The sequence below is a fragment of the Jeotgalibacillus proteolyticus genome (assembly GCF_002926065.1).
Lineage (GTDB): Bacteria > Bacillota > Bacilli > Bacillales > Jeotgalibacillaceae > Jeotgalibacillus > Jeotgalibacillus proteolyticus.
In genome coordinates, this window is sequence record NZ_PREZ01000002.1 from 230,686 (window position 1) to 287,340 (window position 56,655).

Annotated in this window: 63 protein-coding genes and 2 riboswitches (2 of these 65 cut by a window edge); of the genes, 14 read left to right on the plus strand and 49 right to left on the minus strand. The window is 40.8% G+C overall.

Annotated elements, in window-relative coordinates:
- The 3 genes in view from gcvPB to gcvT are tightly spaced (at most 25 nt apart) and all read right to left on the minus strand, a layout consistent with a single transcriptional unit that may run on beyond the window.
- Positions 1-1,185 carry the 5' portion of an aminomethyl-transferring glycine dehydrogenase subunit GcvPB gene (gene gcvPB, locus C4B60_RS04825; RefSeq protein WP_104056882.1) on the minus strand. The gene continues 291 nt to the left of window position 1, outside the view, so the window shows 1,185 of its 1,476 coding nt (coding positions 1-1,185); the start codon lies at positions 1,183-1,185; its stop codon lies off the left edge, out of view.
- Positions 1,178-2,521: an aminomethyl-transferring glycine dehydrogenase subunit GcvPA gene (gcvPA, locus tag C4B60_RS04830; RefSeq protein WP_104056883.1), complete on the minus strand. Its 1,344-nt coding sequence runs from the start codon at positions 2,519-2,521 to the stop codon at positions 1,178-1,180. The genes gcvPB and gcvPA overlap by 8 nt, the downstream gene beginning before the upstream one ends.
- A gap of 25 nt (positions 2,522-2,546) precedes the next feature.
- Positions 2,547-3,647 carry a glycine cleavage system aminomethyltransferase GcvT gene (gene gcvT / locus C4B60_RS04835; RefSeq protein WP_104056884.1) on the minus strand — a complete coding sequence of 367 codons (1,101 nt, stop codon included), beginning with the start codon at positions 3,645-3,647 and terminating at the stop codon, positions 2,547-2,549.
- Positions 3,648-3,721: 74 nt separating this feature from the next.
- Positions 3,722-3,797, minus strand: a riboswitch (glycine riboswitch).
- A gap of 3 nt (positions 3,798-3,800) precedes the next feature.
- Positions 3,801-3,894, minus strand: a riboswitch (glycine riboswitch).
- A gap of 211 nt (positions 3,895-4,105) precedes the next feature.
- On the opposite strand from gcvT, the gene C4B60_RS04840 reads away from it, so the two are divergent.
- Together C4B60_RS04840 and C4B60_RS04845 are read left to right on the plus strand one after the other, a co-directional pair.
- Positions 4,106-5,740, plus strand: a complete 1,635-nt coding sequence (locus C4B60_RS04840) for a DEAD/DEAH box helicase (protein WP_104056885.1) — start codon at positions 4,106-4,108, stop codon at positions 5,738-5,740.
- Positions 5,740-6,501, plus strand: a complete 762-nt coding sequence (locus tag C4B60_RS04845) for a YqhG family protein (RefSeq protein WP_104056886.1) — start codon at positions 5,740-5,742, stop codon at positions 6,499-6,501. Before C4B60_RS04840 ends, C4B60_RS04845 begins: the two co-directional genes overlap by 1 nt.
- Here C4B60_RS04845 and C4B60_RS04850 read toward each other — a convergent pair.
- The 8 genes from C4B60_RS04850 to C4B60_RS04885 all read right to left on the minus strand — a co-directional run bounded on the left by C4B60_RS04850 (position 6,498) and on the right by C4B60_RS04885 (position 11,321).
- Positions 6,498-7,004 (minus strand): shikimate kinase, encoded by a 507-nt coding sequence (locus C4B60_RS04850; protein ID WP_104056887.1) that lies wholly within the window; start codon positions 7,002-7,004, stop codon positions 6,498-6,500. The two genes, C4B60_RS04845 and C4B60_RS04850, sit on opposite strands and share 4 nt — an antisense overlap.
- Before the next feature lie 161 nt (positions 7,005-7,165).
- The gene (gene comGF, locus C4B60_RS04855; protein WP_104056888.1) at positions 7,166-7,729 is read right to left on the minus strand and encodes a competence type IV pilus minor pilin ComGF; all 564 of its coding nucleotides are present in this window, start codon (positions 7,727-7,729) and stop codon (positions 7,166-7,168) included.
- Positions 7,680-7,997, minus strand: a complete 318-nt coding sequence (locus C4B60_RS04860; RefSeq protein ID WP_104056889.1) for a hypothetical protein — start codon at positions 7,995-7,997, stop codon at positions 7,680-7,682. Before C4B60_RS04860 ends, comGF begins: the two co-directional genes overlap by 50 nt.
- Complete coding sequence (gene comGD, locus C4B60_RS04865) at positions 7,981-8,448, minus strand: competence type IV pilus minor pilin ComGD (protein ID WP_167578579.1); 468 nt, start codon at positions 8,446-8,448, stop codon at positions 7,981-7,983. Before comGD ends, C4B60_RS04860 begins: the two co-directional genes overlap by 17 nt.
- The gene (gene comGC / locus C4B60_RS04870; RefSeq protein ID WP_104056891.1) at positions 8,417-8,752 is read right to left on the minus strand and encodes a competence type IV pilus major pilin ComGC; all 336 of its coding nucleotides are present in this window, start codon (positions 8,750-8,752) and stop codon (positions 8,417-8,419) included. Before comGC ends, comGD begins: the two co-directional genes overlap by 32 nt.
- An 11-nt stretch (positions 8,753-8,763) precedes the next feature.
- A complete protein-coding gene (gene comGB / locus C4B60_RS04875) occupies positions 8,764-9,783 on the minus strand; it encodes a competence type IV pilus assembly protein ComGB (protein ID WP_167578580.1) in 1,020 nt (339 codons plus the stop codon).
- The gene (comGA, locus tag C4B60_RS04880) at positions 9,731-10,810 is read right to left on the minus strand and encodes a competence type IV pilus ATPase ComGA (protein ID WP_104056893.1); all 1,080 of its coding nucleotides are present in this window, start codon (positions 10,808-10,810) and stop codon (positions 9,731-9,733) included. Before comGA ends, comGB begins: the two co-directional genes overlap by 53 nt.
- Before the next feature lie 130 nt (positions 10,811-10,940).
- Entirely contained in the window at positions 10,941-11,321 is a 381-nt protein-coding gene (locus C4B60_RS04885) for a Spx/MgsR family RNA polymerase-binding regulatory protein (protein ID WP_104056894.1), read from the minus strand.
- A 295-nt stretch (positions 11,322-11,616) separates the two neighbouring features.
- Here C4B60_RS04885 and C4B60_RS04890 point away from each other — a divergent pair, with 295 nt between their 5' ends.
- Entirely contained in the window at positions 11,617-11,859 is a 243-nt protein-coding gene (locus C4B60_RS04890) for a DUF2626 domain-containing protein (RefSeq protein WP_104056895.1), read from the plus strand.
- Positions 11,860-11,914: 55 nt separating this feature from the next.
- Here the strand turns inward: C4B60_RS04890 and C4B60_RS04895 are convergent, their stop codons facing one another.
- Positions 11,915-12,553 carry an MBL fold metallo-hydrolase gene (locus tag C4B60_RS04895; protein WP_104056896.1) on the minus strand — a complete coding sequence of 213 codons (639 nt, stop codon included), beginning with the start codon at positions 12,551-12,553 and terminating at the stop codon, positions 11,915-11,917.
- A 193-nt stretch (positions 12,554-12,746) separates the two neighbouring features.
- Between C4B60_RS04895 and C4B60_RS04900 the strand changes: the two genes are divergently transcribed.
- Entirely contained in the window at positions 12,747-12,917 is a 171-nt protein-coding gene (locus C4B60_RS04900; RefSeq protein ID WP_104056897.1) for a DUF2759 domain-containing protein, read from the plus strand.
- Between the two features lie 75 nt (positions 12,918-12,992).
- Here C4B60_RS04900 and C4B60_RS04905 read toward each other — a convergent pair whose 3' ends face one another.
- The 9 genes from C4B60_RS04905 to rpmG all read right to left on the minus strand — a co-directional run bounded on the left by C4B60_RS04905 (position 12,993) and on the right by rpmG (position 21,842).
- Positions 12,993-13,310 (minus strand): MTH1187 family thiamine-binding protein, encoded by a 318-nt coding sequence (locus C4B60_RS04905; RefSeq protein WP_104056898.1) that lies wholly within the window; start codon positions 13,308-13,310, stop codon positions 12,993-12,995.
- On the minus strand, positions 13,310-14,419 hold the full coding sequence (locus C4B60_RS04910) for a YqgU-like beta propeller domain-containing protein (protein ID WP_104056899.1): 1,110 nt from the start codon (positions 14,417-14,419) through the stop codon (positions 13,310-13,312). The genes C4B60_RS04905 and C4B60_RS04910 overlap by 1 nt, the downstream gene beginning before the upstream one ends.
- A 95-nt stretch (positions 14,420-14,514) precedes the next feature.
- Positions 14,515-15,711, minus strand: coding sequence for a M14 family metallopeptidase (locus C4B60_RS04915; protein ID WP_104056900.1), 1,197 nt, complete (start codon positions 15,709-15,711; stop codon positions 14,515-14,517).
- A gap of 197 nt (positions 15,712-15,908) precedes the next feature.
- Positions 15,909-17,816: an LTA synthase family protein gene (locus C4B60_RS04920; protein ID WP_104056901.1), complete on the minus strand. Its 1,908-nt coding sequence runs from the start codon at positions 17,814-17,816 to the stop codon at positions 15,909-15,911.
- 338 nt (positions 17,817-18,154) lie between these two features.
- Positions 18,155-19,123 (minus strand): ROK family glucokinase, encoded by a 969-nt coding sequence (locus tag C4B60_RS04925; protein WP_104056902.1) that lies wholly within the window; start codon positions 19,121-19,123, stop codon positions 18,155-18,157.
- Positions 19,116-19,352 (minus strand): YqgQ family protein, encoded by a 237-nt coding sequence (locus tag C4B60_RS04930; RefSeq protein ID WP_104056903.1) that lies wholly within the window; start codon positions 19,350-19,352, stop codon positions 19,116-19,118. The genes C4B60_RS04925 and C4B60_RS04930 overlap by 8 nt, the downstream gene beginning before the upstream one ends.
- Positions 19,353-19,450: 98 nt before the next feature.
- Complete coding sequence (locus tag C4B60_RS04935; protein ID WP_104056904.1) at positions 19,451-20,986, minus strand: rhomboid family intramembrane serine protease; 1,536 nt, start codon at positions 20,984-20,986, stop codon at positions 19,451-19,453.
- A gap of 65 nt (positions 20,987-21,051) precedes the next feature.
- Positions 21,052-21,609 carry a 5-formyltetrahydrofolate cyclo-ligase gene (locus C4B60_RS04940; RefSeq protein ID WP_245153873.1) on the minus strand — a complete coding sequence of 186 codons (558 nt, stop codon included), beginning with the start codon at positions 21,607-21,609 and terminating at the stop codon, positions 21,052-21,054.
- Positions 21,610-21,692: 83 nt separating this feature from the next.
- Complete coding sequence (gene rpmG, locus C4B60_RS04945; protein ID WP_039809691.1) at positions 21,693-21,842, minus strand: 50S ribosomal protein L33; 150 nt, start codon at positions 21,840-21,842, stop codon at positions 21,693-21,695.
- Positions 21,843-22,066: 224 nt separating this feature from the next.
- Here rpmG and C4B60_RS04950 point away from each other — a divergent pair, with 224 nt between their 5' ends.
- Complete coding sequence (locus tag C4B60_RS04950; RefSeq protein ID WP_104056905.1) at positions 22,067-22,459, plus strand: hypothetical protein; 393 nt, start codon at positions 22,067-22,069, stop codon at positions 22,457-22,459.
- A gap of 13 nt (positions 22,460-22,472) precedes the next feature.
- Positions 22,473-22,955, plus strand: coding sequence for a hypothetical protein (locus C4B60_RS04955; protein ID WP_104056906.1), 483 nt, complete (start codon positions 22,473-22,475; stop codon positions 22,953-22,955).
- 28 nt (positions 22,956-22,983) lie between these two features.
- On the opposite strand, the gene phoU is transcribed toward C4B60_RS04955, so the two are convergent.
- The 9 genes from phoU to C4B60_RS05000 all read right to left on the minus strand — a co-directional run bounded on the left by phoU (position 22,984) and on the right by C4B60_RS05000 (position 32,873).
- Positions 22,984-23,643: a phosphate signaling complex protein PhoU gene (gene phoU, locus C4B60_RS04960; RefSeq protein WP_104057263.1), complete on the minus strand. Its 660-nt coding sequence runs from the start codon at positions 23,641-23,643 to the stop codon at positions 22,984-22,986.
- Positions 23,644-23,675: 32 nt separating this feature from the next.
- Positions 23,676-24,491 carry a phosphate ABC transporter ATP-binding protein PstB gene (pstB, locus tag C4B60_RS04965; protein ID WP_104056907.1) on the minus strand — a complete coding sequence of 272 codons (816 nt, stop codon included), beginning with the start codon at positions 24,489-24,491 and terminating at the stop codon, positions 23,676-23,678.
- A gap of 27 nt (positions 24,492-24,518) precedes the next feature.
- Positions 24,519-25,397 carry a phosphate ABC transporter permease PstA gene (gene pstA, locus C4B60_RS04970; protein ID WP_104056908.1) on the minus strand — a complete coding sequence of 293 codons (879 nt, stop codon included), beginning with the start codon at positions 25,395-25,397 and terminating at the stop codon, positions 24,519-24,521.
- Positions 25,398-25,399: 2 nt separating this feature from the next.
- A complete protein-coding gene (gene pstC, locus C4B60_RS04975) occupies positions 25,400-26,341 on the minus strand; it encodes a phosphate ABC transporter permease subunit PstC (RefSeq protein ID WP_104057264.1) in 942 nt (313 codons plus the stop codon).
- 86 nt (positions 26,342-26,427) lie between these two features.
- On the minus strand, positions 26,428-27,402 hold the full coding sequence (locus C4B60_RS04980; protein ID WP_104056909.1) for a PstS family phosphate ABC transporter substrate-binding protein: 975 nt from the start codon (positions 27,400-27,402) through the stop codon (positions 26,428-26,430).
- A 210-nt stretch (positions 27,403-27,612) separates the two neighbouring features.
- The gene (locus tag C4B60_RS04985; protein ID WP_167578594.1) at positions 27,613-29,715 is read right to left on the minus strand and encodes a peptidoglycan D,D-transpeptidase FtsI family protein; all 2,103 of its coding nucleotides are present in this window, start codon (positions 29,713-29,715) and stop codon (positions 27,613-27,615) included.
- Positions 29,716-29,922: 207 nt separating this feature from the next.
- Positions 29,923-30,531, minus strand: a complete 609-nt coding sequence (locus tag C4B60_RS04990; RefSeq protein ID WP_209020061.1) for a superoxide dismutase — start codon at positions 30,529-30,531, stop codon at positions 29,923-29,925.
- 151 nt (positions 30,532-30,682) lie between these two features.
- Complete coding sequence (locus C4B60_RS04995; RefSeq protein WP_104056911.1) at positions 30,683-31,165, minus strand: DUF456 domain-containing protein; 483 nt, start codon at positions 31,163-31,165, stop codon at positions 30,683-30,685.
- A gap of 76 nt (positions 31,166-31,241) precedes the next feature.
- A complete protein-coding gene (locus C4B60_RS05000; protein ID WP_104056912.1) occupies positions 31,242-32,873 on the minus strand; it encodes a Na/Pi cotransporter family protein in 1,632 nt (543 codons plus the stop codon).
- A 273-nt stretch (positions 32,874-33,146) separates the two neighbouring features.
- Here C4B60_RS05000 and C4B60_RS05005 point away from each other — a divergent pair, with 273 nt between their 5' ends.
- From C4B60_RS05005 to ispG, 3 genes are all read left to right on the plus strand, one after another.
- Positions 33,147-33,929, plus strand: a complete 783-nt coding sequence (locus tag C4B60_RS05005; RefSeq protein ID WP_104056913.1) for a DUF1189 domain-containing protein — start codon at positions 33,147-33,149, stop codon at positions 33,927-33,929.
- 98 nt (positions 33,930-34,027) lie between these two features.
- Positions 34,028-34,321 (plus strand): hypothetical protein, encoded by a 294-nt coding sequence (locus C4B60_RS05010; RefSeq protein WP_104056914.1) that lies wholly within the window; start codon positions 34,028-34,030, stop codon positions 34,319-34,321.
- 112 nt (positions 34,322-34,433) lie between these two features.
- A complete protein-coding gene (gene ispG / locus C4B60_RS05015) occupies positions 34,434-35,540 on the plus strand; it encodes a flavodoxin-dependent (E)-4-hydroxy-3-methylbut-2-enyl-diphosphate synthase (RefSeq protein ID WP_209020068.1) in 1,107 nt (368 codons plus the stop codon).
- A 97-nt stretch (positions 35,541-35,637) separates the two neighbouring features.
- Here the strand turns inward: ispG and C4B60_RS05020 are convergent, their stop codons facing one another.
- Positions 35,638-35,994 carry a DUF4190 domain-containing protein gene (locus C4B60_RS05020; protein ID WP_104056916.1) on the minus strand — a complete coding sequence of 119 codons (357 nt, stop codon included), beginning with the start codon at positions 35,992-35,994 and terminating at the stop codon, positions 35,638-35,640.
- 131 nt (positions 35,995-36,125) lie between these two features.
- On the opposite strand from C4B60_RS05020, the gene C4B60_RS05025 reads away from it, so the two are divergent.
- Complete coding sequence (locus C4B60_RS05025; protein WP_104056917.1) at positions 36,126-36,701, plus strand: hypothetical protein; 576 nt, start codon at positions 36,126-36,128, stop codon at positions 36,699-36,701.
- Positions 36,702-36,745: 44 nt separating this feature from the next.
- Here the strand turns inward: C4B60_RS05025 and zur are convergent, their stop codons facing one another.
- From zur to C4B60_RS05040, 3 genes are read right to left on the minus strand one after another with little or no spacing between them, the layout of a single operon-like run.
- On the minus strand, positions 36,746-37,159 hold the full coding sequence (zur, locus tag C4B60_RS05030; protein ID WP_104056918.1) for a zinc uptake transcriptional repressor Zur: 414 nt from the start codon (positions 37,157-37,159) through the stop codon (positions 36,746-36,748).
- A 17-nt stretch (positions 37,160-37,176) separates the two neighbouring features.
- Complete coding sequence (locus C4B60_RS05035; RefSeq protein WP_104056919.1) at positions 37,177-38,016, minus strand: metal ABC transporter permease; 840 nt, start codon at positions 38,014-38,016, stop codon at positions 37,177-37,179.
- Positions 38,013-38,807: a metal ABC transporter ATP-binding protein gene (locus C4B60_RS05040; RefSeq protein ID WP_104056920.1), complete on the minus strand. Its 795-nt coding sequence runs from the start codon at positions 38,805-38,807 to the stop codon at positions 38,013-38,015. Before C4B60_RS05040 ends, C4B60_RS05035 begins: the two co-directional genes overlap by 4 nt.
- 143 nt (positions 38,808-38,950) lie before the next feature.
- Between C4B60_RS05040 and C4B60_RS05045 the strand changes: the two genes are divergently transcribed.
- Entirely contained in the window at positions 38,951-39,217 is a 267-nt protein-coding gene (locus tag C4B60_RS05045) for a DUF2624 family protein (protein ID WP_104056921.1), read from the plus strand.
- A gap of 23 nt (positions 39,218-39,240) precedes the next feature.
- On the opposite strand, the gene C4B60_RS05050 is transcribed toward C4B60_RS05045, so the two are convergent.
- Positions 39,241-40,134, minus strand: coding sequence for a deoxyribonuclease IV (locus tag C4B60_RS05050; protein ID WP_104056922.1), 894 nt, complete (start codon positions 40,132-40,134; stop codon positions 39,241-39,243).
- 13 nt (positions 40,135-40,147) lie between these two features.
- Entirely contained in the window at positions 40,148-41,458 is a 1,311-nt protein-coding gene (locus tag C4B60_RS05055) for a DEAD/DEAH box helicase (protein WP_104056923.1), read from the minus strand.
- 255 nt (positions 41,459-41,713) lie between these two features.
- Between C4B60_RS05055 and C4B60_RS05060 the strand changes: the two genes are divergently transcribed.
- Together C4B60_RS05060 and C4B60_RS05065 are read left to right on the plus strand one after the other, a co-directional pair.
- A complete protein-coding gene (locus C4B60_RS05060) occupies positions 41,714-42,424 on the plus strand; it encodes a YqfQ family protein (protein ID WP_245153875.1) in 711 nt (236 codons plus the stop codon).
- 81 nt (positions 42,425-42,505) lie between these two features.
- Positions 42,506-43,483, plus strand: a complete 978-nt coding sequence (locus C4B60_RS05065; RefSeq protein ID WP_104056924.1) for a 4-hydroxy-3-methylbut-2-enyl diphosphate reductase — start codon at positions 42,506-42,508, stop codon at positions 43,481-43,483.
- Between the two features lie 33 nt (positions 43,484-43,516).
- Here C4B60_RS05065 and C4B60_RS05070 read toward each other — a convergent pair whose 3' ends face one another.
- The 9 genes from C4B60_RS05070 to ccpN all read right to left on the minus strand — a co-directional run bounded on the left by C4B60_RS05070 (position 43,517) and on the right by ccpN (position 52,711).
- Positions 43,517-44,635: a Nif3-like dinuclear metal center hexameric protein gene (locus C4B60_RS05070; protein WP_104056925.1), complete on the minus strand. Its 1,119-nt coding sequence runs from the start codon at positions 44,633-44,635 to the stop codon at positions 43,517-43,519.
- On the minus strand, positions 44,632-45,330 hold the full coding sequence (locus tag C4B60_RS05075) for a tRNA (adenine(22)-N(1))-methyltransferase (protein WP_104056926.1): 699 nt from the start codon (positions 45,328-45,330) through the stop codon (positions 44,632-44,634). Before C4B60_RS05075 ends, C4B60_RS05070 begins: the two co-directional genes overlap by 4 nt.
- Before the next feature lie 154 nt (positions 45,331-45,484).
- Complete coding sequence (cccA, locus tag C4B60_RS05080; RefSeq protein WP_104056927.1) at positions 45,485-45,940, minus strand: cytochrome c550; 456 nt, start codon at positions 45,938-45,940, stop codon at positions 45,485-45,487.
- Between the two features lie 177 nt (positions 45,941-46,117).
- Entirely contained in the window at positions 46,118-47,260 is a 1,143-nt protein-coding gene (locus C4B60_RS05085; protein WP_104056928.1) for an acyl-CoA dehydrogenase family protein, read from the minus strand.
- Between the two features lie 314 nt (positions 47,261-47,574).
- Positions 47,575-48,705: an RNA polymerase sigma factor RpoD gene (gene rpoD / locus C4B60_RS05090; RefSeq protein ID WP_104056929.1), complete on the minus strand. Its 1,131-nt coding sequence runs from the start codon at positions 48,703-48,705 to the stop codon at positions 47,575-47,577.
- Positions 48,706-48,735: 30 nt separating this feature from the next.
- Positions 48,736-50,556, minus strand: coding sequence for a DNA primase (dnaG, locus tag C4B60_RS05095; RefSeq protein ID WP_104056930.1), 1,821 nt, complete (start codon positions 50,554-50,556; stop codon positions 48,736-48,738).
- A gap of 45 nt (positions 50,557-50,601) precedes the next feature.
- A complete protein-coding gene (locus C4B60_RS05100) occupies positions 50,602-51,078 on the minus strand; it encodes a YaiI/YqxD family protein (RefSeq protein WP_245153876.1) in 477 nt (158 codons plus the stop codon).
- A gap of 172 nt (positions 51,079-51,250) precedes the next feature.
- Entirely contained in the window at positions 51,251-52,057 is an 807-nt protein-coding gene (locus tag C4B60_RS05105; RefSeq protein ID WP_104056931.1) for a pyruvate, water dikinase regulatory protein, read from the minus strand.
- An 18-nt stretch (positions 52,058-52,075) separates the two neighbouring features.
- Positions 52,076-52,711: a transcriptional regulator CcpN gene (gene ccpN / locus C4B60_RS05110; protein ID WP_209020062.1), complete on the minus strand. Its 636-nt coding sequence runs from the start codon at positions 52,709-52,711 to the stop codon at positions 52,076-52,078.
- Positions 52,712-53,161: 450 nt separating this feature from the next.
- Between ccpN and C4B60_RS05115 the strand changes: the two genes are divergently transcribed.
- Positions 53,162-54,529, plus strand: coding sequence for a glycine--tRNA ligase (locus tag C4B60_RS05115; protein WP_425331153.1), 1,368 nt, complete (start codon positions 53,162-53,164; stop codon positions 54,527-54,529).
- Between the two features lie 39 nt (positions 54,530-54,568).
- Here C4B60_RS05115 and recO read toward each other — a convergent pair whose 3' ends face one another.
- From recO to C4B60_RS05135, 4 genes are all read right to left on the minus strand, one after another.
- On the minus strand, positions 54,569-55,357 hold the full coding sequence (gene recO / locus C4B60_RS05120) for a DNA repair protein RecO (protein ID WP_104056934.1): 789 nt from the start codon (positions 55,355-55,357) through the stop codon (positions 54,569-54,571).
- Between the two features lie 43 nt (positions 55,358-55,400).
- Entirely contained in the window at positions 55,401-55,553 is a 153-nt protein-coding gene (locus C4B60_RS05125; RefSeq protein ID WP_104056935.1) for a YqzL family protein, read from the minus strand.
- A gap of 116 nt (positions 55,554-55,669) precedes the next feature.
- On the minus strand, positions 55,670-56,581 hold the full coding sequence (gene era / locus C4B60_RS05130; protein ID WP_104056936.1) for a GTPase Era: 912 nt from the start codon (positions 56,579-56,581) through the stop codon (positions 55,670-55,672).
- A protein-coding gene (locus C4B60_RS05135) for a cytidine deaminase (protein ID WP_104056937.1) crosses the window boundary here: on the minus strand, positions 56,565-56,655 show its 3' end. 317 nt of this gene lie beyond the right edge of the window; 91 of the gene's 408 nt are visible here — the last part of the coding sequence; its start codon lies beyond the right edge, outside the window; it ends in the stop codon at positions 56,565-56,567. Before C4B60_RS05135 ends, era begins: the two co-directional genes overlap by 17 nt.

Consider the following 56,655-nt stretch of genomic DNA (forward strand, 5'->3'; position numbering starts at 1 on the left):
AACGCCTAACTTCTTCTGGCGTTTGCCGCTAAGAACAAATTCGTGCTTACAGTGACGGTCAAATGGAAGATCATAATAAGGTGCAAGTCTTCTCATCATGTAGTTCGCATTTAACACTGCATATTCACTTACTGCCTTTAGTCCGTCAGGACCCATCGTCCGGATATACGTATACGCACGGACATTTATTCCAAAGTTTCCATAGAAAGGCTTCACACGTCCGATGGACTCAGGACGATTATAATCAAATTCATACTGATCCCCTTTTTTTACTAAAAGAGGCTTTGGCAAATACGGGATTAAATCTTTTTTTACACCCACAGGTCCGGAGCCCGGGCCGCCTCCTCCATGAGGGCCGGTAAACGTTTTATGAAGATTTAAATGGACGACATCAAAGCCCATATCACCCGGACGCGCTTTTGATAAAACAGCGTTTAGATTTGCGCCATCATAATACAGCTTTCCTCCGGCTTCATGAATAATCGCTGCCATTTCAAGAATATTCTCTTCAAATAGCCCAAGCGTATTCGGATTGGTCAGCATTAAAGCAGCCGTGTCCTCTCCTACTACCCGCTTCAGATCTTCTAGATCCACTAAGCCCTGGTCATCGGATTTAACAGTAATGGTTTCAAAGCCTGCTACAGTTGCTGATGCGGGATTCGTACCGTGAGCTGAGTCAGGGACAATAACCTTAGTCCGCTTAACGTCGCCATTTGCTTCATGGAAAGCACGAATCATCATTAGTCCTGTCCATTCCCCGTGTGCTCCGGCTGCCGGCTGAAGCGTTACTTCATCCATGCCTGTAATTTCAATCAGATGCTCCTGAAGGTCATACATTAACTCCATAGCCCCTTGAACAGATGAAGCTTCCTGAAGAGGATGCACGTGAGCAAAACCGTTGTATCTCGCTACTGCTTCATTAACCTTTGGGTTATATTTCATCGTACAGGAACCGAGTGGATAAAAACCTGAATCTACTCCATGATTCCGCTTTGAAAGGGCCGTATAGTGACGCATAATATCGAGCTCTGCAACCTCCGGCAATTCAGGGGCTTGTTTTCGTATAAAACCCTGTGGAGCAAGAGACTCAAGATCTACTTCCGGCACGTCAAGTTCAGGCAGGCTGTATCCTGTACGGCCTTCTTTTGACAGTTCAAATATTAATGGCTGATCCTTCTTATGCATATTGTTTCAGCTCCTCTACAAAGGTATCAATATCTTCTTTGGTTCGCTGTTCTGTGACCGCGATCAGCATTTGATTTTGTCTGCTCTCAAACTCACGGCCAAGATCATAGCCGCCAATAAAGCCCTTTTGCAGCAGAGCTTCATTCACTTCTTTAACAGAGCGGTTTAATTTAACAACAAACTCGTTAAACGTAAAGCCTTCCTCAACCATTTCAATACCTGCAGACTTAAGCTGCTGTTTTGCATAATGTGCTTTTTTAAAGTTCTGGCCGGCAATATCTTGAATCCCTTTTTTGCCCAGTGCAGTCATGGCTACAGATGCCGCAAGTGCATTCAGCGCCTGATTAGAACAAATATTGGAAGTCGCTTTATCCCGTCTTATATGCTGCTCTCTTGCCTGCAATGTCAGAACATATCCGCGCTGTCCCTCATCATCAGTCGTTTCTCCAACAAGTCTGCCAGGTACTTTTCTCATGAGTTTTTTCGTCACAGCAAAATATCCACAGTGAGGACCGCCAAATGCCTGCGGAATACCAAAAGGCTGAGCGTCTCCAACCACTATATCCGCACCAAACTGGCCAGGAGGAGTTAAAGCACCTAAGGCCAGCGGATTGGACGAAACGACAAACATTGATTTCACACTGTGAGCAAGCTCCTCAATTTCATCCAGGCGCTCAATTTGTCCAAAGAAATTAGGGTATTGCACCATTACAGCCGCAGCTTCATCAGTTACAAGCGCTTTTAAAGCTTCCATATCAGTAACTCCATTTTTCTGAGGAGCTGTGACAACTTCAATATACTGACCTTTTGCATAGGCTTCAAGCACTGCTCTTGCTTCAGGGTTTACAGCCTCTGAAACAACCACCTTTTTACGTCTCGTCTGCCCTGCTGAAAGCATAGCTGCTTCAGCAAAAGACGTTCCGCCGTCATACATTGAAGAATTGGCAACGTCCATACCTGTAAGTTCACAGATCATCGTCTGAAATTCAAATATAGCCTGGAGTTCTCCCTGGGATATTTCGGGTTGGTATGGTGTATAGGCTGTGTAAAATTCAGAACGGGAAATCACGTGATCAACAATAGTTGGGGAATAATGGTCATAAACTCCGGCACCTAAAAAGGAAATATATTGCTTAGTATCAGCATTTTTCCCTGCCATTCGCATTAATTCTCTCGTAAGTGCAGTCTCAGACTTTGCTTCTTTTATTGCAAGCTCTCCCTGAAAACGCACTTTTTCCGGGATATCTGAAAATAGCTCATCGATCTGTTTTACGCCGATTGCTTCAAGCATTTCTTTTTTATCCTGCTCGGTCATTGGTAAATAACGGTGTTTCATGATTTCATCCTCCTTCTTTTGCCGTTTACTTACGTTTATAAAATGGTGATTTTACAATTTCAGCCTTTACTTTTTTCCCTCTTATTTCAACCTGGACTTCTTCCCCTATAACGGCATGCTCTTTCCTGATCAAAACATAGCCGACATTTTTCTTTAAAGTAGGCGACTGGGTTCCAGTTGTCACAAAACCGATTTCTTCTTCTCCTTTAAATACAGGATAGCCATTGCGCGGGATCCCTCTGTCAATCATTTCAATCCCAACAAGCTTCCTTGGAGCGCCATTTTGTTTTTGATCTTTTAAAATCTCCTGCCCGATAAAAGCCGTTTCTTTTTGAGGCTTAACTGCAAACCCTATTCCTGCTTCAATGGGCGTAATTTCAGAAGAAAGCTCCTGTCCGTAAAGAGCAAGCTTTGCTTCAAAGCGCAGCGTATCTCTGGCACCAAGTCCACATGGAACAAGTCCATCTTCTCTACCTGCGTCTAATAGCTCCTTCCATACCTGTTGTGCATGGTCTGCCTGACAATAAATTTCAAAGCCATCTTCTCCTGTATATCCTGTGCGGGAAACAAGTGCTGATACTTTATTAATTCGAACATCATTTAAAAAGTGAAAAAATTTAATTTGAGATAAATCTGTTTCTGTTAGCGATTGGAGAATTTTTTCAGCGCTTGGTCCCTGTATGGCAAGCTGCGCTATTTTAGGAGAAATATTTGTTACCTGAACATCTTCTATTGCATGGTCAAGCAGCCACGCTACATCCTTATCAATATTAGAAGCATTTATTACAAGCAGGTAATGGTTCTCCTCCAGGCGGTAAACAAGAAGATCATCTACAGTTCCGCCGTTCTCATAGCACATAGCGGTATAAAGGGCTTCGTTATCTTTCAATTTGGAAATATCATTTGTCATCATCTTCTGAAGGTAAGCAAGGCTATTCTTTCCTCTCACATCCACTTCGCCCATATGCGAAACATCAAAAAGACCTGCTTTTGTTCGAACGGCTTGATGCTCCTCTTTAATACTTGAAAATTGAACGGGCAATGCCCAGCCTCCAAAATCAATCGTCTTTCCTCCGTAGTCTCTGTAAAGCTCAAATAATGGTGTTTTTTTCAATGAAGCAGTCACGTGATATCCCCTTCCATTATGTTTGTTGCTCCAGCATACAAAAAAGGACAGAGAGCCCCCTTATAAAATGGGATCCCTGTCCTTGCACCTGAAAGTTTACCGTATTGGCTGTCCTCTTTGGTGGTTTCAATTAAGAAACGCTCTCCAGAGTCGCGTCCAGCAAGAGTCTTTTTGCCTGAGAGATTCACATAAAATGCTTGCTCCTTCGGCGTCCTCTTATAAAAAGGATCTCTCCCCCTGCCTTCATTCGCTCATATTTAAACTAGCTATTGGGCATACTATGAACAACAAGCAACTTTTGTTAAGTAATGTTCGGATTTTATTTTAATTTATCTTATGAATCCCCTTTATCCTATCATTATTATAGTTTTTTGGGCAATGTTTTTTTATTCAGAATTTAAAAGATTCGTGTTTTTCAATTTCACCTATAACTTTTACAATCGAAAGGTTTGAGTCAAATGAATCATTCACTTCATTTTCAGGAACCTGGCTGGGCAAGCTCTTTTCTTTCATGGCTTGAATCCCCAAAGCCCCCTGTTCATCCATCGCTATTATTACACTCTATTCAGGCAAGAAAAGAAGAGTGCCTATATGATGCCCAATCCTTAAGCTGTCTGCATGAGCTTGAGCACTTAACGCCGCATCCACACCAGCTTGATGCTGCAAAAAAAGTTATTTTTGAAATGGGCGGCCGGGCACTGCTTGCTGATGAGGTAGGACTCGGGAAAACAATTGAGGCTGGACTTATTTTAAAAGAGTATATTACAAGGGGCCATGTAAAATCTGTGTTAATCCTTGTTCCAGCATCGCTTGGCGGTCAGTGGCAAAGTGAGCTGGGCCATCACTTCGGGTTGAGCAGTATTGTCCATAAAGGAAAAAAAGAATGGCGGGAAGCGCCGATTACGATTGCTACCATTGATTTACTAAAACGTCCGCCTCTTAGAGAGCAAATCGAAAAAAATCATTATGACATGGTAATTGTCGACGAAGCTCATAAGCTGACAAATCCAAAAACATTAAATTATCAATTTATCCAATCATTATCTAAAAGCTACTGCTTATTTTTAACTGCTACCCCAATTCAAAACAAGTCTGAGGATTTGTACTTTTTGTCAACTCTACTTCGTCCTGGACTATTAGGCTCCCTTGCTGAATTTAGAGAGGCATCAAAGGATGACACTAAAAAAGAAGCGATAAAAAACAAGCTGAATGAATTTATGATCCGCACCAGACGCAAGGAAACAACTATTGAGTGGACTAAAAGAGAGATTCACGTGGAGTGGATTGATCAACTGCCATATGAAAAAGATCTTTATCACGCTGTGGAAAATTTTTATCACGAGCAGAAGGAAATCAATATGCATGCTTTTTCCCATATTACATTACTAAAGCAAAGCTGCAGCTCTATTATTGCTCTGCTTAAGGCACTGAACAGAGACGCAAACAAAGAAATAAGCAGCAGACTTGGTGTTAACCTGGACGTGAACCCGGATCAATTAATTACAGCAAAGGCAGAAAGAATTTTGTCTTTTATTAAAAACACCGACGAAAAAGTCATTGTGTTTACTCAGTATCGGGCGACCCAGCTATACTTAAGCTGGTTTTTAAAACAGAACAATATTTCTTCTGTGCCGTTTCGAGGCGGCTTTAAAAAAGGAAAGAAACAGTGGATGACTGATTTATTCAGAGATAAAGCACAGGTCTTAATTGCTACAGAAGCAGGCTCGGAAGGATTAAATCTTCAATTTTGCCGTTATATGATTCATGCTGACATTCCATGGAATCCGATGAAGCTTGAGCAGCGAATTGGCAGGATCCACAGAATTGGCCAAAATGATGACGTAAAAATATTTTACCTTTTAAATCGCAATACCATTGAAGAGCGGATTTGGCATGTGCTTCAAGAAAAGGTCTCACTTTTTAAATATATTATCGGTGAGCATGATGATCTTCTTTCTTCCACCACTGCTAAAGAATTGAATAAGTATTTAGAGGATGCATTTTTGCATTCCCGATCAGAACAAGAAATGCGTTTGAAATTAAATCAGCTTGAGCATTTTTACGAACTGTCTTCATTAGAGGAGGAAGCATAATGGGAAAAGCCGTTCATTGGGATCTTGTACATGACTACCTCACTTATAAGGGAGTGGAGATTACAAAAGGAGCCTCTCAATCGATCGTACATCTAACTGAAGAGCTTGATCGAAAGTTTATGAACCGCCCTTTTTACTGGCATTACCGGGATGCAACCAACCAGACCGGAGAGCCAATGACGATCACACTCGTAAAAGATCAGACCGACCCCCTTCCCGCTCATGCAGTGGTGGCTACATCCCTTCATCCAACCTTTAAGCAGCTGATTGATGCAGCTCATAAGGAAACTAGATGGTTTAAAGCCTACGAAACGGCCGGTCTGGCTTCCTCCCATTACGCACCTCTTTATCCATGGATGGTTATCCAGGGGGTGTTGGCTATAGATCCTCCTGGCGGCCCGTCTTATTGGCGTGAGGCTGCTTTGTCACTTACAACAGGCAGAATAAAAACAGGTGAAAATTTGTTTGATTATCATTCACTGAAAGGCAGTCTTCCTGACCGGCATGTGACGATAACGCCTGTTATTCAATATGAGAGAGCTATACAGAAGACCTTAAGTGAAATAGATGCACTTGGAAAAGAACTCTTCAAAAATGAACTGTCCCAAATGAGCGGGAGAAAAGAAAAACTGAATACACTTATCCAAAGCCTTAGTGAAAAGGCTGATAAAAGAGAGCACGATCAATTAAGCGGTTTATATGAAGAAAAAATCAGATTGGATTATCCCGTTGGAGGCATTATTTATTCAACGGAAAGCTAATCTTTTTGAAGCCGCTCTATTATAAGGTCGACTGACTCTTCTACTCTACAATCTGTTGGCACAATTAAATCTGCTGCCGACGAATAAACATCATGCCTTTTGCTATAGAGCTCCTTTAGCGAAGCTTCAGACTTAGTCATTGCCAGCGGACGGTTGCTATCCTGAAAAATGCGTTCATAAAGAATAGAGAAGGGAGCCTGTAAATAAACGATGGTTCCGTTTTGCTTCATCCATTCGAGTGTTTCAGAAAAGTAGAGAATTCCACCGCCTGTTGCGATGATGCTGCCGCCGGAAATTTTTTTCAGGTAGGCAGCTTCCTTTTCTCTGAAAAAAGCTTCCCCATGTTCGGAAAAAATATCTGATATGCTCTTATTTTCTTTTTGCACAATAAGAGCATCCACATCGATAAAATCTTTACGCAGTCTATCTGCCAACAAGCGCCCGATCGTAGATTTTCCGGCGCCCATAAAACCAATTAAAAAAACATGCCCATTTTCCTTCAACTTGAACCTTCTCCTTTGTTAAAGCATTGAAATTTTATCTGTATCTCATCACTCTTACGTTCGAACCCTCTTATGGCGTATTGCTATGTTCATTTGATGATAGCGCGTTTATCGCCTCAAATTCAACCATAGCTTCCTTTTCGTAATAAGATTTTATTTTCTCATAGTGATGAATATGGTTCTGGCTTGCAGAGGTCAGCGTGAGCGCCATAAATAGAAGCACTGAAAATACCAATATAACAGGAAGCATTATACTGCCCTGCTGAGAAGCCAGAAGAAGCCGTAAATTGACCGATTCTTTTTTTTCCATTTAAAAATTCCACCTCCAGCAAAATAATCTGATCGCTGATTGTAAAATGGGCGGTTTTCAAGGAGGTTAAATAAATTTCATGCCCAGCCCCGTTCACCTGGCGTCTAAGCAGACTTCCATATAAGGAAAATACAATGAGGTTTCCTTCCGGACTGGTCAATGTCAGTCTTTGCGGCTCGACACGAAGTGTTTGGTGCAATTTAACCTCATTACGAAATTGAATTGAAAATAAATCCCACTCTTCGTGAATTGAGTACTCCAAATTCTCATTCATTTTAAAAAGGGAGGTAAATATTAGCGGCATTAACGCTGCTATAATTGTTAAAGCTGCTAAACAAATCATTACTTCGATTAAAGTAAAGCCATTACTCATTTTGCAAACAGGTTTGTGCAATGGCTGAGGGACGAATTTCATAGCTTACACAGATCCTTTCCCCTTTTTCCCAGCTGATTTGATAAGTGGTTCCTTCTTTAACGATCTTCTGCTGGACTTGTCCAGTCACTTTTATACGCTGAAGCTGCTCATATAATACCACCCAGGAGGCCGCTCTTTTGTTTGCTTCCTCGACTTTGAGTGTCATAGTGGCTGCTGCAGGAATGATTATGCTGCATAAAAACAAGATACACGCTAAAGCTGCTATTGCTTCAAATGCAGCAAACCCTCCTTTACTCTTCAACAACATAAAACCGCCCCTTGCCAAGATAATAATGAATTGCAAAGCTGGCATTTTTTATTTTAAACCGCATAACTCCAAAGGTATTAGTGCTGCCTGAGGGTAGAAACCAAAATGAGGTTAATGTGCTCGATTCAAGCATTTCGACTGTTTGGGGAAAATCTCTTTTGACAAGGAGCTTTTCACCTGATCCGCTGCCGGTGAAAATATAATAGTTCCCAGAACGGGGATAAAAGTGGAGTCTTACGGGTTCTTTGCCTGTAATCGCAACAAGCTGGGCATTATAGAGGTCTTTTACAATCTGATTTTTGAATCTGATCTCCTCTTCAAGCTCATACGTACGAAATACGAATGCAGTTGAAATTGACAGGATAATACTAACCATTAAAAGAACCACCATTAATTCTATCAGGGTAAATCCTTTTGTATTAAGAAGATTCAACGATTCTAACTTCCCCATTCTGTTGAATTGAAAGCGTTCTGCCATCAGGACAGGTGTTTTCGTCATCTCTTAGGTATCCTTTATTTTGTAATTCTTCAATTGAAGAAGGGAGCTGATTATGTGTCATTCGATACGATTCCACCTGGGCCTGTACCATCTGCTGAAATGCCTGGCAGCCCTTGCTGTTGATGGAACTGCTTTGCGAAGAAATATTTGGCAGGCTTATAACCAGCAGGATAGAAATTACGAGTAAAACGATGATCATTTCGATTAGGGTAAACGCACGGTTATTTTTTAAATATTTCACAATTATTTTTTTCATTTTCATTCCTCCTAGATCGTTTGCATAATTTGAAAAATTGGCAGCAGGATAATTAAATAGGCTCCTATGATCGCCAGTCCAAGCATGAAAAATAAGGACGGCTGGATAAAAGCAAACAGCTTTTCTGTTCTTTCTTCCAGGGAGCTAAGACAATAACGGCTGTAAAAGCTCCACTCCTCTTCCAATTGTCCATTTTCTTCACCATGCTCAGTGATCCGTTTAAGCTCATCTGTTAAGTAAGGAAGCTGCAGCAGGGTCTGATGAACTGTCTGCCCCCTTTTTAATTCATCAGAAATAAACTGGCCCATATGACAAAGAAGCTTTCGATAAGGCTGCTGTGAAAAAATTCGCAGCATTTCCTGAAAGGACATGCCTCCTTTTAATAAATGGGAAGCCTCTCTTGAGAATACATAGCTTGTATAGTGCCTGGCATAGTAGCCCAGTAATGGCACGGACGCAAGCAATGACCATTGATCATGCGCATCTTTGTTCTTAAAGTAATAAATAAACGTGAGAAAAAAGCATAATAAAACTGTTCCAATTGAAAGGAAGATAAAGGGAAGCTGATTGAACAACGTGGAGATGATAGACACGAGGCCATCTGAATCCTGGCCCATTGAAGAATAAAGAACGGTAAAGCGCGGAAGGAGATACATATTCAGAACTGACAGTACGACAATAAAAAGCACGAACAAAAACAGCGGATAGTGAAGCAGCTTTGACAGCCGTTTAATTTCCCTTCTCTGGTGGGTCATTAATTCCGCTGTATCCTTTAGCGTTTCTTCTACATTTCCATACCTTTCTGCGAAAAAAATATGGAGGCACACAAAGTCCGGGAACCCTAATTTACTCAGAGTATCACTCAGGTTTTTTCCATTTAAAAAATCATTGACCACCTCCTGATGAACAGCGGTTAAATTCAGCTCCAGATTAATCAGCAAAAATTCAATTGCGCGATCCAACGGATAACCGTTTGATTTAAGCTCTCCCAGGCGCTTCAGAAACGAGTCCTGATGTTTTCGCGGTATCATCTGTTTCCTGCTCCATCCAGCGGTAATATTCTTCAGTGGAAACATATCCGAGTGCCACTCCCTTCAATAATAATTTATTTATGGAGTCATGGCGGCAAAGCCCCCGCTCTGTTTGAGACAGAACAGACTGAAGAATTTTCCCTGTAAGAACTTCAAAAATTGTCGCGCGGGCGATCTCCGGTTTTGAACGGTTTACTTTAACGAGACGCTGTCCTGTTACTCCGATAAGTGTCTGAGTCAACTCTTCCTTCGAGACACCTAAATCGAGCATGCGATAAACCGCACCTTCTGCATTTTTTGCATGCAGCGTGGAAAGCACCAAATGGCCGCTCAAAGCAGCGCGCGCAGCAATTTGAGCTGTCTCTGGATCTCTTATTTCTCCAATAATAATAATATCAGGATCATGACGCAGAACAGCCTTGAGTCCGGCAGCATACGTAACACCTGCACGTTCATTAATTTGAACCTGCAGAATATGGTCCTGCTGTCTTTCAATTGGATCTTCAAGTGTGATGATATTTCTGTTTAGGTGGGTGGCGCAGTACTGAATGAGGGAGTATAAAGTTGTGGTTTTTCCGCTTCCTGTAGGTCCTGTAAAAAGAATCATGCCGTGGGAATAATGCACGAGGGATAAAAGCTGTTTGGCAGGTTTTGAGAATAATGAAAGTCTTTCAATAGGAACGGAAAAGGCTTGTGGGAGCAATCGTATAACAAGACTTTCTTTAAAGGATGAAGCGGGAAGTGTTGAAACGCGGAGGGAAAGTATATCTTCGTTAATATGGGCAGTAAAAGCACCGCTTTGGGGTTTCCGTTTGTCACCGATGTCCAATGAGGCCTTGAATTTCAAGTGCGAAATAAGCCTCTCTCCACTGGAATACGATAGTGTACGGAAGTGAACCAGATCCCCCTGGATCCTGAATTGTATAAGCATCTCCTCTCCTCTTGGAATTAAATGAATGTCAGAACTATTCTTCCTGGATGCTTCAGACAGTAAATGAGCTGCGAAGCGTTCCGCTCCAAAAGACATTAAATTTTTCACTCCTTTCATGTTGATTGTTATCTACTATACACTAACTTTTAAAAAATTTGTTGAATTTTTTAAAAATTTTGATAGTATTTTTACACACAAAAAAAGAAAGGCTTTCCGCCTCTCCTAATCAGCTCGTCATCATTAAGCATTGTTTTTTATTGGACAAGCTTCTGAGACCTTCAGGATTATATCCGACGATTAACTTACTACCATCAGTTAAAATAGGCCGTTTAAGTAATTTTGGATCTTCAATAATCAATTTGACGACTTCTGACAATGGCAGATCCTCGACATCTCTGCCTAAATTCTTAAATGATTGGCTTCTCGTAGCCAGAAGCTCGTCTAACCCGTCAGTGGTCAAAGAAAGGAGATGCAGCAATTCTTCGTATGTGGGTGTGTCTCTGAAGATATGCCGTTCCGAAACAGCAACATTGTTTTCTTTCAGCCATTTTTTCGTTTTACGGCAGGAAGTGCAGCTGGGATACGTATAAAATGTGATCGGTTTCATGTTATTGCCTCCTTTATATTTTGTACAACATTTGTTCACTATTTGTATCATGATCGTATATGTTTGTTTAGTATTGTATACCACTTGTATAATGTTTGTACACCTATTTTTCCACACTTTTTTTTTAAAAATTTTTACCAGCTGATTATTCAACTTTTTTTTCGATTGTAAATATGGATATTTTTCAACAAAAATCATCTAATATTCACAATCCAAAGGGTTGTGTTATTTACATTTCAATATGATATCCTATATAATAGGTTCGATGGATTGTTCGTATAAAGGAGGGATTTGGATGGATAAGATGTACCGAGTCATGGGCTTTTGGACTGGAATTTTTTCTGTACTATTTTACGTTGGACATATGCCTAAGACATCACTGCTTTTTCTTGCCCAGACGGGATTCTTCATCCTGCTCGGGTACTTGAAGCTATCTGAACGTATGTATGTTTATATTTTCTTTGTATACTTAACGCTTTTCTTTGCAGGATTTACTTATTACACAACCTTCAACATGCCGCTAAACGGTCCACTTTAAAATGTATTAAAAAACCCTCAAACTATATTGAGGGTTTTTTAATTCAAAGTATCAGCTAAAAACCGTTTAAGAAAGGGTTGGAGTTCATTTCATCCCCGATCGTTGTCACAGCGCCATGACCCGATAGCACATACGTTTCCTCAGGAAGTGTCAGGAGCTTTGTATGTATGCTCTTTAAAAGAAGGTTGTGATCACCACCTCTTAAGTCAGTTCTTCCAATGCTGCCCTGAAATAGTGCGTCGCCAGCAAGAACGATTCCCGCTTCCTTAAAATAAAAACTTACACTCCCCGGTGAATGGCCGGGTGTAAATAGGAGTTCAAACGTCCATTCTCCTATTTTCATTGATCCTTCGTTAGTAAATACCTGATCTGGTTCTCTCGCGGTTATAGGAGTAATCCCCTGAAAAAACGAAGATCCGTTTTTAGAGGGATCAGCCAGCCATTTTTTTTCGTTTTCATGTACATAAACCGGAATCTGATAATGATCCCGTAAAGCATCTACAGCACCGATATGATCAAAATGCGCGTGTGTTAATAAAATTGCCGACGGCTTTACTTTCTTTTTCTCTAAAAATTGCCGAACCTTGCCTGCTTCTTCTCCAGGGTCAACAATCAGGCAGTCCTGATGATTTGAGCTGTAAAGGAGGTAAGCATTTGTTTGCATTGGTCCAAGCGGTATTCTTATCCATTCCATATGATCACCTCATAGACTAGTTTAGCATGATTATCAGAGAGTTTGCTTCCAAAAAAAGCATTCTCACGAAAGTGTCACGATTAGCTCTCGACAATGATCCTAAAAAAATATAAAATAAGAAGAGGACACATATAGTTGCACTATTCTAGCTTATACTTAACGTGAACGACTGTAATGAAAGGGGTGCATAGAAATGAACGGTTTAACCATTATATTGGCATTAGTCACTATATTAGCAATTATTGGGACAATTTCATCCTTAAAAGGAAAAAACCTTATGGGGATTTTATTTGGCCTTGCAACACTTGGCGTATTCGGCTGGTTTACGATTATGACAATTATCAAGGATGGCTACCCGCATTAAATAAAAATGCGTTGCAGAATAAAAGAATATACGCAATTCTAAAAAAGAGCTGACTCGATTGTCAGCTCTTTTACGTTATTCATTCAATTTTTGCTGGACAGAGGCCAGTTTATTTTGCATAGAATGATCATTATGGTCTCTTCTGTCGTCAATCCGGATGTTTGTGGCTACACGAGCGATTTCATGCTGGAAAGGAGCTTCATGAATTTCCTGGAGAACCTCAAAAAGAATGGAAAGCTCACCCTCAATCAATGTGCTCATTGGTGTTAGCTCGTATGTTATTTTCCCTTCCCCGGCCCATTTTTCCAGGATTTTCTGAATAGCTGCTACATAGCTGCTGACACTTGGTGTTTTTGTTCCGATTGGAATCACTGTTACATCAACGATTGGCATTATTGTAAATCCTCCTCAAAAATAATAAGAGAAGAAATCTCCCCTTTTTCAATCTCTGCAATTGAAGTAAGCTGATAACCAGTTAGACAATATAACCCATTTGGTGAACAGGCTAAAGGTTCATTATTAGCCAGTTGATTAATAATCGTTTCTTCGTTCGTATTTAAATTAAGAGATACCAGCGAAAAGCCTTTATCCTTGCTGTATAATTCCCCGCTTTTATTAGGCTTAAACAGAATTAGCTTTCCAGCCTCTTGTGCTATATCATATTCAGGCAAAACCCATTGTGAATATGTATGTACAGCAGGCACTTCAAAGACGATTTTCTTAGTGTACCCTTCAATTTCAAACGTGAAAGATTCTTTCTCTTCATCCACTTTTACCGTTATAAACATCTCCGGGAGTAAATCGAATGCAAAAACATCATCATAAGCCTGCTTTTCTATTCCTGTTTCAATGAAGTATTCATAAACTGCCTGGTGAGGCTCTGTCATTTCTTTTGACCATGTTTGATATATGATTGAAGCTTCAGATGACCAGGTCAAAAAAGGAGGAATACCGGAGAGCTGCTGCCATTCAGACTTTTCTATGTCAGCGGTCCAGACTTCATATTCCCAATTTTCATCAAACGCAGTAAAAAGGATCTTTCTTTCATCTGCTGGATTCCAGCTGTAAGCAAGCTCATAGGATTCAATAGGTTGTGACCAAACTTCCTTCATGGAGTTCATCATCAACACTGAAGCATTTGCTCCATACACTTCATCCGCTTCATGGAGAAGAAGAAGTTCCTTAGATGGACTTAATGAAGCAGTATTAAGCTTTCCTTCCCGGGTAAGGATTACGTTTGATTTACCGGTTAAAATATCATATTTATTTACACTAAAGAAATGTTGACTTTGGGTAATATAAATAAATGCTGTATTATCTGTCCAATCCACCACACTGTGAAAATCATTTTCTGAAATCACAAGGGGAATAATCGAGTCAAAAGGTTCTGCTTCACTATGTACAGAGGGATCTTCATGCATGGATACTTTATTTGCGGGAAAACAGCCGGCGAAAAACACAGCAAAGGATAAACTGTAAACGATTAACGCTGCGTTTTTCACTCAGCTCCCACCCTTTCTCATCTAATTCCTAATTTCTTCTAGCATATACCTCAACTGACGAAGGCGAAAGATAAAAGTTTCTTAACTTCAGAAATTTATTCAGGTAGACCCATTAAACTTTGAATAAAAACAGGTTTCATTGCTGTATATATCTCAGGGAACTGAGACAGAGGCAGTGGATTTACCCCTCTCCCTAGCTCAAATGTAAATCCAGGTTTGCGAAATTCAGCAATATACCAATCTTTATAGCCTGCATGACTGTCTACATACTGTACGGACCTATAACCGCTTAATTCGCTGAACAAAGCGGCGTACTTGGCAGATTCAGGCGGTTCAAGTCCTTCGTATCCCCAGTAGAATTCAGCCCCTTGCGTGTGCAGGGCGATCATCATTTGAAAAGGTATGTTCTCTGCAATTTGGGCCATCGTCTTCGATTCCGGCTGATCCAGAGGAGCATTGCCTGGAAAATCTCTCGGTGCCGGAGAGGTAACCTGCGTTCTCTCCTTTTCCAGCTCCCAGCCTGCCGGGAATTGGTCATTTAAATCGACCCCATTTATATTTGCTTTCCAGCCGGAAAAATCAGTTGAACCACCATTTATTTTAACCACCGATTCTTCATTTGAAGAAGATGGACCATTTATAACCAGCTCCACCCCATCAGGATTCACCATTCCAACGACATACAAAGTGGATCCTCTGTAGGCATTCATACGTCTTTGATGCTCATTGGATTGATTGTTAGATATATGCCATAAGTGTTCATCGAGAAGTGACATTAGTATTGGAGTGGTAATCCATTCATTCGCATGAAAAGAAGCATTCCATTGCACAAGCCTTGATCCTTTTCCAATCCTAAGTAAATACAGAGGCCTTCCTTCCACGCTGCTTCCAATTTCAGTTTGCTCTATAAAAGGATAAACGCTTTTAAGTCGTGTAAAATCCTGAGACAGATTAGAAGGAGAGTATTCATAAGCCCGGGATGCCGGTTCATTTTGGGCTCTGCTCGGAATCCTCAATAGATTACCCGGCGCTAAGGATTGGGGCTGAACGAGCGGATTGACGAATGTAAGTCTTTCCAGTGGGATGTTAAATTTCCGGTGAATCGACCAAAAAGAATCACCTGGCTGGACAGTGTACTGCCAAGCAATATAACCGGGAATTTTTATTGTCTGTCCAATCATTAAGCGATTCGGATTGGCGGTTGGGTTTGAATCAATGATCAGTTCCAGCGGCACTGAGAAAATGCGGGAATACAAAGCAAATGTATCATTTTGACGAACCAGTATATCCATAATCTCCCCCCTCAACAAACAATATTCCGGTTTAAGTAAGATCATGATAAGGTTTGAATCCCTTTCAATTTGGAGTTTAAAAAAGCGAAACTGCAAAAGAGTTTGTCTGAAACACAAAGAACCAGATGAAGCTCTAGACACCATATTCAAAGCACCACAAAAAACACGAGCCTTTTTAAAAGGCTCGTGTTAATCTGTTATTCTTCAATTGTTACATCTTCCTCTAGCAAGCGGCCATTTTCCGGATCATAGAACCGGAGAAGGTCACCGTAAATTATTTCATCATTGTAAGCCAGCTCTTCATTTGCGCGTTCAATAAACGGAGCACATAGCTCTGTATCTGTCGCTTCGCCGGTTTCTTTATCCCAACAGGTTTCTCCAGCCCATACTAAATCTTCAGTAATGAACCGGCCATCACGGAGAATGACGAAATTATCGTTTTCTTCCGAGAAAATGTCCTGACCAAATTGAATGGATTTATCTGATTCAACTCCAAGCAGGTTTTGAATCGTTGGCTTTAAATCAACCTGACCGGCTAAAGAATGGTTAGTTTCTCCCCCGATTCCTGATCCCGGTACGTGGACGAAGAATGGTACACGCTGAAGCTGTGCAGATTCAAATGGCGTAATTTCTTTGTCCATGTATTGGCTCATCGCCACATTATGATTTTCTGAAATACCATAATGGTCACCATACATCACAATCACGGAGTCTTCATAAATACCTGCTTCTTTTAATGAAGTAAAGAACTCTTTTATTGCTTCGTCAGTGTAGCGAACTGTCTGGAAGTAACGGTTTAAAGTCCCAGAATTCGAATCATATTCATCAATAAACTTATCTTCTTCATCCAAATAGAAAGGGTGATGGTTTGTTAAAGTGATCAATTTTGAATAAAAAGGCTTTTCCATCTCTTTCATATGTTCAACTGACTGCTGTAAGAACGGAATATCCTTCATTCCCCAGTTTACAGCCTCCCCTTCTCCAACAGTATAGTCAGGAAGTGAATAGAAGCGGTCATAACCGAAGTTTTCGTACACGATGTCGCGGTTCCAGAAGCTTTTATTATTCGCATGCATCGCAGAAGTAAAGTATCCTTCTTTGTTTAAGCTGTCCGTCAGTGTGTGGTATTCATTTCCACTGTGTGTGAAGAATACAGCCCCTCTTCCAAGAGGATACAGGGAGTTATCAAGAATGAACTCGGAATCGGATGTTTTCCCCTGTTCTGTCTGATGATAAAAGTTATCCAGGTAAATCGTATCTTCATCTTCAGTCAGACTGTTTAAAAACGGAGTGATAACCTCGCCGTTCATTTCGTTATTAATTACAAAATTCTGTGTTGATTCAAGCTTTACAACAATTAGGTTTTTACCTTCAGCGATCCCATGAAGGTCACTTGCAGGCTCAATTGATTTTGCTTCTACATAATTATTTACATCTACAAGCTCGCTGCTGTCTGCAAGCGCACGCTGAGCAGACTGTTTGGATTGTAAATAGATATCATAAAGATGGTAATTATTAAGGCCGATATTTTTAACGAGCATTTCACGGTCAAAAGTACGGGTCAAAAGCTGAGGGCGTTCAGTTTCAGCCAATCCTAAATTAAAGAAAAAAGTAGCGATGGTAACTAGAAAATATGCTCTTCTGTTGATTTTCGTTGTTTCTTTAAATGCCACAAATGATGGCTTCATCTTCGCAATTGCAATCAATACAATAATATCCAGGAAATACAATGCATCTGTCCAATAAATATTTTCCAGTGCACTCCCTCCAAGATCTCCAAAATTGTTCGTTTGGAATAAAACTGGAAGGGTAATGAAGTCATTAAAGAATCGGTAGAACACCATATTTGAAAATAAGATGATGGTTAAAACCGCACTTGTGATAATCACGTATAGGTTTCTATTTTTCTCTTTTTTAATAAAAAGAGCGACTCCAAAGATTAGGAGCAGAAAGCTTAACGGGTTGATAAATAAAATTATCGCTTGCATGACATTTTCAATGTTAATACTAAAGCTTGCGTAATAAGACACTACGGTCTTAATCCATAGGAACGCAATGGCTATAATGACAATTGAAAGCTTTGGCATTGTCCATTTTTTGTTCATAAACTTTCCTCCTCAAATCTTTAAAAACCAATTAGCATTTTTTTCTATTTATTTCTAAAATGTGGTTACACCCGATAGGTCAGTCATAATCTTACTCCTTTTCATGAGTAAAAGCAAATTGAACTTTACACAACTTTAAAATCTTATTTACAATTCCACCATAATAGACGACTCAAACCTTAAAAAGTTTCCTATTTTATAAAATTAATAAAATAGCATCTAAAGTAGCATCATCCATAAGTCCCGTATCGTAAACGGAATTTACAATAATAGCTGTTTATTATACAGAAAAAAAGCTGCCTTGTCCACAAGGCAGCTTTTTCTTAATATCCTTCATATTAATGTTTGTATTTAATTAGCCAGGCAGCACCAATTACTCCAGCATCGTTTCCAAGTGTTGCAATTTCAAGAGTAGTTGACTCAGCTACTGTCGGAAAAGCATATTGTTTGAATTTAGCCCGCAGAGGCGTTAACAGGGTCTCTCCTGCTTTTGATACGCCTCCCCCAATTACGATCTTTTCAGGGTTAAGTGCACTCCCCAGATTTGCAAGCGCAAGTCCAAGATAGAAGGTCAGCTGATCTACTATTTTGGCTGCAGCCTTATCGCCCTGATTAACAGCATCAAAAATTGCTTTCGCTGAAAGGTGCCCGGTGTTATGAAGGGTTTCTCTTAATATAGAGGGCTCGTTATTTTTTTTCAGTTCATCGATTGCAAGTCTTGATACACCAGTTGCTGAAGCAACTGTTTCAAGACATCCGTATTTACCGCAATTACAATAATAGCCGTCAACCGGCACTGATGTAATATGACCGATTTCTCCTGCAGCTCCTTTAATGCCATGGGCAATATCCCCATTAACAATAACACCGCCACCGACTCCGGTTCCCAGAGTCACACAGACGACATCTCTCGCACCGTCTCCGGCGCCTTTCCACATCTCCCCTAATGCTGCTACATTTGCATCGTTTTCGATTACAACGGAAAGCCCGGTCAATTGCTGAAGTTCATCTCTTAACGCTACAGGCTTCTCCCAGCCGATATTTACAGCCGTGTATAAAATTCCTGTCTGCATATTTACGGGTCCTGGTGCTCCTACCCCAATCCCTAATAAATGTTCTTTCGAGAGATTTCGCTGAAGCATTTTTTTCTGTATGGAAGCAGCAATATCCGGAATAATTTGAGTTCCATTATTAATTTTGTTTGTTGGGATTTCCCATTTTTCAACGATTGTTCCGTCTTCTTTAATCAAGGCCTGCTTTACAGTTGTACCGCCGATATCGACACCTATAATAAACTTTTCACTCATCCATTTCACCTGTCTGTCTCTTGATTTTTTTTTGCTTCTCACGTTCCAATTCACTTCTTAAAATCAATACCGCTTTTTGAAACTCTTGTACTTCAATTAGTTTGGAATGATACAGCTCTCTTATTTCAAGCTCCATCATTTCAATATTTGCTGCTCTGTCGCCTACATAAACGAAAATTCCATACCGCTTCAATAGCTGTTGGATATCCCATAATGAAGATAAATTCATTGTTTTCCCCCGGTGTGTAATGTCATGTCCAAGTATAAGCTAATGAGGCTTTAAGCTCAATATGTTTACTGTATTTATACACGTAAGAATGAAGGTCCTTATTCCTGCCGATTTTTATTAATGGCATCTACAAGCTCCCGGTATGGCTCGTGATCGGGTGAATACGATAGTGCGAGCTCTGCCTGCTCTTTCGCTTCATCTGTATTCCCCATTTCAAGCTGTACCAGTGCAAGATTATAATGAGCTTCATGAAACCCTTCCCGCCTCTCAATAGCCAGTTCAAGATTTTCGATGCCCTTATCATACTCTTCTTGATTAAGCTCCACAAATGCAAGTAAAAAATAGGTTTCAGAAGTGGCTTCGCCTTCCTCTTTCAACTCGGTAAGAATGGCATAAGCTTCAGAAAAATCTCCATCCTGAATATCCTCCTGAGCAATGGCATTAACAGCCATAGGATCCTTCTGTACCAGTGCCCCGCTGTATCCGGCCTGCAAAGATAAAACGATCCAAAGAATTAACGCTGCCCCAAATATTCCCTGTTTAAAGCTCATTTTCGTTTTTGGCAGCGATACAAGACCAGCCGCTAAGAACCCTCCTGCAAGTCCTCCTAAATGTGCTGCATTGTCAATACCAGGAACCGTAAAGCCGAAAACAATATTAATCCCAATAACCACCAGTACATTCATTCCCATTGTTCTGATAAAAAGTCCCGGTCTTTTTGCGCCAAAATAGAGCAATGCCCCAAAGCAGCCAAAAATCGCTCCGCTTGCCCCTGCAGATATGGTAAAGGAAAAAACAAAACTCATTAACGATCCCGTAAAACCTGCCAGAAGATAAATAAGTAGAAACCTGATCCTGCCATATATCCTTTCAATTAAAGGACCGAGATAAAACAAGGCCAACGTATTCATAAATAAATGAAGAAAGCCTATATGTAACACGATGGGGGTAAAAAATCTCCACCACTCCCCCTCGTTAATCAAGGGATTATATTTTGCGCCATAATCAATCAGCACTTGTGTATTCGTACTTCCCCCGTTTGTTTCAAGCAAGTAAAACATGATCACGTGCAGCGCGATAAAAAAATAGGTAAAGAAAGGAGAAGCTGCGTTAAACACTTGTTTCTCGTTCTCCTTTTCAGATTTGTCATGACTAAGTGCATGACGTTTAATTTCTTCTGTTTGAGCAGCGATAGAGAAATCATCTTTCGATTCTTCCATTTGGAAATGGTTTGCTGGACCATCTATTTTTGATGCTGCACTGTCAGTTGCAATCTCTGAATGAATGGTGTATCGCTTAGTCGATATTGATGGAAATTGATTCTTTACCTGTTCAAGTTCCGTTCCGGCATTTTCTACAAAATAATAATTTTCAACATGTATATTTCTCAATTTGAGGCTTTTTCTTATTTTCTCTGATCGTTGAGCCAGCTCTTCCAAATCAGCTTGAAGCGTTTCATAAGACTTTTTGTCATCGATATCAGGTTCAAGATAAAGCATGCGGATAATTCTTTTATTCTGTCCTTCAAGCCATAGCTCGTCCTGCATCTTTGAGAGATGGATAATGCGGAACCCATGGCGGGTTATGAATGTATGAGCCATTGTCCAATAATTAAGTTTTTCTTTTTTTGTCAAAAGGTCCACTTCTTTCTACTGCCTTAATATTCTTACTATAACGAAAACAGGCAAATGAAGTACAGTTACGGCTTAAGGGTAAGACCCTCTCCGATGATACGTTTAACCGGCAGATCATGAGCTTCAACCGGGACAGCATCAAGCACCTGTTCAGTAAAGCAGAGCGAAATCGTGTTGCCATTATAATATGAAAGAAACCGGTCAAAATAGCCTCCGCCATAGCCAAGACGAAAGCCTTTTGAGTCAAAGGCCAAACCAGGAACAAAAAGCAGATCAATCCGACCAGGCTCGACTCTTTCAAGAGACGGCTCCGGCTCCAATAAATCAAAGTAGGATGGCGAGACGTCGTTAAAGGATTTAATCAGATGAAAATGCATCTCTCTAGTTTTATGTATACACCTTGGAGCTGTTACTTTCTTTCCCTCACTCCATGCTTTTCTGATGATTTCATACGTATCTACTTCGGGAAACCTTGATATAGTAATTCCGATCATTGTTGCGGCTTTCCAGTTATCGGTTTGGTAAAGGGTTTGGTGGATTATGGAGGAGCGTTCTTTATACTGTTTTCTATCCAATTTATTCAGCTTTAAAACCATATTTTGGCGCAATTCCTTCTTACTCAATTTTTCATCCCCTTATTTCTTCTCTACATTAAGTATAAAAAATGCCAGAAACGTTGAAAAACAACATTTCTGGCACTTTGACATTATTTAGTCTCGCGGTGAAGCGTCACTTTCTTCAAACGTGGACTATATTTTTTAAGTTCAATACGATCTGGGTTATTACGCTTGTTTTTAGTGGTGATGTAGTTACGGTCACCTGTTTCAGTGCAAGCTAATGTAATGTTAACACGCATGTCTTATCCCTCCAAACATTCAAATGCTAATAAAGCTATTCGATTTCATACGACTTTATCATGATACCACTATTCTAAGTAAAAATCCACACTGAAAGTAAGCAAAAGAGATAAATTATTTATACGTAAAAAAATTCTACATATTTCGTCCTCATTCGACCAATCGCTTCATCCTCATGGTACAATATTGTTTGAATAAACGGGTTATATAGGAGGTGAAAGAGTTGGAAATAGCTGTAATGATAGTTGTCGGGCTTGCAGTCCTTCTAATGATTATTTCAATTTTCATTAAGGACCGCTCAAAAGCTAATGAACGTGAAATCGAGGAACTTTCCCTAAATTTTTATCAGGAACTACAACAGTTGAAAAAAAGAATAAAAATAGTAGAACAACAAATCCTGGCAGCTGGTAATCAGCTTCAGCCTATGAAGGCTGCAACTGCAACGGAAGTTCCATTAAAAAAACCAGAGAACAAGAGAGAAAAGCAAACTCCAGTGAATCAAACAGCCATTAACCAGGTAATTTTACTACATAAGCAAGGAGTGTCAATTGACCAGATAGTATCTTTGTCTTCTCTATCAAGGGATAAAGTTTTTAACATTATTCAAAACAGATAAGTGAGGAACGAATATGGACCGCAAATCAATAAGAGCTTTAGCTGCCGGAATGCTTTTCGGGGCTTTACTAATGTTTTCTATTACGTATTTTACTGCTGAAGAAGAAATTAAAGCCTCAGAGGACAATACAGCAAAGGAAGACCACATTTATTCTGAGGAAGGAACAATCACCCTTACAGCTGAAGAGCATGAGGCGCTCCTCGCACAAATTCAGGAGTGGGAGAATCGTGTAATTGAACTAAGCACCGCTCAGGACAACGCTGAAGGTGAAACAGCTGCTGCAAGCGTAATGACCAGATACATATTAAAAATAGAATCCGGCATGAGTTTTCCTGATGTCAGCAAAAAGCTTGCTGAATATGAGATCATTCAAGACGCCTCCTCATTAAATGACTACTTAACAGACAACCAATTAACTGATCTTGTTAAAATTGGCGAGTATGAAGTTCATTCCAATATGACAGTTGAGGAAATTGGAACTCTTATCACCAACTAAAAAGCAAGGAGCCTCAGGCTCCTTGCTTTTATTTATTCAGGTCATATCTTCTTCCTTTTACAAGGTAAAAGATATTCTCAGAAATATTGGTTACGTGATCAGCTGCACGTTCGAGATAACGGCAAATAAAAGATAATTGAGTAATTTGGGGAAGTTTATTATTATTTTCAGCGCTTATGCTTAAAAGCTCCTGGATCGTTTGTCCGTATAAACTGTCTACCGTGTCATCAAGCTCAGCAATTCTTTTTGCTTTAACAATGTCTTCCTCTATAAATGCCTCAATAACCAAACCGATCATCTCAGTAGTTTGGTTATGCATCTCCCGCACACTTGCGATCGGTTTAACCAATGGTTCATTTCCAATTCTTATGGTAGATTTTGCAATATTAACGCCGAAATCAGCTATGCGCTCTAAATCTGCAGCTATTTTAATAGCGACAATTACTCTGCGAAGATCTGTTGCAACCGGCTGCTGTTTTGCAATCAGCAGAATGGCCTGATCATTAATTTCTTCCTCTAGCTGGTTGGCTTTTATATCTTCATCCATTATGGAAAGGGCAAGATCAATATCCTGATTTTCAAGCGCAACCAGTGATCGCTCAAGAGCCTTTTGAGCAAACTTCCCGAGTTCAATGATCTTGTTATTTAAACTCGTTAATTCTGATTCATAAATTTCACGAACTGACATTTCCATCCCTGCTTTCCTATCCAAAATTCCTGTTATCCAAATCGACCAGAAATATAATCTTCTGTACGTTTATCTGACGGGTTTGAAAATATCTTATCCGTGCTGTCGTATTCTATAACCTCTCCATTTAAGAAGAATGCTGTTTTGTCAGATATACGGGCTGCCTGCTGCATGTTATGTGTCACAATAATAATACTGTAATCCTTCTTAAGCTCCTGAACCAGCTCCTCAACCTTAAGGGTAGAAATGGGATCAAGCGCAGAAGTCGGCTCGTCCATTAAAATCACATCAGGTTCAATCGCCAGACAGCGGGCAATACAGATTCGCTGCTGCTGACCGCCGGACAAACCATAAGCATTTTCATTCAGACGATCTTTGACCTCATCCCAAATAGCAGCTCCGCGAAGACTTTTTTCCACTATTTCATCCAGAATTTTTTTATTTTTTATTCCATGAATGCGGGGACCATAAGCAATATTATCGTAAATGGACTTTGGAAATGGATTTGGCTTTTGGAAAACCATCCCCACTTTTGTGCGCAGCTCCTCCACGCGGTACTCTTTGCTGAAAATATTTCTTCCCCGATAATTAATTGCACCGGATGTTTTAACTGAAGGAATTGTTTCAATCATTCGATTGAGCGTTTTTATATAAGTGGATTTACCACAGCCGGATGGGCCGATAATCGCTGTTACCTCGTTTTCTTTAATATCCAGCTCAATATTTTTTAATGCATGATTCGTGCCATACCATAAGTTAAGTCCTTCTGTTTTATAAACAGATGACTTATTCTTTTTTACTTCTTCTTTTTCCGGAACGTCTATTTTAGGTTTTACTGATGTTGTCATGTTAAAAGCTCCCTTCACCCAATAAAATTAAAATCTTTTCTGATATTTATTTCGGATAAATACAGCAATTGAATTCATGATAATGAGCAGCGTCATCAAGACGATGATCCCCGCGGCTGCTACATCATGAAAGGCTACCTGCGGACGTTTAGTCCAATCAAATATTTGCATTGGAAGGGCAGTAAATGTACTCAATAAACTATTTGGTGTAAACATAAGAATAGTTGGAATTCCAATGACTACGAGAGGTGCTGTTTCACCAATGGCTCTAGAAAGAGCTAATATACTTCCCGTTAAAACTCCCGGAATTGCTGTAGGCAGCACGACTCTTAAAATTGTCTGCCATTTCGTGGCACCCATGGCAAAAGATGCTTCCCTTAATTCCCCCGGCACCGCCCTGATTGCTTCCTGAGATGCAACGATAATAACCGGCAAGATTAGAAGGCTCATTGTTAATCCGGCAGCGAGAATGGAAATCCCAAGCCCAAAATATCGGACAAAAATGGTCAGTCCCAGGAGGCCGAATACAACAGACGGCACCCCTGCCAGATTAGAAATATTAATCCGGATAAAATCAGTCATTTTATTCTTTTTAGCGTACTCTTCTAAATAAATCGCTGTTCCCACCCCTAAAAACATGGAAACCGGGGCAACTACAAGCATTAGATAAATAGATCCCAGAAAAGCCGACTTTATTCCTGAGTTTTCAGGAATTCTGGAGGCAAAACGCGTAAAGAAATCAAAGCTCAGATATTCACTTCCTTGAGTGACAATACGAAACAGCAGGATTGCAAGAACGATTAAACCAAACATTGTCGCAGCTAAAAATAATCCTTTTAATATATTGTTTTTAATCAGACGTGATTTAGTCTTGGCTGCAACCTGCTCATGATTGATATAATTCATGCTTAGTACTCCTCCCTAAAACGCTTAGAAATATATTGTGCAAGCATGTTCATCACAAGAGTAAACAGGAACAGCGTAAACCCGACTGCATAAATACTGTAATAAATCGTGGTTCCGTATCCTGCATCACCTGTGGCTACCTGAACAATATAAGCTGTCATAGTCTGAATTGAACCTGTAAGGTCTGCATCAAACCTAGGAGTAGAACCTGCTGCAACCGCAACGATCATTGTTTCTCCTATTGCACGTGAGATTGCCAGTACAGTGGACGCAACGATTCCGGATATCGCAGCCGGCAGCACTATTTTTAATGCAACCTCAAGCTTTGTCGATCCGAGTGCATAAGCCCCGTCTCTCATGGAATTAGGCACCGAATTCATCGCATCCTCAGAGAGTGAAGCAATCATTGGTGTAATCATAATTCCTACTACAATTCCCGGGCTTATTGCGTTAAAAATACTGATCTCTGGAAACATCGATCGCAAAATTGGCGTAACAAATGTAAGTGCAAAAAATCCGTATACAATGGTTGGAACTCCAGCCAAAACCTCTAAAATAGGCTTAATAATCTTTCTTACTCGTCGGCTCGCATACTCACTCAAATAAATGGCTGTAGCAATTCCGATTGGCACTGCCACTAAAATGGCAATTCCTGTGATCTTTAATGTACCTACCACCAAGGGCAAAATACCATAGGTCGGGGTTGAGTTGGCGAATGGATACCATTCTCTGCCTGTTATAAATTCGATAATTGGAACTCTGGAAAAGAAGATGCCCGTTTCCACAATCAACGTAAATAAAATTCCTATTGTTGTTAACACTGAAACCGCCGCAATTAAAAATAATAATTTCGGCATTATTTTTTCAATCAAGGCCAGGAGACCCCGATTGCTTTTTTCTGCAATCAATTCCTGTACCGAGATGGTTGTTTTCGGTTCCTTCATAGACACTGTGAAATCCTCCTTATCCAAAGACAGAATGAGAGGAGCAGCATGGATCCCACGCTCCCCTCATAGTAATTGTTTCTTAATTATTGTTTTAGTTCTTCAATCTTTTCCATGTCCTCGTTATAAAGTTCCTGAGGAGCTCTTACATATCCTACCGCTTCAGCAAGATCACCTGCATTTTCGATTGCAAAAGTGATAAAGTCAGCAGCAGCTTCATTTTCCTGGATCGAAGCATTGCTTACATAAGTAAACAACGGACGTGATAATGGAGCATATTCTCCAGATTCAATCGTTTCATTTGTTGGCTCAACAGGACCCTCACCACCATCAATTGGCACAACTTTAAGTGTATCCTGATTTTCAAGGTAGTAGGCATATCCGAAGTAACCGATAGCGTTAGGCGATCCAACTACACCCTGTACAAGTACGTTATCATCCTCTGATAGGGTTGCAGAGCGGACAATATCCTCATCCTCAAGGATTACTTCATTCCAGTAATCATATGTTCCTGAATCTGTTCCAGGTGAATAGTATTCAATTGTCTCTTCAGGCCAGCCTTCACGAATGTCAGCCCATGTTTTTTCAGTTCCGTCTTCTACCCACATCGCTTTCAGCTCTTCCACAGTCAGATGGTCAACCCAGTCATTGTCCTGGCTGACAACAACCGACAAACCGTCAAAACCAATTTCAAGTTCTGTATAGTCAACTCCTGCCTCTTCTAGCGCAGATGCTTCTTCATCTTTAATCGGGCGGGATGCATTTGAAAAATCCGTTTCACCTGCGATGAATTTTTCAAACCCTCCGCCAGTTCCGGATACCCCTGAAGATACCTGTACATTCGGCTGCACTCCTGCATATTCTTCAACAATTGCTTCCATGATAGGAGCTACTGTAGACGAACCGTCTCCGCGCACTTGACCTTCAAGTGTTTCTTCACTTGCGGTATTGTTATCACCGTTAGATCCATTTGTTTCAGTTTCACCTTCATCTCCGCATGCAGCAAGAAATAAAGCGGATCCTACCATAGTAGTCATTGCCAAGTACTTAAAACTCTTCATAAATGTAATTCCTCCTAAAGGGTTGGTTGATTTGTCCTACATGTAATAGATTACAGCTAGACTATTAACCTCATATAAACGAAGTGTAAATGTTTTGTAAATGTCGCATTTTGAGGTTTTATAGCAAAACTACAAGATCTATAGCCAAATCATCTTTCAATGCATACAAAAAACCAGATTCCCGTATCGGAATCTGGTTTTAAAAAATTATTAATTTCCTTCTTCAGCCGCTTCGTCAGATGTCTCAACCTCAACATCTTCATCGGCTCCGCCTTCATTCATGCGTTTTTCTCTCAGTTCGAAATACTTTTCAAGAATAGCTACACCCAGATCTTCATTTGCATCAACACGCAAACGATCTGTCCCATCATTTGGATATACCCATGGCACCATAACGGAAAAAGCTACCTCAGGCTTATCAGCCGGCGCATAACCTACCAAAGTCGAATTAATAGTATGCGGAGGATCACCATAATAATGCTCCTGGTACTTAGGTCCGAAATAGACAACCTCTGCCGTTCCCGTTTTACCTGCGGCTACATAGCCATTCCCTTTCAGGTCCTGACCTGTACCGTTTGCTCCATTAAAACTGGCGTGGAAGCCTCTTTTTACATGATCTATTTCTTCTTGAGTATTTCCTAATTTATTTAATATTTTTGGTTTCATCTCTTGAACCAATGGACCAAGTGATTCATTGTTTTCACTTGGCTCACGGATTTGCTTAACCACTTTGGGCGCTACCCTGTTTCCATTATTTGCAATAGTGGAGACGTACTGCACCATCTGCATAGCGGTATACGTATCAAACTGACCGATAGATAAATCCAGATATTTACCTGGAGCAAAGTCGTTCATCGCCTGGAAACCGGTATTTTCCCCGGGCAAATCAATTCCTGTTTCTACCCCTAGCCCGAACTGACCAAAATAATTTCTGAATTTCATAAATGATGATTGACCTATATTGATCGGCGCTTTAGGAACATAATTTGCTCCAGCCATATCAATTGCTACTTTAAACATATAACCATTAGAAGACCTTTCCAGCGCTTCAAGGTCGGTCATTTGCCTGTATGCTTCCCTATTACCATAATAGGATCCTTTTTTCGGAGTACCTTTTATTTCGATAACTTCATCCACATACCCTTTATACGGGTGAGAGATCCCATCCTGATAGCCTGATAGCACTGTAGCCCCTTTAACACTAGAACCAGCTTCGTATGCACTGGTAAACGTTCCAATATTGTAATCTTCAATTTTATTCTCATCTTCATTAAACTGCTGGCCAACCATGGCCAAAACTTCGCCTGTGTCAGGTTCCATCATAACAACAAACGCCCGATCAAAAATAGGCCGGCCTCCGCCCATCTTTAACTGGGTAACATAATCTCCAACGACTTTTTCAATTTCTTTCTGAAGCTCCATATCAACAGATAAAACAAGATCTTTCCCGCGTTCTCCTTCATGAACAATCTGGGAGTCAATGACATTTCCGCCTTTATCCGTAATCGTTTTAATCTTTGACTTTTGTCCCTGCAGGATATCCTCATACTGCATTTCAAGGTAGCTTGTTCCTACACGGTCGTTCCGTGTGTAGCCTTTAGACAAATAATATTCAATCTTATCTTCCGGGATTGCCCTGACATTACCTAAAGCAGAACGGAAAACATCGCCGTAAGGATACTGTCGGTTCCAGTCAACCGTTGTATTCACGCCAGGCAAGGTATTAAGATGTTCACTGACAACTGCAAATTCTTCATCTGTAACATCTTTATTTTTAATGATCTGAGGAGAAAGATTATAGCCTGATTGCATTTCACGGTAAATCGCCAGCTCTTTTAACTGCTGATCTGTAATTGAATTTATTTCTTCCTCTGTAATTCTTTCCCGAATTAGAGCATCATACTCATTTTGATCAATCTCGCCATCATCAAGCATAACTTTTTCTTCTTCAGTTACTTTTGCCTGAGCCAGCTCTTCATTTTGAGTGATCCAAAAGTCCAGTTTATCACGTTCCGTTACTTTATCTGTGCTCATATCAATTAGCTCAGCTAACCGTTTAGCTACTAAAAGCATCTCTTCCTGCTTGGTTTGCTGCGTTTTTGTATAAGTTATGGCGTTAACCGGCTGGTTGTCTACGACAATATTGCCGTAGCGGTCAAAAATCTTCCCTCGCGGAACGCTCGTGTTAACCAGTACTTCCTCTGTGCGCTCCAGCTCCCGCACGTAATTCTCACCATTTACGATCTGTAAAACCCCTAAGCGCAGAATCAAAAGTGAAAACAGTAAAAAAACGGCAAAAAACAGCACATTCATACGTGAAGACACATGATTCTTCTTGTGTTTTTTCTCCTTTGTGCGAGAAGCATCCTTTTTCAATCACATACTTCCTTTCTATTAAACAGTTTCCTATTCTATCATTTTATATAAACTAAGATACTTTTTCCATACTTAGACGTTATCTTCATTAAAAAGACATAAAAAATCCCCGCGCCTCATTTGGCGCAGGGATTCTTTAAAAATTTATTTTGCTGCAACATACAGCTCTTCTACAGCATTCCAGTCTACAACATCCCAAAAAGCATTGATGTAGTCAGGGCGCTTGTTTTGATATTTAAGATAATAAGCATGCTCCCAAACATCAAGTCCAACAACTGGTGTTTTTCCTTCTGTTAAAGGAGAATCCTGATTAGGAGTGCTTGTAATCTCAAGCTCACCATTGTTTACAACTAGCCACGCCCAGCCGGAACCAAAACGGCCTGCTCCAGCAGCAGCAAACTCTTCCTTGAATTTTTCGAAGCTGCCAAATTTATCATTGATTGCAGAAGAAAGATCGCCTGTTGGCTCTCCGCCGCCGTTTGGAGAAAGAATCTTCCAGAAGAAAGAATGGTTAGCATGTCCGCCTCCATTATTTCTTACCGCTGTACGAATTGACTCTGGAACAGAATTAAGGTCTGCAATTAATTCATCAATTGTTTTAGACTGCAGATCTTCGTGACCCTCTAAAGCATCGTTTAATTTTGTTACATACGTGTTATGGTGTTTCGTGTGGTGGATGTTCATGGTTTCCTTGTCGAAATGTGGTTCTAGCGCATCATAAGAATAAGGTAATTCTGGTAAAGTATAACCCATGATTAAATTCCTCCCTATGTAAGTTGTTGTTGAGCTGATTGGATCAGCTTTACTGTTTCAGATTACCAAAAACTGAACTAACCTTCAATTTTTATGCTTATAAAAAAGCATCTTCTCTTGTTATTCCCTCTTTCAGGAACAATAACCGGAATCATAAAACCCATAATAAGAAAATGATAATCATGACTGTTTGAATAAATCCTTTAGTGACAGCAGAGGTTATAAAACCAATTACGGACCCAAAACCAATTCGAAATGCCTGTTTCAGAGGTGTACGATTCACAGCAAGCTCCCCGAGGACCGCACCAATAAACGGTCCGGCAATGATACCGACAACTGGGATTACAAAAGGACCAATCAACAAGCCGACCGTACTGCCCCACATTCCTGCATTTGAACCGCCGAAACGTTTTATGCCAAATATATTAGCCACGTAGTCTGCTCCAAAAAGCAAAAGAATAAATAAAATTTGAATCGTCCAAAATAACCAGTTAAAATCAGCGAACGTGAAGAGCGCACCGTACAATAAAAACCCGGCTAAAATAAACAATACGCTCGGAATAATAGGATAAATTAAACCTGCAAACGCGATAAGAAAGACAATTGAAATTAGGACCCAATAAATCATTTCCATACGATCTGCCTCCTTTCGCCTTCAGTATACTACAAAAATGAGAAGAGCATTATCTGCTCTTCTCATTACCTTTACATTACTTTCTTAAACCAAGTACGGCTTCAGCAATATTCACTGCGTGGTCGCCTATACGCTCAAGATTTGAAACGATATCAACAAAAACAATTCCAGCCTGTCCGGAGCACTGTCCTTCATTCAGGCGAATAATATGCTTTTTACGGAATTTACGTTCCATTTTATCAATTAGATCTTCTTTTTCTGCAACGTCGCGCGCAATCGCCTGATCATTTTGATCTAACGCTTCTATCGCATTGGAAACAGCATCAATCGTAAGTGTGAACATTTCGTTTAAATCTTCCATAGCGTCTTCAGTCATTTTAACCTTATTCGCCTGTTGATAATCCACCAGCTCGATCACATTTTCAAAATGGTCACCAATCCGTTCAATATCACGGACAGTATCCATCAAAATGGAGTGGCGTTCGGATTCCACAGCAGAAAGGGAGGCACCTGAAAGCTGGATTAAATAATCTGTTATTTTAGAATCAAGATTATTAATGGCATCCTCAATCTGATAACCAAGCTCTGCTTTTTTGGTGTTTTTAGTTTTTAAGTAATCAAATGCTTCGTTTAGTCCCTGTACAGCAAATCCACCCATACGGAGAACTTCTTCTTTCGCCTGTCCTAATGCGATTGAAGGAGACTGTTCAATAAAGTTTGGATCCAGATGCTTCGGTTTAAACTCAATAACAACCTCTTTACCAGGAATAATTTTTGTAACGATCAATGCTAATACTGCAATAAATGGAAACTGGACAATGGTATTTGACACATTAAATGTTCCGTGAGCAAAAGCGATTTGCATCGCCGGTTCTAATTGCAGGAATTGATCAATCCAAGTGATAAACCACATAAATGGTGTTAACAAAACCATGAATATTATTGTTCCAATAATATTGAACAACACATGAACTGCTGCTGCCCTTTTGGCAGCAACTGAAGCACCAATTGCAGCAAGTACAGCTGTAATCGTTGTCCCAATATTATCACCAAACAAAACAGGAATAGCCGCATTTAATGAAATTAAATCTTCTGAGTAAAGCCCCTGCAGTACCCCGATTGTCGCACTTGAACTTTGGACAATCATCGTAAAGACAGTACCAACAATGACCCCTAGAATCGGGATATCACTCATGCTTTGGGTTAAATCAATAAATGCCTGAAGCTCTCGAAGCGGCTTCATACCGTCACTCATAAGTCCTAAGCCATAAAACAGCATCCCAAATCCAAACACAATCTGTCCGAAGTTATTTACTTTATTATTTTTTATAAAAAATAGAAGAAGCGCACCTAAAGCGGTAATTGGAAGTGCATACTCCCCTATATCAATACCGATGATAAAAGCAGTAACCGTGGTGCCTATGTTGGCCCCCATAATTACCCCGATAGCCTGGCGAAGCGTCATGAAACCTGCGCTAACAAGTCCTATCGTAATAACAGTTGTGCCTGTGCTTGTCTGAAGTAGCACCGTTACAAAAATACCTGCAAGAACACCCATAAATGGATTGGTTGTAAAACGATCCAGTATTTCTCTTAAACGGTCTCCGGCTGATTTTTGAAGGCCGTCACCCATAAACTTGAGTCCGAATAAAAAGATCCCAAGTCCTCCTATAAATTGAAAGAGTACCTCTTGCCAGTTTACTTCCATTATTTCAACCCCTGTTAAACAAATTTAGACATAATTCTTGAAAACCCTCTACAATTATTAATTCTTTTTACGTCTTAAGTAAAGAGGTATTTCGAAAAATTTACAATTGGTTAATATTCAGGGCAATATATTACAGTAATGTTACAGAGTAAACCATTTAGAATGGAAACCACCTTTCTGCTTTGGGTTCGACATTTTTCTTGTCGATTGACCATAATGACAAGTACAATAAAACTGAATGACGATTAAAAGAACCTAGGAGGCTTTCCCTCAATGAACGTATTTAAACAATTATGGAAGAGCTTGTATTCACCAAAGGATATTGCAAGCTTCCGTTTTCAGGGGATAGGAAAAACCCTTTTATTTTTATTTATCTTATCTTTCCTCTCTCTTATTCCCGTAATTATTCAAGTTACACAGCTTGGCAATGCTATTTTTTCAGAAGGTGAAGATCTCCTGCAAAACGAAGTCCCCTCCTTTGAAGTTCAAAACGGGACGCTTGTATCCGAAAATGAGGAGCCTGTAACAATTGATGGAACCCGTTTCACTGTTATCGTGGATGATTCCGGTGAAGTAACAGAACAAAATCTCCGTGCAGGATCAAGTACAATCGCTTTGCTAAAAGAGGAGATCGTCGTAGCGGTCGGCCCGGAGCGCCAAAGCTACCCTTATACCATGTTTACAGGGATCACCTTTAGTACAGAAGGTATTTCCTCCCTGCTTTCATCAATAGAAGGTGCAAAATATATTCTTTACTTTTTCATCTTTTTTGTCATGTACATATTCTCTACCGGACTAATCTTTCTGAAGGTCTTACTATTTTCAGCTTTAGGGCTGCTATTTGCCAAATCGCTTGAAAAAAAGCTGTCCTTCCGTCACAGCTTCAGGATTACTTCATACAGCGTGGTGCTGTCTACTGTCTTTTTAATCATCATTACCCTTGCAGGTTCAGCTGTACCGGCTGTGAATCTTGTCAATTGGCTGGTGACGAGCATAATGCTATTTTTATCTATTAAAGAAATCCCATCAAGAAAACGTAAAGCGAGCAGCACTTAAATCAAAAATCCCGGATATTCGGGATTTTTTTATTGGGCTGTTCTATTATCCAATTGCCCGCATATGTTCTGTGAGAAACCACAGATGAGGTGACTGCATTGAAAAAACTGTTGACAGTTCTCTTTCTATTACTTTTAGTATTCATCGCATACACAGACCTAACAAAAGGAACAATTGTTCATGAAGCGGTTCTTCCTGAAAGCTCTTCTCAAGTCATTGAAGCGGTGGCAGAACCCGGCGATTCATTGTTAACGATGCTCAAACGCCATGATCATCTTCCTGCTGTCTTTAGTATTGACGAGCTCTCTTATGAATTTTCCTTATTGAATAATGGTCTGCCCCCAAACAAAATTATTGCCGGTGAAACCTATCTTCTTCCTGTTCTAAACTAAAATGCTGCGCTCTATTTCTTGTCAAGTACAATTCAACACTGTTAAAATGATAAAGGATCATTTAAAATAATTAAGCAAGTCTAAAAAAGGGAGCGAATGACACTTGGGTGACATTATACATCGTTCAAATACACGACCAGTTAAAGTCGGCGACCTCACAATTGGCGGAAGTAATGAACTATTTATACAGAGCATGACTACTACAAAAACGCATGATGTGGCAGCGACCGTTGCTGAAATTCATCGTTTGGAAGAAGCCGGATGCCAGGTTGTACGAGTTGCATGCCCGGATGAGCGTGCAGCAAATGCTATTGCTGACATTAAAAAGCAAATTAATATTCCACTTGTTGTAGATATTCATTTTGATTATAAGCTTGCATTAAAGGCTATTGAGGGCGGTGCAGATAAAATACGCATTAACCCGGGTAATATTGGCCGCAGGGAAAAAGTTGAAGCAGTTGTTAAAGCTGCTAAAGCTAAAAATATACCGATCCGCATTGGAGTAAATGCAGGAAGCCTTGAAAGAAAAATTCTTGAAAAATACGGCTACCCTACTGCTGATGGCATGGTTGAAAGCGCATTACACCATATAAAAATACTTGAGGATCTTGATTTCCACGACATTATTGTGTCGATGAAGGCTTCAGACGTCAGCCTTGCGATCGAAGCATATGAAAAAGCTGCAAAAGCTTTCGATTATCCGCTTCATCTTGGAATTACTGAATCAGGAACACTTTTTGCAGGTACAGTTAAAAGTGCAGCAGGACTCGGTGCAATTCTCAGCAAAGGAATCGGTAATACACTTCGTATTTCGTTAAGTGCAGATCCTGTAGAAGAAGTTAAAGTTGCAAGAGAACTATTAAAGTCTTTTGGTCTCGCATCTAACGCGGCCACATTAATCTCATGCCCTACATGCGGACGAATTGAGATCGACCTGATTACCATCGCCAACGAAGTGGAGGAGTATATTTCCACGATTAAGGCACCGATTAAAGTAGCAGTGCTCGGCTGTGCAGTTAATGGTCCCGGAGAAGCACGGGAAGCTGATATTGGAATTGCCGGTGCACGCGGTGAAGGACTATTGTTTATGAAGGGAAAAACAGTTAGAAAAGTACCTGAGGAAACAATGGTTGAAGAACTTAAAATTGAAATTGATAAGCTTGCAGAAGAGCATTATAAAAAGCAGCGTGAAGAGGCTGAACAAGCTGCCTTATCATAATACGGAAATCGGACCGACACTTTGTCAGGTCCGATATTTTATTTTAAAGGCGGTTTATGCGTAGATGAAAACAGGTTATGGCAAGTCCATGCACCCGTTAAAAAAACGGTAGTAATACAATCCCAAGAACAATTGAGAAGGCTCCAAGTCCTATTCCCCAGCTTCCAGCCGTTCTGCTTCCGGCATTTCTTGCAATAAAACCAAGAATTATTGCTAATACCCCAAATAAAACCGGGGCAGTAAATAGCGCGATAATCCCGACAATCAGTGAAGCGTAGCCCAGCCATATTCCTTTGTTCGTATTTTCTATCTTGCCGTCCCGCGCAGGTTCGTCGTTATAGGCATAAGACTGATCTTCGCTTAATTGAGCAAGTTCGTTGGCAAATTCCTCGTCGTAGGAAGCTCTTTCATAATTCTTTTCCAGGCCCGTCTGATTTTTTTCTTCATCATACATCAACGTCGCCTCCTTTCCTGCCATTAGGCATGCCTTAGTATGCTCAAAAACCACCTTAGATACTGATGGTAATTATTTGGCCTTTAGTATGGTACAATAATACTGAATGAACATAAAGGAGTTTTGCAGGAATGACTAAGCGATTTGGTATTGATATTGACGGGACGGTTACTTGTCCTACTTCACTTATTCCCCACATAAATGAGGCATTTGGCCGATCGTTAACGCTTGATGATATTAAAGAATATGACTTAACGAAAGCATTGCCTGATATTTCTCCATCAGCGTTTTCCAACTGGTTTTTGGAGGCTGAGCCTGTTATTTATTCTTCATCCCCCATTGTGGACTATGCAGACAAAATTTTGGAGCAATGGAAGGCTTCGCACGAATTGTATTTTATATCGGCGAGAAGCGAAAGACATTTTGACTTAACACTTGAATGGTTTAAACAGCACGGGATTGATTATGACCATATTGAACTAATCGGCTCCCATGATAAAGTTAATACTGCCAAAAAGTTTGATGTAGATATTTTCTTTGAGGATAAACATGATAATGCAGTTATGATTCATGAGGAATGCGATATTCCAGTTGTTTTATTTGATACACCCTACAACAGATCTGCGATTCCAAATGGGGTGATCCGGGTAGAAAACTGGATTCAGGCGAAGGAATGGGTAAATGACTGGCTGAAAAAAGCAGATTAAAAAGCACCTGAAGAACCCAAAAAGGGTGCTTCAGGTGCTTTTTTTCAGGCGGTGCACTCAGGGCAGGTTCCGTAAATCTCAAACTTATGTCCTGATACCTCGTACCCGTTTAAATTCTCGCTCAGATCAATCATCGGGCATGTATGAATTTCTTTCGTTTTTCCGCAATCCATACAGATGAAATGATGATGGTGCTGATGGCTTGTGCAGGTAAATCGAAAATGTTTTTCGCCGGAAAGCTCCGTTTCCTCCAAAATGTCAAGCTCGACAAAAAGAGATAAGTTGCGGTAAATCGTGTCAAAGCTTAAGCCTTTAAAATCATCATTCATAGCCCCTAGTACTTCCCGGGCAGTCATGTAACGATCATGATTGGCAAAAAGCTCAAGCATAAATTCTCTTTTGCCCGTGTGTTTATAGCCTTTTTCTTTTAATAATTGCATCGCGTGTGTAACATTCATTTCTGCGTCACCCCATTTTAATTTCTTACGGACTGCCAATTTTTAAGTCCAATGGCAAAGAGCAATAATAAGATGGAAGAAATCACGATTGTTCCGCCTGGTGCCAAATCAAGGTAAAATGCGCTAAACAACCCGACAATAACAGCGAGTTCACCAAACAATATCGAAAAAAAGATGGTCTGTTTAAATCCTCTTGCAATTCTCATGGCAGCCGCTACCGGGAGAGTCATTAACGAGGAAACCAAAAGAATACCGACGATTCTCATGGAAGCTGCTATGACAAGAGCAACCATTACCATGAAGACGAGATGCAGGATTCGTGTAGACAACCCCGATGCTTTTCCAAACTCCTCATCAAACGAAAGCAAAAATAATTCCTTATACAATAGTATAACAATTGAAATAACCGTTACAGCAATTCCAAGAATCAGCCAAAGATCGCTTCTGCTTACAGCACTTACACTTCCAAATAAATAGCTGAATAAGTCCGTGTTAAAGCCGTCAGCAAGTGATATGAATATTACCCCTACACCGATCCCTCCTGAAAGAATAATCGGAATTGCCAGCTCCTGATAATGCTTATAAACCGATCGGAGCCGTTCGATAAAAAGTGAACCCGTCACTGAAAAACCCATACCCAGCCATAAAGGATTTAATCCGTTAAAGGCAGCAAAGCTTTTACTTAAAAACAAGCTCGCAGCGATACCGGAAAGCGTCACATGACTTAATGCATCAGCAATTAAGGATAATCGCCTGACGACAATAAACGCTCCAAGTAAAGGGGCGATAACGCCGATAATAAGACCGGTCAGAAATGCATTTTGTAAAAACTGATATTGAAAAATAGCCTGAATCATAAGGATGTTCCCTCTTCTGTGTGATGGTGATGGCCATGGTCATGATGAAGCCTGTGCACTTCATGACCATAAAATTGAGAAAGCTCGTTATCCTTTACCTGCTCAAAGTCCTTTGTACTGCCATGAAAATGGATTGAGTTATTTAAGCATGCCACATGGGTTACTTTGCTGGTAATCGTGCCAATATCATGAGTGACAAGTAAAAGCGTGATGGACAGCTGCTTGTTCAATCGCTCAAGCATGTCGTAAAACGTTTGAACATTTTTTGAATCTACCCCGACTGTGGGCTCATCTAATATCAGTACATCCGGCTCACTAACGATGGCTCGTGCAATAAACACCCGCTGCTGCTGGCCGCCCGATAGCTCTCCGATATTGCGATTCATAAAATCTTCCATACCGACAGCTTTGATCGCTTTTTCAATTTGCGGTTTTCTTTTTCTTCCGATCATTTTAAAAAGGCCTGCTTTTTTTGTCAGCCCGCTTGCCACTACTTCATAAACAGTAGCAGGAAACCCCGTATTAAACGCGTTTGCTTTCTGTGAAACATACCCAATCCGCTCACGGTCCCGAAATTTCGCCTGCGGCTCTCCAAAAAGAATAACTGTACCCTGACGCGGCTTTAGCAGACCGAGGATGATCTTTAACATAGTGGATTTTCCTGAGCCATTCGGACCAACGATTCCAAGAAAAGCTCCTTTTGGAACGGTGAGATTAATATTTGTCAGTACATAATCCCGATCATAGCGGTAATGTACATTTTTTAATTCAATAACATTGGATGAGGTCATTCTCTACCATCCCTTTCGAACAAGAATCATTCCGATTTAACAAATATTGAGTATACACAAACTTTGATGGAAAGTAAATGATTTGGTTTGATGACTCACCTTTTATTTACAGAAAGCATACAGTGACGTAGGAGGCGATTGACATGAAATGGCTTCAGGCTTTTATCAATACTAAGCTTCATACGTTAACGGCTGAAGAGTTAAGACGGTATGCCGCTCCCTTTGATTTGACGCTGACAGTAAACGAAAGTGAAACCCTGGTAAATCTGATTCGGAAAGAAAGAATTGATTTTTTTAATGAAAAAGAGCGGGCTGTTTTTTTTAAGAAGGTTGAAAAAGTGATTGGTGTTCAGAGAACCCGTAAGCTTGAAACAATCGTACAGACTTTTTTACACGAAAATAAGCTGTGAGACTTTGCTCACAGCTTATTCATTTATTGACCGAGTATATCCTCAAGCAGCTGAGGGTTAAATGTCTGTTCTTTTAACATTGCAATTTCATGCTTGTATGGTGGTTTTTTATCTTTCTTGTCCTCGCCTACATAAGGGGTCTCAAGAATTTTCGGAATGTCTTTAAAGGCCTCATGATGAACAATGTAGGAAAGAGCCTCAAAACCAATATTGCCAAAGCCTATGTTTTCATGGCGGTCTTTGGCTGCTCCTCTGACGTTTTTACTGTCATTCACGTGAACGACCTTAATCCGGTCAAGACCGACTATTTTATCAAACTCCGTTAAAACACCATCGAAATCGTTCACCAGATCATAGCCTGCATCATGCGTGTGGCAGGTGTCAAAGCATACAGAGATCTTATCATTATGAACCACGCCATCAATGATACGGGCAATTTCATCAAAGCTTCGTCCGCACTCAGACCCTTTTCCGGCCATTGTTTCAAGCGCAATTTGCACTTCCTGATCCGGAGTGATCACTTCGTTAAGCCCTTCCACAATTTTAGCAATGCCAAGATCCGTCCCTGCCCCTACATGAGCGCCGGGATGCAGCACGATTTGCTTTGAGCCTAATGCTGCAGTTCTATCTATTTCTGAACGAAGAAAATTCACGCCAAGCTCAAAAGTTTCAGGCTTAGTTGTATTTCCGATATTGATAATATAAGGAGCATGTACAACAATATCGCTCATTCCGTTAGCTTTCATATGGGCCAGTCCGGCCTCGATATTCAGGTCTTCTATTGCTTTTCTTCGGGTATTTTGCGGTGCACCAGTATAAATCATGAAAGTTGAAGCACCATAGGATGCTGCTTCTTCACTTGCTGCAAGAAGCATTTTTTTCCCGCCCATTGATACATGAGATCCAATTTTCAACATGATTTCCCCCTGATTAATCTTTTTTACGCCGGGTAACCCGTCGCTCTCTTTTTTTAATCTGGTCCATTTTGTATTGCATTTTTTTCTTATAACCGGGTTTTACTTTTTTAGGCTTTCTGACAAGAGATTTAGCTTTAACATCAATTTCATTTTCAGCTTTTTTCCTATTTGAGCGTTTATGGCGGTCAGTAAGCTCCACCCATTCCCCGTTGCGGACCTCCATATGCTTGAAGGAAATACCCTTTTTCTCCACCTGGTTCAATGCGTCTTCATCGGTTGGTTCATAAAGTGTGATTGCCGTGCCTGAATGGCCTGCACGGGCTGTTCTGCCAACGCGATGCACAAAGAAATCAAGATCAGTAGGAAGCTCGAAATTTATTACATGGCTGACACCCGGGATATCAATTCCGCGGGCAGCTAGATCTGTCGCCACGATATATTGGTATTCTAAATCGCGAATTTGCTTCATCATTCTTGTTCTTTCACGTGCAGCTAGTCCCCCGTGAACCCGTCCTACTTTTAATCCTTTTGAAAGCAGTGCATCCGCTACTTCATCAGCTTTTACTTTAGTATTGGTGAAAACGATAGCCAGGAAGGGATTAAAGGATGTTAACACATCATACAGGACCTCAATTTTACTGCCGCTTTTTTTAGGAACTAAGATAAATTCTATATTTTCAGCCTGGACCTGCTTCGGTTCAATATGAGCGTATTGAGGGTTTTCCATGTATTTTTTCAGGAATGGTTTTAGTTTTTCAGGAATAGTTGCAGAGAAAACTAAAATCTGAAGGTTTTCCGGCATGCGGGATGCTATCTGATCAACATCTTCAATAAATCCCATTTCAAGCATTAAATCTGCTTCATCGATCACAATGGATGAAGCTGTGTGAACAAATAGTGCTTGTTCCTTAATTAGATCATTAATTCTTCCCGGTGTTCCTACCACTATCTGCGGCTGGGATTTCAGCTTTTCAATGGTGCGCTGTTTATCTGTTCCTCCAACAAAGCACTTACTTAAAAGAGGCGTCGGAAAATGAGCAGTAATTTTTCCTACTTCGTGATGAATCTGTTTGGCAAGCTCACGGGTGGGCGCCGTAATAACCAACTGAACTTCCTGTTTGCTAAGATCAACCTGATTTAATAGAGGAAGTAAATATGCATGTGTTTTCCCGGTTCCAGTTTGTGATTGTCCAATCGCGCTTTGCCCTTTTTTAATCATAGGAATCATTTTTTCCTGTATAGGTGTCGGTTCATGAAATCCAAGAGCCTGGATTGCTTCTGAGATATATGAGGTAAATTCATAACGTTTGAATGCTTGAGACATCTTTCGATCACTCCTTTTCATTATCCTCGATTGATCAAATCTTGGATTCGTCCAAAAGACTATTATAATCAACTTTACACCAAAACACCAGAAGATTTCTTATAGAGGACTCTTTTGTCCGCTCATAATTTAAAAACCGAAATCGTCATATCAGTATTCACTTTATTTTACCCATTAAAACAAATCCGTCTCTTCCTCTTCTATGCCATTTGCATATACTGAAATAAGCATTGATATAAAGTGAGGCGAAAACTGATGAACCGTAGACAATCAATTCCCTACTCGGGCTTTCAAATGCCTGGCGGACACGGAGCAGGACAGCGAATGAGCCCCTTCTCTACAAGATCATCCTATCAACCTCAAGGAGGATTTTCTCCTTTTACACAGGGCAGACAGCAGGCTGGTGCACAAAAAAAGGGCCTGCTTTCGATTTTCAGCCGTAAAAACAACGTTTCTGCAGGTCAACCTGGCATAGGAAATATGCTTTCAGGAGCAAATCAATTTTCTCAGCCTGGAGGCAGCGGATTTTTTCAGCAGGGATTTTCTCCGGCTGCCGGAGCTGGCCAGTTCATGCAGGGGGGCGGTGAACAGGCTGCAAGAGGAATCGGTTCCTTGCTTGGCGGCTCTCAGGGAAGCGGCGGCACAGGAGCGGCGGCAAGCCTTTTATCTGCTGAGAATCTTCAACGATGGGTCGGCAGTACACAGCAAATGATTTCTACGGCTCAGCAGGCGCTGCCAATGATCCAGCAGTATGGACCTCTTATTCGCAACTTCCCTGCCATGTGGAAGTTGTATCGAAGCCTAAAAACAGAAGGTGACGACAAGAAGGATTCGGAAGAAGCAGCTGAGCCCGTAGTAAACGAGCAATCCTTGCTTAAAGAGCCAGAAGATGAAAAAGAGTCAGTAGTGACTGAGGCTCCAGTGGCAAGACGGGAAAGAGAATCCCTTCCTAAACTGTTTGTTTAGCTTATGTTCTTTTATTTGTTCCCTGGTACTATCTCCTTTATAATGAAACTATACAGAGATCGATCAAGTAGGAGGTAGTGCATGAATACACTTAAAATCACACCCAGAGGCTATTGCTATGGAGTTGTGGATGCAATGGTCATCGCCCGGAATGCAGCGCTTGATAAAACGCTGCCAAGACCGATTTATATATTAGGAATGATTGTTCATAATAAACATGTAACAGACGCGTTTGAAGAAGAGGGCATTATCACCCTTGACGGGGTAAACAGAAAAGACATTCTCGAAAAGGTAACTGAAGGAACCGTTATCTTTACAGCTCATGGTGTATCCCCTGAGGTACGGGAAATCGCGAGACAAAAAGGACTGACATCGATTGATGCTACCTGTCCGGATGTAACCAGAACCCATGATTTAATTCGTGAAAAAGAAGCACAGGGCTATCATGTCGTATACATCGGTAAAAAAGGACACCCGGAGCCGGAAGGTGCTGTAGGGGTGGCCCCATCCATTGTTCATCTTATCGAAACTCCATCTGATGTAAAAGACCTGACGATTAATAATGACAAGATCATCGTGACCAACCAAACCACGATGAGTCAATGGGATGTACTTGAGGTTATTGAAAAAGTAAAAGAAAAATATCCTCAGGCTGAAGAACATAAGGAAATTTGTCTCGCAACCCAGGTCAGGCAGGAAGCAGTGGCTGAGCAGGCTGGGGCGGCTGACGTATTAATTGTCGTTGGAGACCCAATGAGCAATAACTCAAACCGCCTTGCTCAGGTATCACAGGAAATAGCCGGGACACCTGCCTACCGAGTTGCGGATGTTTCTGAAATCAAATCTGAATGGCTGATTGGAGCAGAAACAGTTGCTGTTACCGCGGGAGCTTCGACTCCGACGCCTATTGTTAAAGAAGTAATGAATTATATAAATCAGTTTGATCCGAATGACCAATCAACCTGGCTGAATGAGAAGAAAGTGCCATTATCAAAAATTCTGCCAAGAATCAAAACACCTACCAAGCCCATTACAATATTGCCATACAGCAAATCCTAAAAAAAAGCCAGTGAAAACACTGGCTTTTTTTGTTTAATCAAATGAAAAGGGGTCTGTGTTTATAGATGAAGGAATAAACTCAACATCAAAATTACTTTCCAGACACCTTACCTTCATTTCTTCTGCAGTCCCTGCCTTCATTACTTTTTCAATATTATGACCGGGGTCAATAATATTCAATCCCATCATTTTTGCATCGTGAGCCGTATGGTACTCCACATCTCCCGTTATATAGACATCAGCACCGCTAAATCTTGCTGCATTCATGTATCTATTTCCTGTACCTCCTAAAACAGCAACCTTTTTCACTTCAGCATCCGGATTTCCTACGTAACGAAGAGCTGGTACATCAAACTTCATTTTTACATATTCAATAAATTCACGAAGCTTCATCGGTTTCTGTAAATAGCCGACTCTTCCAAGCCCAAGCTGCTTCCCGGGCCTTGCTTCTTCATAAAGATCGTAAGCTACCTCTTCATAAGGATGCGCCTTCTCCATTGCACGGATTACACGCTTTTCAATCGAATCATAGATAATGGTTTCAATCCTTACTTCTTCTACTTCCTCCAATTGATTGGCTTCACCTATATAAGGATCAGCTTCAATGGTCGGTTTAAATCTGCCTGTGCCTGCCGATGTGAAGGTGCAATGTGAATACGCTCCAATATACCCCGCTCCTGCTTCTGCCATTGCGTCTCTTAATTCGTTTTCATGGCTTTTAGGCGTGAACACCACTAGTTTTTTAAACCGATCCTCCGCGGTTTGCGAAAGGACCTTTGTATCAGTTAATTCCAACTGTCTTGCCAGCAGGTCATTTACCCCGCCTTCAGTAACATCAAGATTTGTATGAGCAGTATAAACAGCAATATCATGCTGAATCAGCTTAGCAATAACCCTGCCGGCAGGCTGATCGGTTTGGATCGTTTTCAACGGACGGTAAATAATCGGATGATGGGCAATAATCAGTTTCACACCTTTATCAATAGCTTCATCCACTACCTCTTCCACCACATCAAGTGCGATGAGCACACGTTGAACCGTCTGATTCAGCCTTCCAATCTGAAGACCGACCGGATCCCCCTCTACAGCAAGACCTTTAGGAGAAAATTCTTCAAATAGCTGAATAATTTGATGACCATTTACTTTTTTCACTTTAATGCCTCCTCTACAATTGCCATTTTAGCTTCAAGTTCTGCTCGTTTTTCAGCAATGGTTTGAGATTTACCCGCCAAATCTAACTGGTTTGAAATATTCTTCCACTGTTCGTATTCCTGCATCCATTTCCTTTTAAACACAGCGGATTTTTTCTTGATTAAAACAGGTCCAAGTAAACGTTCAGTGTATGTCAGTTCCGTGGTTATTTCTGAAGGTTCCGCTACTATTATTTCATAAATTTTCTGATCTTCTTCCAGAATTGTTTCCTCGACAACCTTCCAGTTATGTTTAATCAGCCAGTCTCTTATCGAAATAGCACTAATATTTGGCTGCAGAATCAGCCGCTTTACTCCCTTTAATTTTTCTTTTCCTTCATCCAGAATTTGAACAATTAAAGGACCACCCATCCCGGCAATGGTGATTACATCCGCCTCGCCATCTTTAAGAACAGATAAGCCGCTTCCCTTTCTCACCTCGATCAGATGCTCCAGGTTATTATTTTTCACCTGTTTTAAAGCGGATTGATAGGGGCCTTCTACAACTTCACCGGCGATTGCAGAAACTGCCTTCTGCTGAAGGACTAAATAGCATGGCAGGTAAGCATGGTCAGAACCAATGTCTGCAACTTTTGAGCCTCTTGGAACAAACGCTGCCACCTGAGACAATCGAAGGGACAATTTTTCACTATTCATCTTTTCACCTCCATTAATCACTTGAAAACCATACATGATAAAAGGGCGGACCACTTTAAATGGCCGCCCCTTTTTAATAATTATTACGAAAAAATAAATCCATATTAAATGAAATTAATTTTTCTTTCAATAGCTGATGGGTGAAGAAGTTGCTTTATTCTTCGCTGTCTTCTCCGCCTTCGTCAGCGCCTTCTTCTCCGCCTTCTTCTCCGCCTTCTTCAGCACCTTCTCCTCCGCCCTCTTCTTCAGAGCCGATTTGAGCTACCCATTCTGCCATTGCGTCGGCGTTTTCTTCGTCAACCTGACCACCAGGCATTGCCCCGCGTCCGTTGAGCATAATGTCCTTGATTTCATCAACCTCCAGATTTTCGCCTACTCCTATTAGAGACGGACCGCTTCCACCTTCATAGGCTTCCCCATGACAGCCGATACAAGTGGATTGATAGTGGGCTTCCGGATCGAAATCCCCGCCGCCTGCTTCTTCTCCACCGCCTTCTTCTTCCTCTGCATGTTCTTCAGCTTGATTAAGACCTTGAACCGACATAAAAAATACAACGCCGAATCCAAGCACCATAATTAGCAAAAATGGAATAATTGGGTTTTTATTCATGTGTGTACCTCCCCTTTTTAAAAAATTATGTAGCAATCATCTTTATGAAAGCAAGTTATAACACTACATATTTTACTTTACTTTGTGCCAATCGGAAAGACCCAATACTCAACTTTTCCCTTTTTGTCGCATTTTAGACACAAAGATCGACTTTTTTAAAAAAAGGGGATGATTATTTTAATGACAGCCTATTTCTCTTGAAATAACCATTCGCTGAACCTCAGAAGTGCCTTCGCCAATTTCCAGAAGCTTCGCATCTCTAAGGTACCGTTCAACATGGTATTCCTTCATATAGCCGTAGCCCCCGTGAATTTGAATCGCTTCATCGCAAACCTCCATGCAGATTTCTGAAGCGTAAAGCTTTGCCATCGAAGCCTCCTTTGTAAATTTTCTCCCCTGATCCTTTAACCAGGCAGCTTTATATACCATGTTTCTTGCCAGTTCAATTTTCATTGCCATATCCGCAAGCTTAAATTGAGTTACCTGAAAGGAAGAAATCGGGCGTCCGAATTGATGCCGCTCCTTTGAGTAACTGAGCGCTCGCTCGTAAGCAGCCTGAGCAATTCCAACGGCCATTGCCCCTATCCCGATTCTGCCTCCATCTAATGTTATAAGAAACTGGCGAAAGCCTTCTCCGCGTTTTCCAAGCAAATTCTCCTGTGGCACACGTACATCCTCAAGCACCAGCTCAGTCGTATTGGAAGAATGGAGTCCCATTTTTTCGTAATTATCAATAACTTTAAAGCCCGGTGCGTCAGTGGGTACAATAATTGCGCTGATTTCTTTATGACCGTTTACCGTACCTGTAATCGCTGTTAAAGCAAGATACTTAGCCCAGCTGGCATTGGTAATGTAGCTTTTATTTCCATTAATGACAAAGTCCCTCCCATCTTCTTTAGCAGCTGTTTGTGTTCCGCCTGCATCTGATCCGGCATTTGGCTCTGTAAGACCGAAAGCGCCCAAAGATTCTCCTGAACAAATTTGAGGCAGATATTTTTCTTTCTGCTCATGAGTGCCAAACATATGAATAGGAGCTCCTCCAAGTGAGATATGGGCCGAATACGTTATGCCGGTTGAACCGCATGCACGGCTGAGCTCCTCTGTTACGATAGCAAAGCTGATGGTGTCTGCTCCCGCCCCTCCATATTCTTCTGCAAATGGAAGACCCATCATTCCCATTTCGCCAAGCTGCTTAAACTCGTCTTTCGGAAACGACTTAGTCCGATCCCTTTCTAATGCGCCAGGCGCTATAACCTCGTCGGCGAACTCACGAATCGTGCGTTTAATCATTTGCTGTTCTTGTGTAAGATCAAAATTCATTTCCATCCCCCTTAGCTTGTATCCGCTTACATTTCTATTATAAAAGAAACTTCGTGAAACGAACAGGCTAAGTTGATCTTATAAATGAGCTTATTTTAAAAAGTCAAAATAATATCTGATTAGCGGCCAATCTTATGGGAATGTAAGCTGTTAAAGAAATATATATTCTTAATATAAGTCTGAATTTCCGACAAAAATCGATAAAATCGCTGTTTGCAAAATGTTTGACAACTCAGTAAAATGATAAACAAATGAACATGGTATAGGTGTCAAAAGAAAAACCAACCCTCTAGTAAAGAGGATTGGCCATATGTTTATTCCAAAAAGTCTTTTAATCGCTTGCTTCTGCTTGGATGGCGAAGCTTTCTCAATGCTTTAGCTTCAATTTGACGAATCCGTTCACGGGTGACTCCGAATACTTTCCCAACTTCTTCAAGCGTACGGGTGCGCCCGTCATCCAGTCCAAAACGCAGTCTAAGAACATTTTCTTCGCGGTCGGTTAATGTATCCAGCACATCTTCTAGCTGCTCTTTAAGAAGCTCGTAGGCTGCATGCTCAGATGGTGACTGAGCTTCTGAGTCTTCTATAAAATCTCCAAGATGAGAGTCATCCTCTTCACCAATTGGCGTTTCAAGTGAAACAGGCTCCTGGGCGATCTTTAGAATTTCTCTTACTTTTTCAGGAGTAAGATCCATTTCTTCAGAAATCTCCTCCGGAGAAGGCTCGCGTCCTAAATCCTGCAAAAGCTGGCGCTGTACTCTGATCAATTTATTAATCGTTTCAACCATATGAACCGGAATACGGATCGTTCTGGCCTGGTCAGCAATTGCGCGTGTAATAGCCTGTCTTATCCACCAGGTAGCATAAGTACTGAATTTAAAGCCCTTGCTGTGGTCAAATTTTTCAACCGCTTTTATCAGTCCCATGTTTCCTTCTTGAATCAGATCCAAAAACAGCATACCTCGTCCTACATAGCGTTTTGCAATACTAACCACCAGTCGAAGGTTTGCCTCGGCAAGTCTGCGCTTCGCTTCTTCGTCCCCTTGTTCAATACGGGTGGCAAGGGAAATCTCTTCCTGTGCTGAAAGGAGATCGACTCTGCCTATTTCTTTAAGATACATACGAACCGGGTCATTAATTTTAACTCCTGGAGGAACACTTAAGTCATTTAAATCAAATTCCTCTTCTTCTTCTTTGCCAAGTTCAGTTACACTAGGGTCCCCTTCAGTGCCCTCTTTGACAACTTCCACGCCCTGCTCGCCCAGCTGTTCGTAAAACTCATCCATTTGGTCGCTGTCGAGTTCGAAGCTGGCTAATTTTTCAGCAATATCCTCCAGGGTAATTTCACCGCTTTTTTTACCTGCTTCTAATAATTGCGCTTTTATTGTATCTATTGTTACTACTTCAGTTTCTGTTTGTTTGGAACGTGTTGACTTTTCAGCCATTAGTCCCCCTCCTTCCAGGCTTGCACGACTTTATCTTTTCAAAGCTTTCCTCAAATGGATAATTTCCATTCCAATTTCAGCAGCTTTGCGAAAATCATTATTGCGTTCTGCTTCTTTTTCCTCAGCTTCTTTTTCCTTTATTTTCAACATCTTTTGGTATTTTAACACCTCTGATACATAATCATTTAATTCTTCGCTGCCGACTTCAGGATTAATGTCCATCATATTAATCTCGGTTGCAATTGCTCTGAGATGCCGGTCTGGCAGCATTTGCATAAATGCTCCTGAATCAGAGCGGCTGCCATCCTCAAAGTAGGCTAAAAGATAGGTGTAAATTGCCTGATGTTCATCTTTATTTAATACTTTTCCACTTAAAAGATTCTGAACGGTATAAGCTGTTTCAGCATTGGCCATCATATGGGCTAAAAGATGTCTTTCAGCCGTAAGATAAGCCGGCATCAAGGTTGATTTACGCTGAAATGCTCCGCCAGTCTGTACTGTCTTTGGCGGCTGTGGCGGTTCGCTGCTGGTATTTTCACGCGGAGTAATGCTCGACAGCTGTTCGGACAATGCAGCAATGGAAAGGTTAGTTTCTCCGGAAAGCTGCTTGATATACAGCTCCTTCTCAACTGCCCCCGGTAATACAGCAATTTCTTTTAAGACGGAATTTATATAGTGCAAACGTCCGTCCTCTGTTGATAAATTAATTTTAGACCTGAAATAATGCATTTTGAATGCCATAATTGACACACTTGAATCAATTATTTCCTGCCTAAACTTCTGGCTGCCATTTTTTTGTATATAGTCATCAGGATCAAGCTTTGAAGGTAATATGGCAACCTTCACTTCCAAACCTGAAGCTGCTGTTTCCCTTACTGCCTTAAACGCAGCTTCAATCCCCGCCTGATCGCCATCATAGCAGATGATGACCTGATTGGTGAGCCTTTTGATCATGCCAATATGCTGGTTGGATAATGAGGTTCCCATTGTTGCAATACCGTTCGGAACGTGTTCATTTGAGGAAATAACATCAGCAAAGCCTTCAAATAGCACGACTGACTGTTCGCGCCTAATTGCGCCTCTGGCCTTATGATAATTAAACAATACTTTATTTTTTTGAAAAAGCGGTGTTTCAGGACTGTTTAAGTATTTTGGTTCATCTGATGTCTTCTCAATAATTCTTCCGGAGAATGCAACAACCTGGCCCCGGTCATTTTCCACCGGGAACATAATACGGCCCCTGAAGCGGTCAAAATATGAGCCGTCATCTCTTTTAATAACGAGCCCTGCCTGTTCCATAGATGAAAGATCAAACCCTCTTTTTTTGAGTAATTCGGAAGTGAAGTCCCAGCTGGGCAAGGCCCATCCGATTCTGAAGCTTTTCAGCTGCTCTTCAGAAAAACCTCTTTGCATCATGTACTCGAGAGATTTTTGACCCTCATTTGTATTCATAAGCAGATGATGAAAGAACTTAGAAAGCAGCTCGTGGGCCTCCAGATGATCCTGGTGCAACTTTTTGTCCTGTGTGCTTTGCTCTGTGGATTCGGCGTTCGAAAGGTCAACTTTCACGCCTGTCTTAGCCCCGGCAATGGCCACAGCCTCTTTAAACGACACACCATCATGGTCCATTAAAAAGCTGTAAACATTTCCTCCCGCTCCGCATCCAAAGCAGTGAAAAATCTGCTTCTCTGGAGAAACGGAAAAGGATGGGGAATTCTCACCGTGAAACGGGCATAGCCCAAAATAATTTCTTCCCTGCTTTTTAAGCTGAACATAATCGCTGATTACATCAACAATGTCTGTTCTTTTCCGAATCTCTTCAACTAGTTCGTCTGGAATTCGATCAGACACAAAAAACACCACCATCTAGCGTGATATTAGTTAATTCGCCATTAATCAATCATTTCCTGCATGAAGCGATAAATATTTTGAAAGGTTAACAGAGAATTGCTGGAGATCTTCATTCGTAAGCTTCTTTGGCCCTCCTCCATAACGCCCCTTTTTTCGCTCCATTTGGTATAGATAGCGAAATGACAAACTTGTATCAATTGTGTCTTCTTGATATTGCTTTCCCCTCGTAGAAAGTGCGTAAACACCTTTAGCCAGAACTAAAGAAGCGAGTCCGATGTCCTGGGTTATAACTAAATCCTTCTTTTGGACATGGTTTAAAATAAAAAGATCCACCGCTTCTTTACCTTCGTCAATAAAGGTCCAAACACCAGGGTCAGCATCAGGGCTATAATGCTTGAATGAAGCAACAAACATATAATCGACACCGTGACTAAGCGCCTGCTGTTCAATAATTTTTTTTAATTCCTTTGGGCAAGCATCTGCATCAATAAATATCATGACATCTTCTCTTAAAGTATTCATGAACAAACAATTCTACAAAAAACTGTGAACTCCTTTGTGCATGAAAAAGTTTTTTCTCACAATTTTTTATTATAGTATAATGCATTACATTTAGCCATCCTTTTATCTCAGTTTTTAAGTTTAATAGAAAGAGATGCCTGAACAAGGCATCTCTTCATTTAAAAATCAATTTTCAGTTAAAAACATCATTTAAAATAATATTGGCTGTTTCTTCTACTGCTTTATTCGTTACATCAATGACAGGGCAATCGATTTTTTTCACAATCTGCTCAAAATGCATTAATTCTTCCTGAATTCTTTCCATCTTGGCGTATGTGGCATCATCATTTAATCCAAGCGCGATAAGCCGCTCTTTCCTAATATTATTTAATTTATCAGGACGGATTTTTAACCCGTAGCATTTTGATGGATTAACCTTAAATAACTCTGCGGGCGGCTCGATCTCAGGAACTAAAGGAACATTTGCAACTTTTAGTCGTTTATGAGCCAGGTACTGGGATAAAGGAGTCTTTGAGGTTCTTGATACCCCTACAAGTACGATGTCGGCTTTCAATATTCCCCTGGGATCACGGCCATCATCATATTTCACAGCAAATTCGATCGCTTCAATTTTCTTAAAATAATCTTCGTCCAGCTCATGGACCATGCCCGGTTCGTTTATCGGAGATTCATCGCTTGCAGCCTGCAGTGAATTGATAATCGGACCGACCACATCGTGTGCAATAATATTATGAAGTTTAATCTGTTCCTTTATGTAGCTTCTGATTTCAGGCCGCACGAGCGTGTAAACGATAATTCCCTCGTCTTCTCTTGCTAAGGCAATTACTTCGTCCACATTTGAAATTTCCTCAACATATGGAAAACGTTTAATCGTAATCGATTTCCTTGATTGTCTAAATTGGCTGACACATGCTTTTGCCACCAATTCAGCCGTTTCCCCTACTGAGTCTGATACAACATATACATTAATTTCATTCATCTTCTGCACCACCTTACCCTACGACTCATCCTTTGACAGGCTCACAAAGGCTTTTGTAATATTTGTTTTTGTAATTCGTCCGAAGACTTCATACCCGTTTTCAACTTTCCTTACTACCGGAAGAGAGTCAATCTGCTTATCAATTAATTTTGAAGCTACATTCACCAGCAAATCGTCTTTTTCACAATACGTAACATTTGGCATTCTTGTCATTATAACATTTACAGGAAGACTTGTAAGATCCTGCTGTCCGATGCTTGCTCTCAAGAGGTCTTTTCTTGAAAGAACCCCTACAAGCATGGATTTTTGATCCACCACAAACAGGGTTCCTACATCCTCAAGGAACATATGACAGATTGCATCATATACTGAAACATTATCATTAACAACAACAGGAAGCGATTGAAAATCCTTTACATACAGCTTTTTCAGATTCTCTGTCAAAAGCTGTGTGCCGGATTTTCCTGTATAAAAATAACCTACTCTTGGTCTGGCATCCAAAAATCCTGCCATCGTAAGAATAGCTAAGTCCGGTCTTAATGTTGCTCTAGTTAAATGCAGCCTTTCTGCAATTTGTTCTCCCGTTATCGGCCCATTCTGTTTAACGATCTGCAAAATCTCCGATTGTCTTTTATTCAGTTCGATCGTGGTCACCACCTAACACCTATGTTAATTATGTCATACTGTTTAATTAATATTATATCCTATAAACAGAGTTTTTTCGAATGTACAGTACTATTTCTTTTGCCTGCATCACATTACTTTAGTACGCAGTGCGTTAGAGTGCAACTTTTTAGCCCATTTCTTCTCTGTTTTATTGAGATTTCAAAAAAACCGTGGTAGGATAAGCATATTAACACTTATAGTAGCGCGATGAAGGATAGATAAGTACCTGCACAATGAAGCGACCAGGGACGGTGAAAGCCTGGATAGCAGGGAAAAGGCAATCCAGAGCAATGCAAAAACGAAGGGAATGCAGCTTGCATTAACTAGGGTGGAACCGCGGACGTAACAGCTCCGTCCCTAGGCTATTATAGCCTGGGGATGGAGCTTTTTTGTGTTGGTCCGCAGAAAAATTTTAAGGAGTGAAGATGTATGTCTACAATGGATGAGATTGTACAATTGGCAAAACATCGGGGATTTGTATTTCCAGGATCCGAAATTTATGGCGGACTGGCTAATACATGGGATTATGGTCCCCTAGGTGTAGAACTAAAAAATAATATTAAAAAAGCATGGTGGAAAAAGTTCATTCAGGAATCTCCTTATAACGTAGGCCTGGACGCCGCCATTTTAATGAACCCAAAAACATGGGAAGCATCAGGTCATATTGGAAACTTCAACGACCCAATGATCGACTGCAAAAGCTGTAAGTCACGCCACCGTGCAGATAAGCTGATCGAGGATGCCATTGAAGCTAAGGGCGAGGAGATGATTGTTGATGGTCTTCCGTTCTCAAGAATGCAGGAGCTGATTGTTGAACATGACATTAAATGTCCAACCTGCGGAAAACAAGACTTTACGGACATCCGTCAATTCAATCTGATGTTTAAAACGTTTCAGGGAGTAACAGAAGCCTCAACAAATGAAATCTTCCTTCGTCCTGAGACCGCTCAGGGGATTTTTGTGAATTTCAAAAACGTTCAACGGACCATGAGAAAGCGGGTTCCTTTTGGAATTGGACAAATCGGTAAAAGCTTTCGAAACGAAATCACACCGGGTAACTTCACTTTCCGTACACGCGAATTTGAACAAATGGAAATTGAATTTTTCTGTAAGCCGGGTGAGGATCTTGAGTGGCACAGCTATTGGAGAGAATTCTGTAAAAATTGGCTATTAAATCTCGGCATGAAACAGGACAGCATGAGGCTGCGTGATCATGATGCCGATGAGCTCTCTCATTACAGCAATGCAACCACTGATATTGAATACCGATTCCCGTTTGGATGGGGTGAATTATGGGGAATTGCCGACCGGACAGATTTTGATTTAAAACGCCATATGGAATACTCGAACGAAGATTTTACCTATCTTGATCAGCAAACGAACGAACGGTATGTTCCTTATTGTATTGAGCCGTCACTTGGAGCTGACAGAGTAACATTGGCATTCCTTTGTGATGCATACGAGCAGGAGGATCTTGAAAACGAGCAGCGTACGGTTCTTCGCTTCCATCCGGCTCTTGCTCCATTTAAAGCCGCTGTGCTTCCGCTTTCGAAAAAGCTTGGGGAAGAAGCTCTTAAAGTGCATCAGGCGCTGGCTGAAGATTTTATGGTGGATTATGATGAATCTCAATCCATTGGGAAACGGTACAGACGCCAGGATGAAATCGGAACCCCTTATTGTATTACATTTGACTTCGATTCACTAGAAGATCAGCAGGTTACAGTAAGAAACCGTGATACAATGGACCAGGTCAGAATGCCGATTTCAGAAGTTAAAGCATTTTTAGCAAATGCAATTAAATTTTAATTACAGTAAAAAGAAGCAGCCGGATTGGGCTGCTTCTTTTTATGTATCTTTGTTTTCCCCGTCCTTTGAATCATCCCGCAGAACGGTTTTCATGCGGTCTAATTGTTCAAGAAAAGCTCTGGATTTGATGAACACACCCACATACTCATCATAATACGTCCGTATTACCTGACGAAGCTCTTTTTTTGTTCCTTCCTGAAGAGAAATAGACCCTAAGCGGTTTAAATCTATAAAATAAAAGATGCGAAGAAGCCGTACCGTCTGCTTCGATATAGCTAAACGGTAAGGATCCATCCCGCTGCAACGGTGACATAACAGGCCGTTCTCCCGGATGGAAAACGAAAAGTGTCCCTCCGTTTCCCCGCAATGGGCACACCGGTCAAGCACAGGCTGAACCCCATAGACAGGCAGCATTTTCATCTCAAAAATAAAACAGACAACCTCTTCATCATACCCTTCATTAATAAATGAAAGGCTTTGGGCTAGCAGTTCAAACAGATAGGGATCTACTTTCCGATCATCAAGTCCTTTATCAAGCAGTTCTACCATATAAGTAGCAAATGCTGATTTAAAGAGGTCCTCTTTGATTCTCCGCTGAGAAGCAACCAGATCCCCCTGCTGCAGCGTTCCCATTCCTGTTCCTTTACGGAATAAAAAGTGAGCATGTGTGAAGAGCTGGGATACAGCAGAAAGACGGCTGTTTGATTTCTTTGCTCCCTTTGCCATGACCGCAAACTTTCCATACTCTCTGGAAAATATCGTAATGATTTTATCGGATTCTCCATAATCGCTTTTCCGAACAACAATGCCTTCACATTTTTCCAGCATGATAATCCTCCCTGCTGCCGGACCGCCAGATGATTACAGGGGATTAAACCGTTGAATTGAATCCTTGTTCTTCCTCCTGAGATAGAGGAGAGCTTTTGCCGGGATAAATGAAATCCTCCCCCTCAATCTCTTTAAAAAGCAGGTATAATTCCACATCACCTGTCTGACTAAAAACTTCCCACGTAAAATTTAACATACGCTTCACTCCTTTCATGCTGATACTCATGAATACAGTTACGTTTTTAGTGTTCCACCTAAACTCATCAATGATGGCTCGAAACATTTCCCAATCCTGCCGGCGTAATCCAACTTTTAATAATCGTCCTCTTTAAAGCCAAAATCTCTCAGATTGCTCATTTTATTGCGCCAGTCCTTTTGAACCTTCACCCAGAGCTCTAAATATACCTTGGAGCCAAGCAGATTCTCAATATCCTGCCGTGCACGCTGCCCGATTTCCTTCATCATTGCGCCGCGTTTTCCGATAACAATCCCTTTTTGGGAATCACGTTCTACAATAATGGTAGCCATCACATTGATAATTTCCTTGCCTTCTTCTTTTTGAATCTTGTCAATTGATACAGCAATGGAATGCGGGACTTCTTCTCTTGTTAAATGCAAAGCCTTCTCCCGGATTAATTCTGAAATAATAAACCTTTCAGGGTGGTCGGTTATTTGATCGGCCGGATAATACTGAGGCCCTTCAGGCAGATTTTCTTTAATCTGTTCAAGCAGTGTATCTACATTATTTCCTTCTAAGGCTGAGATTGGTACGATTTCTTTAAATTCCTGACGGGATCTGTAGTTATCGATAATTGGCAGCAATTCATCAGGATGGACGGTATCAATCTTATTCAGCACTAAAAATACCGGCGTTTTAACATCCTTTAATAAGTCCATTATATATTCATCGCCGCGGCCTAATCCTTCGTCTACGTTAACCATAAATAAAATTAAATCGACTTCACGAAAAGTGTTGGTGGCCATTTTAATCATAAAGTCCCCAAGCTTATGCTTAGGTTTATGAATGCCCGGTGTATCAATGAAAATCATCTGACTGTCATTAGTGGTCATTACCCCCTGAATTTTATTTCGGGTGGTCTGCGGCTTATCGCTCATAATAGCGATTTTCTGGCCAATGACACGGTTTAGAAAGGTTGATTTCCCTACATTAGGTCTTCCAATAATTGAAACAAATCCTGATTTGTGTTTAGTTTGATTCTCCATGTAAATCCTCCGGTAAAAAAGCGCCAGGCAACAGCTCTGCTACAGTCAGCTCCTGAACGTCTCCATTTAAATTT

Bases quoted from the DNA above. Each gene is read 5' to 3' on its own strand.
- C4B60_RS05075 (WP_104056926.1), bottom strand. From the start codon at position 45,330: ATGAATAGTGAAAAATTGTCCCTTCGATTGTCTCAGGTGGCAGCGTTT.
- C4B60_RS04860 (WP_104056889.1), bottom strand. From the start codon at position 7,997: ATGTTGTTGAAGAGTAAAGGAGGGTTTGCTGCATTTGAAGCAATAGCA.
- pstB (WP_104056907.1), bottom strand. From the start codon at position 24,491: ATGACAACATCAGTAAAACCTAAAATAGACGTTCCGGAAAAAGAAGAA.
- C4B60_RS05055 (WP_104056923.1), bottom strand. From the start codon at position 41,458: ATGTCTCAAGCATTCAAACGTTATGAATTTACCTCATATATCTCAGAA.
- C4B60_RS04890 (WP_104056895.1), top strand. From the start codon at position 11,617: ATGGATAAGATGTACCGAGTCATGGGCTTTTGGACTGGAATTTTTTCT.
- pstC (WP_104057264.1), bottom strand. From the start codon at position 26,341: ATGAAGGAACCGAAAACAACCATCTCGGTACAGGAATTGATTGCAGAA.
- C4B60_RS05025 (WP_104056917.1), top strand. From the start codon at position 36,126: ATGACTAAGCGATTTGGTATTGATATTGACGGGACGGTTACTTGTCCT.
- C4B60_RS04995 (WP_104056911.1), bottom strand. From the start codon at position 31,165: ATGGAAATGATTTATTGGGTCCTAATTTCAATTGTCTTTCTTATCGCG.
- C4B60_RS04900 (WP_104056897.1), top strand. From the start codon at position 12,747: ATGAACGGTTTAACCATTATATTGGCATTAGTCACTATATTAGCAATT.
- C4B60_RS04885 (WP_104056894.1), bottom strand. From the start codon at position 11,321: ATGAAACCGATCACATTTTATACGTATCCCAGCTGCACTTCCTGCCGT.
- C4B60_RS05045 (WP_104056921.1), top strand. From the start codon at position 38,951: ATGAAATGGCTTCAGGCTTTTATCAATACTAAGCTTCATACGTTAACG.
- C4B60_RS04925 (WP_104056902.1), bottom strand. From the start codon at position 19,123: ATGAGTGAAAAGTTTATTATAGGTGTCGATATCGGCGGTACAACTGTA.
- C4B60_RS04980 (WP_104056909.1), bottom strand. From the start codon at position 27,402: ATGAAGAGTTTTAAGTACTTGGCAATGACTACTATGGTAGGATCCGCT.
- C4B60_RS05050 (WP_104056922.1), bottom strand. From the start codon at position 40,134: ATGTTGAAAATTGGATCTCATGTATCAATGGGCGGGAAAAAAATGCTT.
- C4B60_RS04905 (WP_104056898.1), bottom strand. From the start codon at position 13,310: ATGCCAATCGTTGATGTAACAGTGATTCCAATCGGAACAAAAACACCA.
- gcvPA (WP_104056883.1), bottom strand. From the start codon at position 2,521: ATGAAACACCGTTATTTACCAATGACCGAGCAGGATAAAAAAGAAATG.
- comGB (WP_167578580.1), bottom strand. From the start codon at position 9,783: ATGATACCGCGAAAACATCAGGACTCGTTTCTGAAGCGCCTGGGAGAG.
- C4B60_RS05085 (WP_104056928.1), bottom strand. From the start codon at position 47,260: ATGAATTTTGATCTTACACAAGAACAGCAAATGATTAAACGCACGATT.
- C4B60_RS04990 (WP_209020061.1), bottom strand. From the start codon at position 30,531: ATGGGTTATACTTTACCAGAATTACCTTATTCTTATGATGCGCTAGAA.
- recO (WP_104056934.1), bottom strand. From the start codon at position 55,357: ATGCTGGAAAAATGTGAAGGCATTGTTGTTCGGAAAAGCGATTATGGA.
- C4B60_RS04955 (WP_104056906.1), top strand. From the start codon at position 22,473: ATGGACCGCAAATCAATAAGAGCTTTAGCTGCCGGAATGCTTTTCGGG.
- comGD (WP_167578579.1), bottom strand. From the start codon at position 8,448: ATGGGGAAGTTAGAATCGTTGAATCTTCTTAATACAAAAGGATTTACC.
- cccA (WP_104056927.1), bottom strand. From the start codon at position 45,940: ATGAATAAAAACCCAATTATTCCATTTTTGCTAATTATGGTGCTTGGA.
- C4B60_RS04930 (WP_104056903.1), bottom strand. From the start codon at position 19,352: ATGAATTTATCTTCATTATGGGATATCCAACAGCTATTGAAGCGGTAT.
- pstA (WP_104056908.1), bottom strand. From the start codon at position 25,397: ATGAATTATATCAATCATGAGCAGGTTGCAGCCAAGACTAAATCACGT.
- C4B60_RS05115 (WP_425331153.1), top strand. From the start codon at position 53,162: ATGGATGAGATTGTACAATTGGCAAAACATCGGGGATTTGTATTTCCA.
- C4B60_RS04895 (WP_104056896.1), bottom strand. From the start codon at position 12,553: ATGGAATGGATAAGAATACCGCTTGGACCAATGCAAACAAATGCTTAC.
- C4B60_RS05040 (WP_104056920.1), bottom strand. From the start codon at position 38,807: ATGACCTCATCCAATGTTATTGAATTAAAAAATGTACATTACCGCTAT.
- phoU (WP_104057263.1), bottom strand. From the start codon at position 23,643: ATGTCAGTTCGTGAAATTTATGAATCAGAATTAACGAGTTTAAATAAC.
- C4B60_RS04840 (WP_104056885.1), top strand. From the start codon at position 4,106: ATGAATCATTCACTTCATTTTCAGGAACCTGGCTGGGCAAGCTCTTTT.
- C4B60_RS04915 (WP_104056900.1), bottom strand. From the start codon at position 15,711: ATGGATATACTGGTTCGTCAAAATGATACATTTGCTTTGTATTCCCGC.
- C4B60_RS05105 (WP_104056931.1), bottom strand. From the start codon at position 52,057: ATGAATGAAATTAATGTATATGTTGTATCAGACTCAGTAGGGGAAACG.
- C4B60_RS05100 (WP_245153876.1), bottom strand. From the start codon at position 51,078: ATGAATACTTTAAGAGAAGATGTCATGATATTTATTGATGCAGATGCT.
- C4B60_RS05005 (WP_104056913.1), top strand. From the start codon at position 33,147: ATGAACGTATTTAAACAATTATGGAAGAGCTTGTATTCACCAAAGGAT.
- C4B60_RS04985 (WP_167578594.1), bottom strand. From the start codon at position 29,715: ATGAATGTGCTGTTTTTTGCCGTTTTTTTACTGTTTTCACTTTTGATT.
- C4B60_RS05000 (WP_104056912.1), bottom strand. From the start codon at position 32,873: ATGGAAGTAAACTGGCAAGAGGTACTCTTTCAATTTATAGGAGGACTT.
- comGC (WP_104056891.1), bottom strand. From the start codon at position 8,752: ATGAAAAAAATAATTGTGAAATATTTAAAAAATAACCGTGCGTTTACC.
- C4B60_RS05065 (WP_104056924.1), top strand. From the start codon at position 42,506: ATGAATACACTTAAAATCACACCCAGAGGCTATTGCTATGGAGTTGTG.
- comGF (WP_104056888.1), bottom strand. From the start codon at position 7,729: ATGAAATTCGTCCCTCAGCCATTGCACAAACCTGTTTGCAAAATGAGT.
- C4B60_RS04845 (WP_104056886.1), top strand. From the start codon at position 5,740: ATGGGAAAAGCCGTTCATTGGGATCTTGTACATGACTACCTCACTTAT.
- rpoD (WP_104056929.1), bottom strand. From the start codon at position 48,705: ATGGCTGAAAAGTCAACACGTTCCAAACAAACAGAAACTGAAGTAGTA.
- C4B60_RS05125 (WP_104056935.1), bottom strand. From the start codon at position 55,553: ATGTTAAATTTTACGTGGGAAGTTTTTAGTCAGACAGGTGATGTGGAA.
- C4B60_RS05035 (WP_104056919.1), bottom strand. From the start codon at position 38,016: ATGATTCAGGCTATTTTTCAATATCAGTTTTTACAAAATGCATTTCTG.
- rpmG (WP_039809691.1), bottom strand. From the start codon at position 21,842: ATGCGTGTTAACATTACATTAGCTTGCACTGAAACAGGTGACCGTAAC.
- C4B60_RS05060 (WP_245153875.1), top strand. From the start codon at position 41,714: ATGAACCGTAGACAATCAATTCCCTACTCGGGCTTTCAAATGCCTGGC.
- comGA (WP_104056893.1), bottom strand. From the start codon at position 10,810: ATGTCTTTTGGAGCGGAACGCTTCGCAGCTCATTTACTGTCTGAAGCA.
- era (WP_104056936.1), bottom strand. From the start codon at position 56,581: ATGGAGAATCAAACTAAACACAAATCAGGATTTGTTTCAATTATTGGA.
- C4B60_RS04920 (WP_104056901.1), bottom strand. From the start codon at position 17,816: ATGAACAAAAAATGGACAATGCCAAAGCTTTCAATTGTCATTATAGCC.
- zur (WP_104056918.1), bottom strand. From the start codon at position 37,159: ATGAATGTTACACACGCGATGCAATTATTAAAAGAAAAAGGCTATAAA.
- C4B60_RS05020 (WP_104056916.1), bottom strand. From the start codon at position 35,994: ATGTATGATGAAGAAAAAAATCAGACGGGCCTGGAAAAGAATTATGAA.